58 protein-coding genes and 1 pseudogene (1 of these 59 running past the window's edge) are annotated in these 57671 nt (G+C 39.7%); 17 read left to right on the top strand and 42 right to left on the bottom strand.

Annotated features, from left to right (window positions below; translation table 11 throughout):
- From patA to argR, 3 genes are all read right to left on the bottom strand, one after another.
- On the bottom strand, positions 1 to 1019 hold the 5' portion of the coding sequence (patA, locus tag HT679_RS10595; RefSeq protein ID WP_173214521.1) for a multidrug efflux ABC transporter subunit PatA. It extends 688 nt beyond the left edge of the window; only the first 1019 of its 1707 coding nucleotides appear in the window; the start codon lies at positions 1017 to 1019; the stop codon falls past the left edge of the window.
- Positions 1020 to 1165: 146 nt separating this feature from the next.
- The gene (gene mutS / locus HT679_RS10590; protein WP_173214519.1) at positions 1166 to 3700 is read right to left on the bottom strand and encodes a DNA mismatch repair protein MutS; all 2535 of its coding nucleotides are present in this window, start codon (positions 3698 to 3700) and stop codon (positions 1166 to 1168) included.
- A 50-nt stretch (positions 3701 to 3750) separates the two neighbouring features.
- On the bottom strand, positions 3751 to 4197 hold the full coding sequence (argR, locus tag HT679_RS10585) for an arginine repressor (protein ID WP_001231476.1): 447 nt from the start codon (positions 4195 to 4197) through the stop codon (positions 3751 to 3753).
- A gap of 134 nt (positions 4198 to 4331) precedes the next feature.
- Between argR and argS the strand changes: the two genes are divergently transcribed.
- Complete coding sequence (argS, locus tag HT679_RS10580) at positions 4332 to 6023, top strand: arginine--tRNA ligase (protein WP_173214517.1); 1692 nt, start codon at positions 4332 to 4334, stop codon at positions 6021 to 6023.
- Positions 6024 to 6525: 502 nt separating this feature from the next.
- Positions 6526 to 6771 (top strand): MarR family transcriptional regulator, encoded by a 246-nt coding sequence (locus HT679_RS10575; protein WP_173214515.1) that lies wholly within the window; start codon positions 6526 to 6528, stop codon positions 6769 to 6771.
- 142 nt (positions 6772 to 6913) lie between these two features.
- Here HT679_RS10575 and HT679_RS10570 read toward each other — a convergent pair whose 3' ends face one another.
- The 5 genes from HT679_RS10570 to HT679_RS10550 all read right to left on the bottom strand — a co-directional run bounded on the left by HT679_RS10570 (position 6914) and on the right by HT679_RS10550 (position 10838).
- Positions 6914 to 7222 (bottom strand): hypothetical protein, encoded by a 309-nt coding sequence (locus HT679_RS10570; protein WP_173214513.1) that lies wholly within the window; start codon positions 7220 to 7222, stop codon positions 6914 to 6916.
- A 75-nt stretch (positions 7223 to 7297) separates the two neighbouring features.
- The gene (locus HT679_RS10565) at positions 7298 to 7714 is read right to left on the bottom strand and encodes a hypothetical protein (protein ID WP_173214479.1); all 417 of its coding nucleotides are present in this window, start codon (positions 7712 to 7714) and stop codon (positions 7298 to 7300) included.
- A gap of 28 nt (positions 7715 to 7742) precedes the next feature.
- Positions 7743 to 8897 (bottom strand): FtsX-like permease family protein, encoded by a 1155-nt coding sequence (locus tag HT679_RS10560; RefSeq protein WP_173214511.1) that lies wholly within the window; start codon positions 8895 to 8897, stop codon positions 7743 to 7745.
- Complete coding sequence (locus tag HT679_RS10555) at positions 8887 to 9567, bottom strand: ABC transporter ATP-binding protein (protein ID WP_173214509.1); 681 nt, start codon at positions 9565 to 9567, stop codon at positions 8887 to 8889. The genes HT679_RS10560 and HT679_RS10555 overlap by 11 nt, the downstream gene beginning before the upstream one ends.
- 350 nt (positions 9568 to 9917) lie before the next feature.
- Positions 9918 to 10838, bottom strand: coding sequence for an XRE family transcriptional regulator (locus tag HT679_RS10550; protein ID WP_173214507.1), 921 nt, complete (start codon positions 10836 to 10838; stop codon positions 9918 to 9920).
- A 222-nt stretch (positions 10839 to 11060) separates the two neighbouring features.
- Here HT679_RS10550 and HT679_RS10545 point away from each other — a divergent pair, with 222 nt between their 5' ends.
- Positions 11061 to 12077, top strand: a complete 1017-nt coding sequence (locus tag HT679_RS10545; RefSeq protein ID WP_173214505.1) for an NAD(P)H-dependent glycerol-3-phosphate dehydrogenase — start codon at positions 11061 to 11063, stop codon at positions 12075 to 12077.
- Positions 12078 to 12098: 21 nt separating this feature from the next.
- Positions 12099 to 12998 carry a UTP--glucose-1-phosphate uridylyltransferase GalU gene (gene galU, locus HT679_RS10540; RefSeq protein ID WP_173214503.1) on the top strand — a complete coding sequence of 300 codons (900 nt, stop codon included), beginning with the start codon at positions 12099 to 12101 and terminating at the stop codon, positions 12996 to 12998.
- Here galU and HT679_RS11495 read toward each other — a convergent pair.
- The 8 genes from HT679_RS11495 to HT679_RS10500 all read right to left on the bottom strand — a co-directional run bounded on the left by HT679_RS11495 (position 12956) and on the right by HT679_RS10500 (position 21515).
- Positions 12956 to 13237 carry a hypothetical protein gene (locus tag HT679_RS11495; RefSeq protein ID WP_240149597.1) on the bottom strand — a complete coding sequence of 94 codons (282 nt, stop codon included), beginning with the start codon at positions 13235 to 13237 and terminating at the stop codon, positions 12956 to 12958. The genes galU and HT679_RS11495 overlap by 43 nt on opposite strands.
- A gap of 11 nt (positions 13238 to 13248) precedes the next feature.
- A complete protein-coding gene (locus HT679_RS10530) occupies positions 13249 to 13923 on the bottom strand; it encodes a rhomboid family intramembrane serine protease (RefSeq protein ID WP_173214501.1) in 675 nt (224 codons plus the stop codon).
- A complete protein-coding gene (locus tag HT679_RS10525; protein ID WP_173214499.1) occupies positions 13907 to 14446 on the bottom strand; it encodes a 5-formyltetrahydrofolate cyclo-ligase in 540 nt (179 codons plus the stop codon). Before HT679_RS10525 ends, HT679_RS10530 begins: the two co-directional genes overlap by 17 nt.
- 11 nt (positions 14447 to 14457) lie before the next feature.
- Complete coding sequence (locus HT679_RS10520) at positions 14458 to 15588, bottom strand: N-acetyldiaminopimelate deacetylase (protein ID WP_173214497.1); 1131 nt, start codon at positions 15586 to 15588, stop codon at positions 14458 to 14460.
- Between the two features lie 68 nt (positions 15589 to 15656).
- Positions 15657 to 16355 (bottom strand): 2,3,4,5-tetrahydropyridine-2,6-dicarboxylate N-acetyltransferase, encoded by a 699-nt coding sequence (gene dapD, locus HT679_RS10515; protein ID WP_173214496.1) that lies wholly within the window; start codon positions 16353 to 16355, stop codon positions 15657 to 15659.
- A 229-nt stretch (positions 16356 to 16584) separates the two neighbouring features.
- Complete coding sequence (locus HT679_RS10510) at positions 16585 to 17496, bottom strand: DMT family transporter (RefSeq protein ID WP_173214495.1); 912 nt, start codon at positions 17494 to 17496, stop codon at positions 16585 to 16587.
- A gap of 82 nt (positions 17497 to 17578) precedes the next feature.
- Entirely contained in the window at positions 17579 to 20044 is a 2466-nt protein-coding gene (gene pbp1b, locus HT679_RS10505) for a penicillin-binding protein PBP1B (protein ID WP_173214494.1), read from the bottom strand.
- Positions 20045 to 20348: 304 nt separating this feature from the next.
- Positions 20349 to 21515, bottom strand: coding sequence for an IS30 family transposase (locus tag HT679_RS10500; protein WP_173214493.1), 1167 nt, complete (start codon positions 21513 to 21515; stop codon positions 20349 to 20351).
- A 214-nt stretch (positions 21516 to 21729) separates the two neighbouring features.
- Here HT679_RS10500 and tyrS point away from each other — a divergent pair, with 214 nt between their 5' ends.
- The gene (gene tyrS, locus HT679_RS10495; RefSeq protein WP_000546889.1) at positions 21730 to 22986 is read left to right on the top strand and encodes a tyrosine--tRNA ligase; all 1257 of its coding nucleotides are present in this window, start codon (positions 21730 to 21732) and stop codon (positions 22984 to 22986) included.
- A gap of 77 nt (positions 22987 to 23063) precedes the next feature.
- Here the strand turns inward: tyrS and HT679_RS10490 are convergent, their stop codons facing one another.
- Both HT679_RS10490 and HT679_RS10485 read right to left on the bottom strand, forming a co-directional pair.
- The gene (locus HT679_RS10490) at positions 23064 to 25127 is read right to left on the bottom strand and encodes a heavy metal translocating P-type ATPase (protein ID WP_173214492.1); all 2064 of its coding nucleotides are present in this window, start codon (positions 25125 to 25127) and stop codon (positions 23064 to 23066) included.
- 1 nt (position 25128) lies between these two features.
- Positions 25129 to 25407: a DUF6110 family protein gene (locus tag HT679_RS10485; RefSeq protein ID WP_000910910.1), complete on the bottom strand. Its 279-nt coding sequence runs from the start codon at positions 25405 to 25407 to the stop codon at positions 25129 to 25131.
- 150 nt (positions 25408 to 25557) lie between these two features.
- On the opposite strand from HT679_RS10485, the gene HT679_RS10480 reads away from it, so the two are divergent.
- Positions 25558 to 26406 carry a putative RNA methyltransferase gene (locus tag HT679_RS10480; RefSeq protein WP_173214491.1) on the top strand — a complete coding sequence of 283 codons (849 nt, stop codon included), beginning with the start codon at positions 25558 to 25560 and terminating at the stop codon, positions 26404 to 26406.
- A gap of 341 nt (positions 26407 to 26747) precedes the next feature.
- On the opposite strand, the gene HT679_RS11490 is transcribed toward HT679_RS10480, so the two are convergent.
- From HT679_RS11490 to malQ, 3 genes are all read right to left on the bottom strand, one after another.
- Positions 26748 to 26954, bottom strand: a complete 207-nt coding sequence (locus HT679_RS11490) for a hypothetical protein (protein ID WP_240148998.1) — start codon at positions 26952 to 26954, stop codon at positions 26748 to 26750.
- Between the two features lie 219 nt (positions 26955 to 27173).
- Positions 27174 to 29432: a glycogen/starch/alpha-glucan family phosphorylase gene (gene glgP, locus HT679_RS10475; RefSeq protein WP_173214490.1), complete on the bottom strand. Its 2259-nt coding sequence runs from the start codon at positions 29430 to 29432 to the stop codon at positions 27174 to 27176.
- A gap of 25 nt (positions 29433 to 29457) precedes the next feature.
- The gene (gene malQ / locus HT679_RS10470; protein WP_173214488.1) at positions 29458 to 30975 is read right to left on the bottom strand and encodes a 4-alpha-glucanotransferase; all 1518 of its coding nucleotides are present in this window, start codon (positions 30973 to 30975) and stop codon (positions 29458 to 29460) included.
- Between the two features lie 658 nt (positions 30976 to 31633).
- On the opposite strand from malQ, the gene HT679_RS10465 reads away from it, so the two are divergent.
- The 5 genes from HT679_RS10465 (at position 31634) to HT679_RS10445 (ending at position 37209) form a co-directional block, all read left to right on the top strand.
- Positions 31634 to 32905 carry an extracellular solute-binding protein gene (locus tag HT679_RS10465; protein WP_173214486.1) on the top strand — a complete coding sequence of 424 codons (1272 nt, stop codon included), beginning with the start codon at positions 31634 to 31636 and terminating at the stop codon, positions 32903 to 32905.
- A 110-nt stretch (positions 32906 to 33015) separates the two neighbouring features.
- The gene (locus HT679_RS10460) at positions 33016 to 34308 is read left to right on the top strand and encodes a sugar ABC transporter permease (protein WP_173214485.1); all 1293 of its coding nucleotides are present in this window, start codon (positions 33016 to 33018) and stop codon (positions 34306 to 34308) included.
- Position 34309: 1 nt separating this feature from the next.
- Positions 34310 to 35152 (top strand): sugar ABC transporter permease, encoded by an 843-nt coding sequence (locus HT679_RS10455; protein ID WP_004236955.1) that lies wholly within the window; start codon positions 34310 to 34312, stop codon positions 35150 to 35152.
- Between the two features lie 260 nt (positions 35153 to 35412).
- Positions 35413 to 36213, top strand: a complete 801-nt coding sequence (locus HT679_RS10450; RefSeq protein ID WP_164226274.1) for a DUF1189 domain-containing protein — start codon at positions 35413 to 35415, stop codon at positions 36211 to 36213.
- A gap of 9 nt (positions 36214 to 36222) precedes the next feature.
- Positions 36223 to 37209, top strand: coding sequence for a LacI family DNA-binding transcriptional regulator (locus tag HT679_RS10445; protein WP_164226273.1), 987 nt, complete (start codon positions 36223 to 36225; stop codon positions 37207 to 37209).
- A gap of 29 nt (positions 37210 to 37238) precedes the next feature.
- Here HT679_RS10445 and HT679_RS10440 read toward each other — a convergent pair whose 3' ends face one another.
- The 12 genes from HT679_RS10440 to hisS all read right to left on the bottom strand — a co-directional run bounded on the left by HT679_RS10440 (position 37239) and on the right by hisS (position 45551).
- The gene (locus HT679_RS10440; protein ID WP_049513543.1) at positions 37239 to 38180 is read right to left on the bottom strand and encodes a YitT family protein; all 942 of its coding nucleotides are present in this window, start codon (positions 38178 to 38180) and stop codon (positions 37239 to 37241) included.
- Positions 38158 to 39921 (bottom strand): aspartate--tRNA ligase, encoded by a 1764-nt coding sequence (gene aspS / locus HT679_RS10435; RefSeq protein ID WP_173214484.1) that lies wholly within the window; start codon positions 39919 to 39921, stop codon positions 38158 to 38160. Before aspS ends, HT679_RS10440 begins: the two co-directional genes overlap by 23 nt.
- A gap of 134 nt (positions 39922 to 40055) precedes the next feature.
- The gene (locus HT679_RS10430) at positions 40056 to 40286 is read right to left on the bottom strand and encodes a hypothetical protein (protein WP_164226270.1); all 231 of its coding nucleotides are present in this window, start codon (positions 40284 to 40286) and stop codon (positions 40056 to 40058) included.
- A 17-nt stretch (positions 40287 to 40303) separates the two neighbouring features.
- Complete coding sequence (locus HT679_RS10425) at positions 40304 to 40945, bottom strand: type II CAAX endopeptidase family protein (protein ID WP_164226269.1); 642 nt, start codon at positions 40943 to 40945, stop codon at positions 40304 to 40306.
- Positions 40946 to 40954: 9 nt separating this feature from the next.
- Positions 40955 to 41653 (bottom strand): ABC transporter permease, encoded by a 699-nt coding sequence (locus HT679_RS10420; protein ID WP_164226268.1) that lies wholly within the window; start codon positions 41651 to 41653, stop codon positions 40955 to 40957.
- The gene (locus tag HT679_RS10415; protein ID WP_164226267.1) at positions 41646 to 42470 is read right to left on the bottom strand and encodes an ABC transporter ATP-binding protein; all 825 of its coding nucleotides are present in this window, start codon (positions 42468 to 42470) and stop codon (positions 41646 to 41648) included. Before HT679_RS10415 ends, HT679_RS10420 begins: the two co-directional genes overlap by 8 nt.
- Before the next feature lie 10 nt (positions 42471 to 42480).
- A complete protein-coding gene (locus tag HT679_RS10410) occupies positions 42481 to 43221 on the bottom strand; it encodes a DUF3169 family protein (RefSeq protein WP_049513535.1) in 741 nt (246 codons plus the stop codon).
- A 2-nt stretch (positions 43222 to 43223) separates the two neighbouring features.
- Positions 43224 to 43421, bottom strand: a complete 198-nt coding sequence (locus HT679_RS10405) for a hypothetical protein (protein WP_033682914.1) — start codon at positions 43419 to 43421, stop codon at positions 43224 to 43226.
- Complete coding sequence (locus HT679_RS10400; protein ID WP_112444826.1) at positions 43408 to 43596, bottom strand: hypothetical protein; 189 nt, start codon at positions 43594 to 43596, stop codon at positions 43408 to 43410. Before HT679_RS10400 ends, HT679_RS10405 begins: the two co-directional genes overlap by 14 nt.
- Positions 43596 to 43802: a helix-turn-helix transcriptional regulator gene (locus tag HT679_RS10395; RefSeq protein WP_020900531.1), complete on the bottom strand. Its 207-nt coding sequence runs from the start codon at positions 43800 to 43802 to the stop codon at positions 43596 to 43598. The genes HT679_RS10400 and HT679_RS10395 overlap by 1 nt, the downstream gene beginning before the upstream one ends.
- Positions 43803 to 43811: 9 nt before the next feature.
- Entirely contained in the window at positions 43812 to 44126 is a 315-nt protein-coding gene (locus HT679_RS10390) for a hypothetical protein (RefSeq protein WP_112444828.1), read from the bottom strand.
- 144 nt (positions 44127 to 44270) lie between these two features.
- Complete coding sequence (gene hisS / locus HT679_RS10385) at positions 44271 to 45551, bottom strand: histidine--tRNA ligase (protein WP_112444830.1); 1281 nt, start codon at positions 45549 to 45551, stop codon at positions 44271 to 44273.
- A gap of 86 nt (positions 45552 to 45637) precedes the next feature.
- Between hisS and HT679_RS11485 the strand changes: the two genes are divergently transcribed.
- Positions 45638 to 45784, top strand: coding sequence for a hypothetical protein (locus tag HT679_RS11485; protein WP_000694304.1), 147 nt, complete (start codon positions 45638 to 45640; stop codon positions 45782 to 45784).
- On the opposite strand, the gene HT679_RS10375 is transcribed toward HT679_RS11485, so the two are convergent.
- Entirely contained in the window at positions 45781 to 47028 is a 1248-nt protein-coding gene (locus HT679_RS10375) for a transporter (protein WP_173214483.1), read from the bottom strand. The genes HT679_RS11485 and HT679_RS10375 overlap by 4 nt on opposite strands.
- A 200-nt stretch (positions 47029 to 47228) precedes the next feature.
- The gene (gene rgg, locus HT679_RS10370; RefSeq protein ID WP_173214482.1) at positions 47229 to 48080 is read right to left on the bottom strand and encodes a quorum-sensing system transcriptional regulator Rgg; all 852 of its coding nucleotides are present in this window, start codon (positions 48078 to 48080) and stop codon (positions 47229 to 47231) included.
- Between the two features lie 123 nt (positions 48081 to 48203).
- Between rgg and HT679_RS10365 the strand changes: the two genes are divergently transcribed.
- A complete protein-coding gene (locus HT679_RS10365) occupies positions 48204 to 48545 on the top strand; it encodes a metal-sulfur cluster assembly factor (RefSeq protein WP_001206380.1) in 342 nt (113 codons plus the stop codon).
- Positions 48546 to 48756: 211 nt separating this feature from the next.
- Here HT679_RS10365 and ilvD read toward each other — a convergent pair whose 3' ends face one another.
- From ilvD to HT679_RS10335, 6 genes are all read right to left on the bottom strand, one after another.
- On the bottom strand, positions 48757 to 50460 hold the full coding sequence (gene ilvD / locus HT679_RS10360; protein ID WP_000137346.1) for a dihydroxy-acid dehydratase: 1704 nt from the start codon (positions 50458 to 50460) through the stop codon (positions 48757 to 48759).
- 232 nt (positions 50461 to 50692) lie between these two features.
- The gene (locus HT679_RS10355; protein WP_173214481.1) at positions 50693 to 51625 is read right to left on the bottom strand and encodes a transketolase family protein; all 933 of its coding nucleotides are present in this window, start codon (positions 51623 to 51625) and stop codon (positions 50693 to 50695) included.
- Positions 51622 to 52479, bottom strand: coding sequence for a transketolase (locus tag HT679_RS10350; RefSeq protein WP_166732271.1), 858 nt, complete (start codon positions 52477 to 52479; stop codon positions 51622 to 51624). The genes HT679_RS10355 and HT679_RS10350 overlap by 4 nt, the downstream gene beginning before the upstream one ends.
- Positions 52480 to 52482: 3 nt before the next feature.
- Positions 52483 to 53829 carry a PTS ascorbate transporter subunit IIC gene (locus tag HT679_RS10345; RefSeq protein ID WP_000975300.1) on the bottom strand — a complete coding sequence of 449 codons (1347 nt, stop codon included), beginning with the start codon at positions 53827 to 53829 and terminating at the stop codon, positions 52483 to 52485.
- 12 nt (positions 53830 to 53841) lie between these two features.
- Positions 53842 to 54126 carry a PTS sugar transporter subunit IIB gene (locus HT679_RS10340; RefSeq protein ID WP_000912476.1) on the bottom strand — a complete coding sequence of 95 codons (285 nt, stop codon included), beginning with the start codon at positions 54124 to 54126 and terminating at the stop codon, positions 53842 to 53844.
- 3 nt (positions 54127 to 54129) lie between these two features.
- A complete protein-coding gene (locus tag HT679_RS10335) occupies positions 54130 to 56160 on the bottom strand; it encodes a BglG family transcription antiterminator (protein WP_112444842.1) in 2031 nt (676 codons plus the stop codon).
- Between the two features lie 190 nt (positions 56161 to 56350).
- Between HT679_RS10335 and HT679_RS10330 the strand changes: the two genes are divergently transcribed.
- From HT679_RS10330 to rpmG, 4 genes are all read left to right on the top strand, one after another.
- Positions 56351 to 56491, top strand: a complete 141-nt coding sequence (locus HT679_RS10330) for a hypothetical protein (RefSeq protein WP_001162849.1) — start codon at positions 56351 to 56353, stop codon at positions 56489 to 56491.
- A 25-nt stretch (positions 56492 to 56516) separates the two neighbouring features.
- Positions 56517 to 56693 (top strand): PTS ascorbate transporter subunit IIC, encoded by a 177-nt coding sequence (locus HT679_RS10325; RefSeq protein ID WP_033607100.1) that lies wholly within the window; start codon positions 56517 to 56519, stop codon positions 56691 to 56693.
- Between the two features lie 147 nt (positions 56694 to 56840).
- On the top strand, positions 56841 to 57023 hold the full coding sequence (rpmF, locus tag HT679_RS10320) for a 50S ribosomal protein L32 (RefSeq protein WP_000290417.1): 183 nt from the start codon (positions 56841 to 56843) through the stop codon (positions 57021 to 57023).
- 15 nt (positions 57024 to 57038) lie between these two features.
- A complete protein-coding gene (gene rpmG / locus HT679_RS10315) occupies positions 57039 to 57188 on the top strand; it encodes a 50S ribosomal protein L33 (protein WP_001265622.1) in 150 nt (49 codons plus the stop codon).
- A gap of 233 nt (positions 57189 to 57421) precedes the next feature.
- Here rpmG and HT679_RS10310 read toward each other — a convergent pair.
- Positions 57422 to 57671, bottom strand: a pseudogene (locus HT679_RS10310) (hypothetical protein); the annotation flags it as partial.

Genomic DNA, 57671 nt, shown 5'->3' with positions numbered 1-57671 from the left:
TTGTCCATTGGATAGGTAAAGGTCACATTTTCAAAGCTAAGACTACCGACCAACTCTTCATCTGGGACATCCTTGAAAGTCATAGCTGGCTCTGCATCCAGAATTTCTCGAATACGACGCATAGAAATCATGGCACGGCTGACAGAATTTCCCAAAAATCCAACCATAACAATGGTAAAGATAATCTGGCTTAGGTAATTGACAAAGGAAGCAATGGAGCCAACAACTGACGGATCCGACTGAACCATCCCTGCAACCAGCCAAATAGAGAGGAAGACCGCCCCGTAACCGACCAACATCATAAAGGGTTCCACTACTGAAAAGGCATAACCGATGTAAAGATTTTGACCGAGAAGCTCGTCTGAAACCTCCGTAAACTTAGCAAACTGCTCTTTTTCTTGGACAAAGGACTTGACCACACGAACACCGCGCAGATTTTCCTTAGCAATGGCATTGATGCGCTCAAGAAGGGTTTGAAACTTGGCAAAACGAGGTCCCATCATCCCCATCATGACAGCAGTCAAACCAAAAATCAAGACTACCATGAGAACAATCACCCACCACAGAGAAGGTAGGGTTTGAACCGCCAAGATAAAGGAACCGATAAACAAGAGGGGAAGTCTGAACAGAATTTGGAAGGTCATCATGACGACGTTCTGAATCTGGTTGATGTCATTTGTCATGCGAACGACTAGATTTCCCGCATTAAATTGTTCAATATTGGCATAAGAAAAGGTTTGGATTTTACGGAAGGCATCCTCTCGAAGATCGGATGAAACTCCTTGGGCAATATAGGCTGCAAGGACAACATTGAGCCCACCAGCAACTAGACCGACCACGGCCACACCAATCAACCAAGCCCCGATACTATAAATAGCTTCATATTTCCCAGCAAGGAGGGCGTCTAACACTTCCTGCAAATAACGCGGTTGCAAAAGTGAACTAGCAACCATCAAGCCTGTCATCAGGAGCGAAGCCAAGGCCTGCCACTTGTAGGTTTTTATTTTCTGAATCAGCATACTTTCTCCTTAAAAAATAGACAAAAGGGAGCGACAATGCGTCAGCTCCTTTTCATTCTGTTTGTGTGATGTTATTCTAGCAAAAAAGTGGGAACTTGTCAAAGAAGTCTCCTTGATATAGCTAGATTAACTAGTGAGTCTTGGCTTTATAGTTTCTGTTTTAACTCGACCAAGACATTCATAGCCTGCATAGGTGTCATATTGTAAACATCTAGTTTAGCTAATTCTGCTAGGATAGGATGCTCTTCAGGTGTATCAAAGAGTGAAATTTGTTCTGTGACAGCACTTGTTTGTCTCATAGGAATAGGATTTTCTGTACCTTGATTCTCTAACTGAGTCAAAATCTTATCCGCCCTTGCTAGGAGATCTGCTGGCAAGCCAGCAATCTTGGCAACATGGATACCGTAGGATTTATCAGCTGGTCCTGGTTCAATCTTGTGAAGGAAGGTGACCTGCCCATCCTGCTCCAAAGTTGCCACGTGGACATTGACCAAGTGTTCCAAGCTAGACTCCAGACTAGTCAACTCATGGTAGTGGGTCGCAAAGAGGGTCTTGGCTCCGATATGCTCATGAATGTATTCGATGATAGACTGAGCAAGAGCCATACCGTCATAAGTTGCAGTTCCACGACCTAACTCATCAAAGAGAATGAGAGAGTTCTTGGTTGCATGCGAAATGGCATTATTGGCCTCCATCATCTCCACCATGAAGGTTGATTGACCTGAAACCAAGTCATCTGCTGCTCCAATGCGGGTAAAAATCGCATCAAAAATAGGTAAATAGGCGCTTTCTGCTGGCACATAAGAACCCAACTGAGCCATAACCGCCATCATGGCTAACTGACGCATGTAGGTTGACTTCCCGCTCATATTGGGCCCTGTAATCAGTTGGATACTGGTATCTTCTGCCATCTGAATCGTATTGGGAATATAGGTCTGAGCCCCCATAACCTTTTCAACGACAGCATGGCGCCCTTTCTGGATATCAATTTGTGAATCGTCACCAAACTCAGGTCGAATCAAATGCTGGGTTTCAGCAACAACTGCCAGACTCTGTAAGACATCAACTGTCGCAATTCCTTGGGCTAGAGCTTGTAAACGTTGGATGTACTTGCTGACCTCTTCACGAATACGCATAAAGATTTCGTATTCTAGATTGGCTGACTTCTCACGCGCCTCCAGCATATCTCCCTCGATACGCGCCAATTCCTCAGTTCCAAAACGTTCCGAGTTTTTCAGCGTCGCCTTACGGAAAAAGTGGGCTGGCACATTCCCCAGCTGTGAATTGGTCACATGGAAATAGTAGCCATCCTTTTTATTGTAGTCAATCTTAAGCGTGCTGATACCAGAGTTTTCTCTCTCCTTAGCCTCAATTTCAGCAATCCAACCAGTCCCTTCTCTGAGAACGCGACGGTACTTGTCTAAGGTCTCATCAAATCCAGTTCGGATAATTCCCCCATCTGTAATCACATGAGGAGCTTCAGGAGCAATCGCTGCGCTAATCAAACTCTCCAACTCAGGGATTCCATCCAGTTGTTCGATGAGATAAGCTAAAGCAGGTTGCTCCATCCCTTCTAAAATCGCACGAATCCGTGGCACACTGGACAAGGTAGTCGCCAGCTGCAAGAGATCCTTGGGATTGGTCTTGCCAAAAGAAACACGACTAGCCAAGCGTTCGATATCATAAACACCCTTGAGACTGTCTGTCAAATCACTGCGCTCAAAAAAGTGATCAAGAAAGACCTGCACCACTTCTTGACGTTGGACGATTCGTTCCTTATCAATCAAGGGGCGATGAATCCAAGAACGCAAGAGACGCATACCCATAGCCGTCTTGGTTTCATCCAAAAGCCAGAAAAGACTGCCTTGCTTCTTGCCTGAACGAGCATTCTCAACCAAATCCAGACTAGCCTTGGTCGCATAATCCATCTGCAAAAAATCTTTGATTTCATAGCGGATAACAGGCTTGAGGTGGTTCAATTCCCTCATCTGAGTCCGATGAACATACTGGAGCAATTTACTAGATGCCGCTTGCTCCACAGCTGCCAATCGTGAATCCAGCAAATGAAGGTCTTCAAAGCCTTCTTTTTCATAGGAAAGTACCAGATTCATCTGACGACTAAGGATTTGTTCATCTTCCTCAGACAAGTCATAGCCCAGCACCACTTCTCGCGCCTTGAGATTACGGATTTCCCCACAAACCAGCGTGAAATCCAAAAGACCTGTCACATAAAAGTCACCCGTCACCAGGTCCATATAAGCTAAGCCAAATTGATTGCCATCTCGATCTATGGCAACCAAGAAGTTGTTCTGACTATCCGGCTTACTGCTATCGACCACTGTCCCTGGCGTAATGACTTGAACAACCTCTCGTTTCACAACCCCAACTGCTTGTTTAGGATCTTCCATCTGTTCTGCGATAGCCACCTTATAACCCTGCTCAATCAAGACATCGATATACTGTTGGGCAGAATGATAGGGAACACCCGCCATAGGAATCGGATTGTCGGCATTCTTGTTGCGACTCGTTAAGGAAATTTCCAGAATCTGCGCAGCATTGACCGCATCCTCATAAAATAATTCATAAAAATCACCCATCCGAAAGAGCAAAAAAGCATCTGGATATTGCTTTTTAATATCCACATACTGTTGCATGCCGGGTGATAGCTTTTCTGTCGCCATTTTCCGTCTCTCCTTGTCAAAAATAAGTCTTGAGAGCAACTCCCAAGACCTTACTTATCTTTCATCAAATCTAGCAAACGATCTTCCATGAGTTTGGCAACGTGCTGGTCTCGACAAATAACCAATAAGGTATTGGCACCAGCAACTGTTCCTAAAATCCATTCATCCTTGTTTGCATCTACAATATTTGCCAAAACAGAGGCTTCTCCCAGTTTGGTATGAAGCACCAAAGTAAACTCTGCTCTTGCAACACCTTCTAAATGATGAGACAAAAATTCCACCAAATCAATCTTTTCTGTCTCATTTGCTAGTACATAATACACCATATCATTTTTCTTGACCTTGGTCAAGCCGATTTCGCGCAAATCACGAGACAAGGTTGTCTGTGTCACAAAAACATTGTGTGCCTCCAACCGATCTTGAATTTCTTTTTGTGTACTTAATTTCTCCTCAGTAATCATTTTTTTTATTAACTGATGACGATCTCTTTTTCTCATAAAATCCTCTTATGTGAATATTTATAACTATTTTTATAACTATATTATACCAAAAAAATAGGAGATTTCAAAAAGTTTTTCTTCTTTCTTTAAAAATGTGATAAAATAGTAGAAAAGTCCAAAAGGAGCTCATAATGAATACAAAAGAATTGATTGCTAGCGAATTGGCTAGCGTCATTGATAGCCTGAACCAAGAGGCTATTTTAAATTTACTGGAAACCCCTAAAAACTCAGAAATGGGAGACATTGCTTTCCCTGCTTTTTCTCTTGCAAAAGTCGAACGTAAAGCACCTCAAATGATTGCGGCTGAACTGGCTGAAAAAATTAACAGCCAAGCCTTTGAGAAGGTTGTCGCAACGGGACCTTACGTTAACTTTTTCCTTGATAAATCTGCCATTTCTGCTCAAGTATTGCAAGCTGTTATCACTGAAAAAGAACACTATGCTGATCAAACTATTGGCAAACAAGAAAATGTTGTTATCGATATGTCTAGTCCCAATATCGCTAAACCATTCTCTATTGGTCACCTGCGCTCAACTGTTATCGGAGATAGCTTGTCACATATCTTCCAAAAAATCGGTTATCAAACAGTCAAGGTCAACCATTTGGGAGACTGGGGTAAACAGTTTGGGATGTTGATTGTTGCCTACAAAAAATGGGGCGACGAAGAAGCTGTAAAAGCTCATCCAATTGATGAACTTCTTAAACTCTATGTCCGCATCAATGCTGAGGCTGAAAATGACCCTAGCTTGGATGAAGAAGCACGCGAATGGTTCCGTAAGCTTGAAAATGGCGACGAGGAAGCTCTCGCTCTTTGGCAATGGTTCCGTGATGAAAGTTTAGTGGAATTTAACCGCCTTTACAATGAATTGCAAGTCGAATTTGACAGCTACAACGGAGAAGCCTTCTACAACGATAAGATGGATGCAGTTGTAGACATTCTTTCTGAAAAAGGCCTTCTTGTTGAATCAGAAGGTGCCCAGGTTGTAAATCTTGAGAAATATGGAATTGAACATCCAGCCCTCATCAAGAAATCTGATGGTGCAACTCTCTACATCACACGTGACTTGGCCGCAGCCCTTTACCGTAAAAATGAATACCAATTTGCCAAATCTATCTACGTCGTTGGTCAAGAGCAATCTGCCCACTTTAAACAGCTCAAAGCTGTCTTGCAAGAGATGGGCTACGACTGGAGTGACAACATTACCCACGTTCCTTTTGGTTTGGTTACAAAAGAAGGGAAGAAACTCTCTACTCGTAAAGGGAATGTCATCTTGCTAGAGCCTACTGTTGCAGAGGCTATTAGCCGTGCCAAGGCCCAAATAGAGGCTAAAAATCCTGAACTTGAAAATAAAGATCAGGTAGCCCATGCTGTTGGAGTTGGAGCCATTAAATTCTATGACCTCAAGACCGACCGTACAAATGGATACGACTTCGACCTAGAGGCTATGGTATCCTTCGAGGGTGAAACTGGACCTTATGTTCAATACGCCTACGCTCGTATCCAATCTATCTTACGTAAAGCAGACTTCAAACCAGAAACAGCCGGCAACTATAGCTTGAATGATGCTGAAAGCTGGGAAATCATCAAACTCATCCAAGACTTCCCACGTATTATCAACCGTGCGGCGGATAACTTTGAACCTTCTATCATTGCTAAATTTGCAATTAGCCTGGCTCAAGCCTTTAACAAATATTATGCACATACACGTATCTTGGATGAAAGCCCAGAACGCGACAGCCGTCTAGCCCTCAGCTACGCAACCGCAGTCGTTCTCAAAGAAGCCCTTCGCTTGCTTGGAGTAGAAGCGCCTGAGAAGATGTAAATCGTTACAAGAGACTGGAACTAAAGTTCCTAGTCTCTTGACGGCAATCGCTATATGGCGAATTGCCTAAACGCTTCACTAATTCACCTAACCAAATAATATCGATTTGGTTAGGCTCATGTCGTAATCTTTTAATCACTTTATTGTAAAGTAGTCTAAGTAACTAACGCCAAATCCTATCAGAGATTTGGCTAGGTGCTTCACTAGTTTTAGGACATAAATATGATCGATTTATGTTCCAGAACGTCGTAACTAGAGATACTTGTCTAAACGCTTTACTAATTCATCTAACCCAATAATATCGATTTGGTTTGGTTCATGTCGTAATCTTCAAGTTACTTGATTGTAAAGCAGTCTAAGTAACTAAGACCAAATCTTATACGTAATTAGTTTTAGAGGTCTATCAAAAATCTTATCAAGTTTTGCTGGCTTGTTCTGCTATTTTAGGTCCACTAATTCGATTTACTCACTACTACTTCTTTATCATACAGGGAGATTTCCTATGAGCCAATATGCTTATATCCTCGTTGTAATTAGCTTGGTATTCCTTTTTCTGCTCAATAAGTACGAAAAAGAACTACTTCAAAGGCTCTACCAAGAACAACTTTTAAAGGATGAAACATTTAGAGCTGACATCAAAGAGAAAATTCAAACAACTGAAAATATCAATGATGTCATTGCTTACATCAATAAAACTTATCATCTGGGAATGTTGCTATCAAAAGACATTACAGATCAATTGAAATAAACCTAGCTATTCTTTAAGGAATATCAAAACCGAGACTGAGAGTTTGTCCCTTCGTCTCGGTTTTTAGTATGTTCAATTGAAACAAGTGTTGAAAACTTGTTGTAGCAATTCTAATATAGGGATGGATAGACTTTCAAAAATATCATTTACAAATATTTTTAAAGAAATTAAACTCCCTATATTTACTATTCTTATAGACTGTTAAATCAACATCCTCTACAACTTCTTTCACATCTATATTGACATCATAGGGCAAAGAAAGAAAATCTAAATTATAAAATTCTGTACTCATCTCTTTTAAAATAAGAAGGTCTAACAAGTATCCCTCCACTCTGATTTCAACTTGAATTGTCTTAGACATGAAATTTTTTAGAATCATAAAGTCCTTTACTTGCTTTCTATTAGGACCGACATACTCAAATCTTTTTCGTTCAAAAATAATTTTCTCCAAATGTTACACCATTTCAATAATATCATTTTCTAAAAATAACTGCAGAAGCAATTCTTCTTTTTAATGCAGGCTTCATTAAAATTTCCCTTGTTTAATTCTCCCAAAAAATTTTGAAATGGTGCAAATAAAAGCTCCTAGTAAAAATTCCTGTAGGAAAAATCCAAAATAAGTTCCTAACTGTAAATTTCTATTGAATGTAAATACGGAAGTTTCAGATTGAATCGTATTTTGTTCTATAAGCGTCATAGGAGTAACTCTGAAAATTCCAAACATCATTAAAGCATAGATTATTCCAAAAATAATTAATAACACCCAGCTGTACTTACTTCTAGAAGAAATACTTCCCGATAACAAAGCTAATAATATTGATGGTATAATTTGTACAAACAGCATAAATTGAAAAAGATTAAAATTATCTAGTGCAAAAAAACATATTGTAAATTCCACAATTAGCAATAGAGAAAATACTCCATCTATTTTTGTAAATTTCATTTTACCTCCTTTAAATTCACATTCATCATTACCTTAGACCTTCAATAACATTTTTATTTGCTGCAACCATTGCAGGCATAATACTAAATACAATTCCAAATACACCCGTTGTGAATAGAGTAATCAAAATATGATCCAGAGTTAATGTCGTAACAAAACCACTCATGTTCATTAAAACAACAAATAATATCGCTACTCCAATACCAGTTATAGCTCCCAGAAGCGATAAAAGAATCCCCTCCATCATATATGATTGATAAATATCAGATTTTTTAGCTCCCAAAGCTCGACGAATGGCTATCTCCTTACTACGTTCGCTAACAGAAGACAACATAGCATTCATAACCCCAAAACCAGCTACAAAAATTGAAATGCTTGATAAAAGTGCAATGAAATTTAATATTGTAGTAGCTTGAGCCTTTGTTTCCTCATATACCCTTCTATTATCTATATATCCATAAGTTCCTTCCTTGCGGAATATTCCATAAGTATCTAAAGCAGATAAAGCCTTATTAATATTCTCCAACTGATTAGTTTCTACTACTAATTCATCAAAATATTCCCTTCCTCCTAAAAGTAACTCTTTGATTTCATTGGTAACCAATAAAGAAGGTAATCTTTCATTAACAGCTGATCCATAATATATTGCCTGAATTAGGTATTCTTTTCCAGATATATTGATAGTCTCTCCTAAAAAAGGTTCAATATTTTCCTTTCGAGTCAATGACATGAGAGCCTTATCGCTAATAGCAACACCTCCATCTAGTTCCTCTAATGCTCTTCCTTTTAATAAATCAGGCACAACTAAACCATTCTTATTCAAATCGCCTAATGTTCTAAAACTAAGATTCTGCTTAGAATCATTAAAATACGTTTCAGCATACAAAGCATAAGAACTGGAAGAAAGTCTTGCAGGTTTTCCAATAGTTTGCTCAACCAATTGTTTATCTTCCTGTGTAAACCCTCTAATATCCAACATATTTTGAGGAGTATAAGTCATTGTTGCTGTGTCTTCTTCTATCTTTAAATCATTCCCTAATGTAGAAGTTGTATAGGAAGAACTTGATAGTATTACTAATAAAACAAATGTTGCCACTGTAATGGCTAAGGATGTCAGAATACTCTGTCTTTTATTCCTCTTTAACAGCTTTAAAGTATCTATTAACAGCTTTTTAAACTTCATGTAATCCTTCTCCCTCAAGTGTTAGATACCCATTTTTCATTCGATACCTTGTTCTACAATGACTGGCAACAAACTCATCGTGAGTTACTACAATAATTGTCGTTCCAGAATGATTCAAATTCTGTAAAATTTGCAATATCTCATTCCTATTTTTCTCATCTAATGCACCTGTAGGTTCATCTGCTATAAGAAATCTAGGTTTATGAGCAAGAGCCCTAATTAAAGCAACTCGTTGCTTCTGTCCGCCTGATAAATGACTTGGGTACTCATTCATCTTATCTATAAGCCCTAAGTCTTGTAATAAACTATCAATGTATTCTATATCTGGCTGTTGGTCAGAATATAGGAATGATAATAAAATATTTTCTTTAACAGTATATTCATCAATAAGATGAAATTGTTGAAAAACAAATCCAATATCACGATTACGGTAACTTGCTTGTTGATTTTCATTTAACTTCTCAATACTTTTTCCGTCTAATATATATTCTCCTTCAAATTCAGAATCAATCAGTCCCAAAATATTGATAAATGTCGATTTGCCCGAACCTGATGGTCCCATTATCGATACAAATTCTCCTTCAGCTACCTTAAAATTTATTTCTCTTAAGACATTATTTTTTAGCGTCCCTTGTCCGTAACTTTTGCTAATATTTTTTAGTTCTAACATAGACCTTCCTATTCTATCTTTATTATTTATAAATCCAAAAAATGGCAACAACTAGCACTAACATATTTTCTCTCCTTATTTTTTCTACAGGATTATTATACTTCTATGTTACACATTCGCCAAGGTCATAAATGTCACTAATTTTAACAACTTATCCACTAATGAGTACTCAATTAGTATAAAAAGAAACTAGATACGAACTCAATCTAAGGGAAAAACATAATAACTCTTTAAATGATAAAACGCATAATATCAAGTTTTTAAACACCTGATATCATGCGTTTTTATGATTTCGAAAACTTTCTCTCGGTCTTTTTAACTAATGACATTTTTGTCACTTTTTTTATTTTCTAATGTTTATTTTTAAAAAAATCCTGGAGGTCATGTTGCCATTGTTTTTCTAGCTGTTCTATCAAATGACTATTGTCAATCATTCTAGCAAATATTTTTGCTTCTTGAAAATAATTTTCAGCTACTGGATAATCTTTTTTTACAAATAATGCATAGCGCCACTCCCATAGTCGAATAATTGGTTTTTTCTGATAGTCGTATGACTTTGAGGTAATTTCATTTAATTTGTAAAGAATATCTTCAAATTGACTGTAATTAGCAATTTTTTCAAATATTCCTAACAACAAAAGTAATGAATCTCTAATTAGAAATGAATATTCAATATCAAACATCTCAACTTGTTGTAAAATTTTATCAGCTATTACTAAGAAGGTATTCACTTCACTCTCATCTATTATTGTATCTTGGTGTACTAATCTTACCAAAAATAGCTTTATGATTAAAATATCGTTAACTTCATATTTTGATTTCAACAAAATGTGATCGAAATACTCTTGTAAAATCATTCCTAAATTGCTATCATCATTCCACCAACCAAAGTCATCATATGCTTGTAAAACATCTATGATAAATCTTTCTTCCTCAGGTAGCCTATCATAATACTCTTCAAAAATCTTATCAAAAACACTCTCTTTCTTTTGGGCGATAGTTTCATCTTCGTATGTAGGAGTCCTCATCAAGAAATACTTCAATTCTAGGTATTCCTTATCCAACTCTATATAACTTGGCATCAACTTGTAATCTTCAACCCCCAAACGTTCAGCGATATATTTTAACTTTGTTAGTGTTGGTCTGGATTCTCCATTTTCAATTCTAATTAATTGACGGATACTTAATTCAGACTCATCACCACAAAATTCTGAACGACTGATTTTTTTAGCCAAACGTAATCTTTTAATTTTTTCGCCAAACTCTCGCAACCTACAAGAACCTCCTGAGTTGTTTACCTCTATTATAGCATATACTGAATCAAACTAACTATCACATTTCTTCTCACTTTAACTAAAGACTAAGACTTTAATACTTCGTCTCGGTTTTTATATATTTTTCAAGCAACAAAGCCACCACTCCCCAGCAATGCAAGTGCAAAATCCCCTATAATGTGATAAAATAAAAGAGAGAACTCTATTAAGGAGGAAAACATGAAAAAACAAACCATCGCCGTCTTGGGGCCTGGTTCTTGGGGAACTGCCCTTTCACAAGTCTTAAATGACAATGGACACGAGGTACGTATTTGGGGAAATCTTCCCGAGCAAATCAATGAAATTAATACACACCATACTAATAAGCACTACTTTAAAGATGTCGTCCTAGATGAAAATATCATTGCCTACACTGACTTAGCAGAGGCATTAAAAGATGTGGATGCGATTTTGTTTGTTGTCCCAACAAAAGTGACACGACTTGTTGCCCAACAAGTTGCAAAAACCTTAGACCATAAGGCTATCATCATGCACGCATCAAAGGGATTAGAACCTGATAGCCATAAACGATTATCAACCATCCTTGAAGAAGAAATTCCTGAACAGCTCCGCAGTGATATTGTCGTTGTTTCAGGACCTAGCCATGCAGAAGAGACCATTGTACGTGATCTGACTTTAATCACTGCTGCTTCTAAAGATTTACAAACAGCTCAATACGTTCAAGAGCTCTTTAGCAATCACTACTTCCGACTTTATACCAATACGGATGTTATTGGAGTTGAAACTGCTGGTGCTCTTAAAAATATTATCGCTGTCGGTGCCGGAGCTTTACATGGTTTGGGATTTGGTGACAATGCTAAGGCAGCCATCATCGCTCGAGGTTTGGCAGAAATCACCCGCCTAGGGGTGGCACTCGGTGCCAGTCCATTGACCTATAGTGGCTTGTCTGGTGTAGGAGACTTGATCGTAACGGGAACCTCCATCCACTCTCGTAACTGGAGAGCTGGAGATGCCCTTGGTCGTGGAGAATCCCTAGCTGATATCGAAGCCAATATGGGAATGGTGATTGAAGGAATTTCAACGACTCGAGCAGCCTACGAACTAGCGCAAGAACTTGGAGTCTATATGCCCATTACACAAGCCATTTACCAAGTTATCTACCACGGAACCAATATCAAAGATGCCATTTATGACATCATGAACAATGAATTTAAAGCAGAAAATGAGTGGTCTTAACCCTCTAGAGAAAGGATTCTTATGGCACTGAAAGTTAGAAAAGCAGTCATTCCTGCCGCTGGACTAGGAACTCGATTTTTACCAGCAACCAAGGCTCTTGCCAAAGAAATGTTGCCAATTGTAGACAAACCAACTATCCAGTTCATCGTGGAAGAGGCTCTCAAATCAGGTATTGAAGATATTCTGGTTGTCACTGGTAAATCAAAACGTTCTATTGAGGACCACTTTGACTCAAACTTTGAGCTTGAATACAATCTTAAGGAAAAAGGCAAAACGGATTTGTTAAAATTGGTAGATGAAGCAACTGGTATGCGCCTCCATTTCATTCGCCAAACTCACCCTCGTGGTCTTGGAGACGCTGTCTTACAAGCCAAAGCTTTTGTGGGGAATGAACCCTTCGTTGTTATGCTGGGTGATGACCTTATGGACATCACAGACGAGAATGCCGTTCCTTTGACAAAACAACTGATGAATGATTACGAAAAGACACACGCATCAACCATTGCTGTCATGCCTGTACCACACGAAGACGTTTCATCATATGGAGTTATCGCTCCTCAGGGGGAAGGGATTAATGGTCTCTATAGCGTTGAAACTTTCGTTGAAAAACCAGCTCCAGAGGAGGCTCCAAGTGATCTAGCTATTATCGGTCGTTATCTGCTCACACCAGCAATTTTTGAGATCCTCGAAAATCAAGCTCCCGGTGCTGGAAATGAAATCCAGCTTACCGACGCTATTGATACCCTTAATAAAACACAACGTGTTTTCGCCCGTGAATTTACAGGAGCTCGTTACGACGTTGGGGATAAGTTTGGCTTTATGAAAACATCTATTGACTACGCCCTCAAACATCCACAAGTCAAAGATGACTTGAAAGATTACCTCATCCAACTGGGAAAAGAATTGGCTGAGAAGGAATAATACTCTTTGAAAATCTCTTCAAACCACGTCAGCGTCGCCTTACCGTAGGTATGGTTACTGACTTCATCAGTTCTATCCGCAACCTCAAAACAGTGTTTTGAGCTGACTTCGTCAGTTCTATCTACAACCTCAAAGCAGTGCTTTGAGCAACCTGCGGCTAGCTTCCTAGTTTGCTCTTTGATTTTCATTGAGTATAAAATAAAAAGATAAGGTTCAAAAATCGCCTTATCTTTTTTCATTACACAAATTTTCATCCCATTCCCTTGTAGAGAAGTAAGACAGCGAGTCCTACGAACAAGACTACCGCTCCTAATCTCTGACTAGCGCTATACATCCGTCTTTCTCCTCTAACTGGAAAGATAACTGCTAGAAATGCGCCACCAACTGCACCTCCGATATGACCTGCTAGACTGATTCCTGGAATCAGAACACTTCCAATAATGTTAACCACAAAAAGTGTCAGATAGGATTGACCTAGCTGTTGGATATAAGGATTGCGAGTTGCATAGCGAAGAACAATAATTGCAGCAAATAGCCCATAGAGAGAAGTCGAGGCTCCTGCTGCTAAGGATTTGGGACTAAATACAAAAACAAAGAGATTGCCCATCATTCCTGATAAGAGATAGAGAAAGAAAAACGGCTTGGAACCAAAAATCTCCTCTACTTGCCTACCAAGATAATAGAGCGAAAGCATATTAACAATGAAATGCTCCCACCCAATATGGACAAAAATGGCAGAGAAGAGACGCCAAACCTGCTCAGGAAAGAGACGAATGACAGGCCCGTACATGGCTCCAAATTGAAATAAGGTATCCGCCCTGTAAAAGTTTCCTCCTGTGGTCACCAACATTAGTAGAAATACCAAGGCCGTCACTAAGAGGAAGAAACTCGTCACAGGGTAACGCCTATCAAAGATTTCTTTCATCAATCAGTACCTCCTGAACAGGAATATCATGGTTTTCAGGGATAAAGTCCTGAACTTGATAATGATAAACCGTACTCAAAGTATGACCAGAAAACTGTTCCAGATAGCGGTCATAATAACCTCCACCGTATCCAATCCGATAGCCTTCCATCGTAAAAGCCAGCCCTGGAACATGAATCAAATCAATCTGAGAGGCATCCACTACTTCCAAATCTCCCTGTGGTTCCAGTAAGCCAAAGGATGTTTTGACCAGTTGTTGCGGATCATAGACCACAAAGTCCATGCGCCCCTTGGGATAGGTTTTGGGTATCAGAACCTTCTTGCCGTCCTTCAGCGCCTGCTCAATCAGTTCCTGCGTTTGAAACTCATGAGGAAAAGAGAGGTAGGTTGCGATGACCTTAGCTTCTTGGTAGAAGGGATGTTTCAAAAATTGATCCGTTAAAGCTTGATCCATAGCCTGTTTTTGCTCTCGAGGGATAGCCTTCATTTCTTGCAAAATTTTCTTGCGTAGTTCTGCTTTCATAGACAAGCCCTCTACTCTGCTGCCTTCTTTTTCAGGAAACTAGAAACCGCATCAACCCCAATAGCTAGTGCCTCTTCCTTAGGGCTCATCTGAGGGTGATGAAGAGCGTAGGGACTATCGATACCTAGCCAGAACATAACGCCATCAACTTTTGAAAGGAGATAACCAAAGTCTTCACCTGTCATAGCAGGTTCGATATCAGTCAACTCAATTCCCTCTTTTTCTTCAAAGAAGTCCATCAGTTCACGCGCCAAGGCTGGATTGTTCTCAACAGGTAGGTATCCACCTTGTTTGAGTTCCACTTCAACTTCCATACCAAAGGATGCTGCAACCCCTTCTGCAACTGCTTTGACCCGCTTTTGCACCAAGAGACTCATATCTTGAGTCAAGGCCCGAATAGTTCCATGTAAAAAGGCTGTGTCTGTGATAACATTGTTGGTTGTTCCAGCCTGAAAAACGCCAAAGGTCACCACTGCTCCCTCGATTGGGTTGACATTGCGGCTGACAACTGACTGCACTTGAGTCACAAAGTAACTAGCCGCCACCAAGGCATCATTAGCTTCATGAGGAAAGGCTGCGTGGCCACCTTTTCCTTTGAAACGGATCTTCACCTCGCAAGTTCCTGCAAAGAGTGTATGAGTATTAGTCGCAATCTGGCCAACCTTCAAATCTGGTCGAACATGAAGGCCATAAAATTGGTCTGGCAACCAGTCTCCAAAAGCATCAGCCTCATACATGAGCATGCCACCAGCTTCATTTTCTTCAGCAGGTTGAAACAGAAAGAGCAGATTATTCTTTGGTTGCTCCTCAAGGGCTCGCTCAAGACAGCCCAAGGCAATAGTCATATGAAAATCATGGCCACAAGCGTGCATACGACCTTGGTGCTGGGAAGCGAAAGGAAGGCCTGTTTGTTCGACGATAGGCAGGCCATCAATATCTGTTCGCCAACCAATGGTACGCTCTGGCTGACTTCCCTGCAAATAGACCAAAATCCCTGTCCGCCAAGTACGAACTTGGACAAAATCCTTGCCTGCAGTCAATTTCTCAATCACATCCAGCAGATAAGCCTGAGTCTTGAACTCCTCCAAGCCAATCTCTGGAATCTGGTGCAAATCTCGTCTAGTCTGAATCAAATCTAACATCTATCTATCCTCCTATATAGCAGAAAGAGGCTGGAAAAAGGGTCCCGCCTCTATTTTTCTTTTACAAATCACAAGGTACGAAGCGCATCCTCTAGCGCTGTTTTTTGTTGGGTTTGGGCATCAATCTCTTTGATAATACGAGCTGGAACACCTGCCACCACCACGTTTTCTGGGACATCTTGGGTAACAATAGCTCCTGCTGCGACAACTGAACCACTACCGATTTGGACTCCTTCGATAACTACTGCATTGGCACCGATGAGAACATTGTCTCCAACACGGACTGGTTCTGCACTAGCTGGCTCAATCACACCTGCAAGAACGGCACCTGCACCAACATGACTGTTTTTCCCAACAATAGCACGGCCACCAAGGATAGCCCCCATGTCAATCATGGTTCCTGCACCGATTTCAGCACCGATATTGATGACTGCTCCCATCATGATAACAGCATTGTCACCAATTTCAACCTGATCACGGATAATCGCACCTGGCTCGATACGAGCGTTGATGTCACGTTTGTCTAGCAAAGGAACTGCAGAATTGCGAGCGTCTTGCTCAACAACATAGTCTTGATTTTCTACCAAGCCATCGAGAAGCGGAGCAACATCTTTCCAGTCTCCAAATAGGACATTCCCTAGTTTAACAACAGAGCTTGGTACAGCAGTTGCGAGTTTCCCCTCAAAGGTTACTTTCACACTGGTTTTCTTTTCAGCATTAGCGATAAATTGGATAATTTCTTGTGCGTTCATTTTTGTAGCAGTCATAAAAGGCCTCTCATTCTTTATAATGATAACTATTCTACCAAAAAAGGCCTCAAATTTGAAGCCTTTTTGTCTGTTTTTAGGTATGATTTTTTAGGGATGTGAGATAAAACGTGCTGTCGGTAAAAGCAAGCCCCTACCGATACAACCTAAAAACAATCTTCACAACTATCTCCCCGTGTTTTATTGACTATTCTAGTATAGCACACTTTTAGAATTAAGAAAAGACTTTTTATCTACTTTCTTTCGCTTCTTCTACCGATAGGAAAATCATGGGCAAAATAATCAAGGCCATCGCTAGAAGAAGGGACCAATCCACTACCAATCCTAAGAACAAAACACTCAAGAGAGCAGAGGAGAGAGGTTCACTGGCACTGATAACAGAAACTACCAAAGGAGAGACCAAGGACACTGCCTTCATGGAGATGAAAAAGGCAAAAGCCGTCCCAAAGAAAGCGATAATGAGGCAAATCAAGATACTCCAAATATCAAGAGTAAAGGAAAGCTGATACACTGGCGAGAGGACATTGCTAAACAAACCTGCCAAAATCATCCCCCACCCAACCGTAGGAACAAAACCATAACGCTTAGCAAAAGGTTGGGGCAAGATAACATTAAACATAACACCCATGGCACTCAGCAAACCCGTTATAAGAGCTAGTGGCGTCATGGATAACTGAGAAAGATCGCCTTTTGTCGCCATCAAGCCAACACCCAGCATAGCAATCAAAACATAGAAAATAGCACTTTTCGACGCTCGTTTTTTATAAATTAAGCGATTGTAAAAGAGGATAAAGACAGGACTGATAAACTGTAAAATAGTTGCTGTCGCAGCATTTGAGTATTCTACACAGAGATAGAAAAAATACTGAACTGAAAAAATCCCTAAAATAGCATAAGCTAAAAAGGGCAGGTAATTTTTCTTATCTCGCCAAATATCTAGCACTTGCAATTTTAATTGCATCGCAGACCAAATGAGAACAAGACTTCCTGCCAGCGTCAGACGCATAGAGGTAATCCAACCAGAAGACACCTGATAATGAGTAAAGAAATACTCTCCTAGAATCCCACAGATTCCCCATATCAAGCCGGATAGGAGCGAATAAATGGTCCCTTTAACAATCTTTTTCTGATACTGATTCATACCTTTATTGTAACACGAAAGGAAAAAAGAAAAAAGTGGCAATCCATTGATTCGCCACTTCATTTAGCACAGTTTATAGAACTTATCGTCTCGCCCTTGAAGAAGAAGGTCGTGTAGTACTTGAGTTACTGCTATCACTAGAGCTACTACTTGAACTGCTGGAGCTTGATGGAGTTGGTAGACTCCCCACGATGCTAGACCAAGCATTCTGATAATCCGCATCACTTCCACCAATAGCAAAGCGATAACTGGTCGTTGGCGCTCCTGTCTTATTAGCCCAATAGCTGGTAACAGTCGAACCTGTAACATCTACCTCTTTTCCTTCAACAGAAACCTTCCCTGGTTTTTGACCTGTTGATTTCAAGACTTCGGATTTTACGACACTAGGATCTAAAGCGAAGCGCTCGTTCCCCCAAATGCTTGGTGAGGCTTGCTGAATCGCATTTACCAGATGAGCCATGTAATTAGAGTTATTGGAATAACCTGCTCTACGTGACAATGAATGATTATCATCATGCCCAATCCAGCCACCTAGGGTTAATCTAGGTGTCGAAAGCATGAGCCACATATTTTCGTCTTGGTTGGTTGTCCCAGTCTTCCCAATCCAATCTGCATTAGCTAAAGTAGGATTTAAAGAAGTCAGGTTAGCCTTGAAGGTTGTTGTCACACGAGAGGATAGAACTTCTCGCAACAAGCCCTGCATAATTGTCGCAGTAGCTTTTGAATAGACTTGAACCGGTTTATCCTGATACTCATACACCACTCTACCATCTGCTGCTTCAATTTTAGAAATCACATGCTTCTGATGATAAACTCCATTATTAGCCAAGGTCTGATAGCCATTGGTATGCTGGGCAACTGTGACTTCAATACCACCACCCATTGGCAAGCTCTCAATACCGTACTCAGGAATCTCGTAACCCATCTTTTCCATATAACCCTTGACATCAACACCCTTTTCACGGAGCATACGATAGGTCCAGTAAGCAGGAATATTCCATGAATAGTTCAGAGCTTCTCCCAAGGTCATCATTCCTGTTCCCTTGCTATTAGCATACATAATCGGATTACCATTAGCAAAATTTGTTGGATAGTTAGATAGAATCGTTTCGCTTCCCATCAAGCCCTGGTCAATAGCAATACCGTAGGCCAGCAAGGGCTTGGTAGTAGAAGCTGGCGAACGTTTGGTATCAAAGGCATGATTATTTTGATTTTCTTGATAATTACGACCACCTACAAAGCCTAGAATAGCACCTGTTTGGTTGTCCATCAAGACATTCCCTACTTCTACACGACCTGTTCCATCGTCTAAAAGATAGCCATAATCAGCAACCGCATTTTGCATGGCAGAATGAATTTTCTGGTCTATGGTAGTAGTAATCTTATAACCACCATTTTCAATTTCCTTGGCTGCCAAATCACGATAAAACTTCTGAGTTGCCTCATTTTTCAACTCCTTAGCGGAGACATTGTCTCTCTGAGCTAGATAGTCATACATACGTTCTTGAGCTTCTGCCAAAGTTGTAAAGTATAAATAGTCTCGTGAAATTCCTGTGACCGTGCCCGATGGTAAAAAGTCCTGTTTAAGGTCATAATCCTTGTACTGAGAATACTCGTCTTTGCTTAAGGCACCTGTACGATACATACTGTAAAGAACTGCCTTAGCCCGTCTTAAGCCAATTTCTAGGTCTTCATCACTCTTCAACTCCCCAGTATTTTCATAAGGAGAGTAGGTAATGGGACTCTGTGGAAGTCCTGCTAAAAATGCTGCTTGAGGAACCGTCAACTGACTGGCATCTACACCGAAAATCCCCTCAGCTGCCTGCTGAGCTCCTGCAATATTCTGCCCCTTATTATTTCGGCCAAAGGGAGCCACATTGAGATAGGTCGTTAAAATCTCATCCTTATTCATGGCACGTTCCAAGGCAAGAGCATCCACAATCTCTGTCGCCTTACGAGCCAAGGTCGGCGCATCCCCAACCACCTGCTGTTTAATCAGTTGCTGGGTCAAGGTTGAACCCCCACTAGAGGAACCCAAACCTACAAATTTCCCCAAGGTCGCACGAATCACCGCCTTGGGCACTACACCCTTATGTTCTTTAAAGTGTTCATCTTCCGTCGCAATGATAGCCTTCTTCAGATTTTCCGAAATTTGCTCAGATGAGATAGAAGTGCGCAACAAATCACTCTCTATGGAAGCAATCACCGTCCCGTCCGAATAGGTAATCTCTGAAATAGAAGAGATGTCCTTGACCTGATTCACCAATTCTTCTGTCTGAGGCACCCGAACCTTGTCAAATAAGGCCACTCCGTACCCCAAAGCAATCCCGGCTCCCAACATTCCTCCTATAAAACCAAGCACAAAGAGTAAGTTAAATAAGGCTTTTATACTTAGTAAAATAGCTGGAAAAACGGCTGACTTATCTAAGGTTTTAGATTTTTTGGTACTTGAACCTTTCTTGCCAGGTCTAGCTGATTTTTTATTTTTTTGTTTTTGCTGGAAAAATTCCAGCATTTTTCGTTTTAATTCATTTAATTGATTTTGCATGGATTTCCTCACTCTATCTATTATACCATAAAAGGGAAACTTTCAATAAAATGGTAAATTCCCAAACTAACTTCCACCGTTAATCCAAGTGGAAGTTAGTCTGATAAAAATCGTAAAAACCAGTGGAAATCCGTGTCAGGGTAAGTTCCACTGGTTTTAATCATGCTTGATTTTATTGCTTTTGTAACCAAAATGAATCGAAAAAAAGAGCGCACAAAATCCCCTTATCTGAAAGCGTTTCAGATTAAGTTCCGCTATGGTGGAAGTTAGTGTGAGACGTTTGAATGCGGTTAAAGATTAGTTTTTAGAACTTATGTTGGAGTAATGTAGAAGACTGACAAACGTCTTCTGCAGGTATTTTAGAAATGCCTAGAAGCTTAGGAATTTCTTCTCCATAGGTAAAGACAAAGAGTTCATAGGCTGACTTTCCATTCAAAGCAGCACGTTTGACGCTGTTGACATGCGAACAAACGAGATTGATGTCCTCTTGAGTTAAGTTGTCAAAAGAAGTTCCTTTAGGTAGAATGTCGCGAATCAGCGTGTGATTTTTCTCAATTCTGCCTTTCTGGTCAGAGCGATTAGGGTCACAAAAGAATAGCTTACTCTCTCCTCGCACATCCATTTCGATGTCATCAACCCTTGCAAACTCTCCACCATTATCGGTAAGAATGACAGGAAAGAGTTGGAAGAAATCTTTGTCCGCTTGGTGAAGAGTGTTCTTAATATCATAGAGGTGTTTGGTAACCTCAAGGGCAGTTTTATTATCCAGAAGTCTAGCGAAGATAAAGTTACAGAAAGATAGATTGAAGGTGAGTAGGACTTTACCTCCCATTCTACCCATAACCGTATCCATTTCCAGCCAAGAGTCTAGTTGATTCAGTGCTAAATAGTTTTGGAAATCCTCATAGGAACGGCCTTTTTTAGCTTCTTTAGGGATGGAAGGTAGCTTACTTTTCCGTCTTTCTTTGAATTTAACGGCTCTGGCAAGATCAATCGGAGCGATAGACAGGTAACCTTTTCGGATGTGTCGATAGACAGTCGAGGAGCTAACATCAAGGTTATGAGTTTTCAGAATATGATAGATGTGTTGTCCTTTTTTAACCCCATCAGAAATGATTTTGTCCATATCCCAGAAAGTCTGAGAATTAAGAGGAGTTCCTTCACGAGATTCAACAAGAGTTTGTTCGTACTGTTTTTGAGCTTGTTTAGCGAGGTAGAAGATCTTCTTATAGCCACAATTCTGTCTTCTTTTAGGACATCCATTACAGACAAAGGGAGCCTTATCGAGTAAAGGGCAAGGAAGGTTGTTAGAGGTAGAGTATCTAATTTGTTTGTTTCGTTTGACTTCTTTAGAAACAGTAGTCGGGTCTTTTAGAACAAGTTGCCCGATAGCTTTGAAGGTTTCACCGCGCTCTAAGCCCAATTGGATATCATTACGGTCTGAAAGGGTAAGGTGTTTATGTTTTGTCATAGTGAGCCTCGTTTCTAACTCAAACGTCTCATACTTAATTCCACCATAAAAATCCGTTTTAGACTAATTTCCACTTTGGTTAGGCAAGTGGAAGTTACTTTGAGAAGTTAGCCTTTCAATAAAATAGCCACTTTCTTCCCTATTCTGCTAGGCTATTGCCCGAGTTTATGATACAATAGGTAGAAACAATAATTTTAAAAAGGAGAAAAGACACATGCACATTTTTGATGAGCTAAAAGAGCGTGGTTTGATTTTTCAAACGACTGATGAAGAAGCTTTGCGTAAAGCCCTAGAAGAAGGTCAAGTTTCTTATTATACTGGCTACGATCCAACTGCTGACAGCCTTCACCTAGGCCACCTTGTCGCAATCTTGACAAGTCGTCGCTTGCAACTAGCAGGTCACAAACCTTATGCGCTCGTTGGCGGTGCTACTGGTCTCATCGGAGATCCGTCCTTCAAAGATGCTGAACGTAGTCTCCAAACAAAAGACACAGTAGATGGCTGGGTCAAGTCTATCCAAGGACAACTTTCTCGTTTTCTTGATTTTGAAAATGGCGAAAACAAGGCTGTCATGGTCAACAACTACGACTGGTTTGGCAGCATCAGCTTCATTGACTTCCTCCGTGATATCGGAAAATACTTCACTGTCAACTACATGATGAGCAAGGAATCTGTGAAAAAACGAATTGAAACAGGAATTTCTTACACTGAGTTCGCTTACCAAATCATGCAAGGTTACGACTTCTTCGTTCTTAACCAAGACCACAACGTAACGCTTCAAATCGGTGGTTCTGACCAGTGGGGAAATATGACAGCTGGTACCGAATTGCTTCGTCGTAAAGCTGACAAGACTGGCCACGTAATCACAGTACCGCTTATCACAGATGCAACTGGTAAGAAATTTGGTAAATCAGAAGGAAATGCCGTCTGGCTTAATCCTGAAAAGACTTCTCCATACGAAATGTACCAATTTTGGATGAACGTTATGGACGCAGACGCTGTTCGCTTCTTGAAGATTTTTACTTTCTTGTCACTTGATGAGATTGAAGACATCCGTAAACAATTTGAAGCAGCTCCACACGAACGCTTGGCACAAAAAGTCTTGGCTCGTGAAGTCGTTACACTTGTTCACGGAGAAGAAGCTTACAAAGAAGCCCTCAACATCACTGAGCAACTCTTTGCAGGAAACATCAAAAACCTTTCTGTCAAAGAGCTCAAACAAGGACTTCGTGGTGTGCCAAACTACCAAGTACAAGTAGATGAAAATCACAATATCGTGGAACTGCTCGTGTCATCTGGTGTGGTTAACTCAAAACGTCAAGCCCGTGAAGATGTCCAAAACGGAGCTATCTACGTAAACGGCGACCGTATCCAAGACCTTGACTATGTCTTGAACGACGCAGATAAGCTTGAGAACGAACTGACTGTTATCCGTCGCGGGAAGAAAAAATACTTTGTACTGACTTACTAAACTGTTCAACATTTACCTATAGAAAAAAGGAGTTGCCCTCGAGAAAGGTAACTCCTTTTTGTTGTTGATAATCACATCTATCTAGCCTTAATAGACAGGCTACGCAGGACTATGCGTAAGGTTGTTAGATTATGTAAGATAGAGAGATTTGAAGGACTGAGCCAATTAAACAAGCCAAAGCCAATCAAACTACTATTTACGACAACGGTATCTTGAATATTCTTCTTGATGAGTGTTTGCAAAGATGATGATAGCCAATCCAACTCTTGGAAGAAATCCAAACGATTATCTAACAATAAGATATCGCTCATCTGCTTAGAAATATCTGCACTCTCATTCATCACCACACCGATATCTGATAGGGTTAGAGCAGCTGAGTCATTCAACCCATCCCCAACCATCAAAATAGTGTGACCTGCTTTCTGCAGTTCCTCTACTAACTCAAATTTCCCATCAGGTTTCAAGTCTGTATAGACCTGATCAAAGGGCAAATCTTTGACTAATTCCTCTGTTCTAACCAAGGTGTCCCCTGTTGCCAGAATCAATTTTTTCCCTTGTGCCTTAAGTTTCTCCAAGGCTGCTTTTGCTTCTTTTCTCAAAGGAGTATGAATACAGAACATTCCAATCAATTCATTCTGATAAGCCAAGAATAAGAGATTGTAGTGACTCTTGTACTCTTCAATTAAAGCATGTTGTTCTGAACTGATATGAATCTGTTCATCCTGCATCAAGACATAATTCCCAATAAGAACTGGTTGCCCATCTATATGAGATTTAATCCCCTTGCTTGCGATATATTGGAGTTTCCCATGCATTTCCTCATGTTCAATTCCCTCTATCTCGGCTTGCTTGACGATGGCATTAGCAATAGGATGATAAATGTGTTCCTCAAGACAGGCACTGATTCTGAGAATATCTTCCTCACTATAGTCCCCAAAAGGTAACACCTTTTCAACTATCGGATAGCTAGTTGTGATTGTTCCCGTCTTATCAAACAAGAAAGTATCAACTTCCAGATATTTCTCCAGAACATCCCCATCCTTAATCACCATTTCACGATTCAACCCCTCCTTGATAGCTGTCAAATAAGCTACAGGAGTAGAGATTTTCAAAGCGCAGGAGAAATCGACCAATAGGAAAGAAATAGCCTTCGAAAAAGAACCTGTCAATAGGTAAGTCAGCCCAGCCCCCAAGAAATTATATTTGACGACCTTGTCCGCCATCTTGATGAAATAGCGTTGTTTCGTTTTCTTGTTTTCTTCAGATTTCTTCATCAACTCAATCAGCTGTAAAATACGGCTGTTCATCTGATTATCGGTTACACGAATGCGTAGCTCCCCAGTCTCCAAGACTGTGTTTGCACAAACCGAATCAGACTCTCTTTTTTCAACTGGAAAACTCTCTCCCGTCAAGGAACTTTCGTTGACCATACCTAAACCTGAAACTACTTGTCCATCAAACAGAATTTCATTTCCTTGAGATAGGACCAAGACATCTCCTATTTGAACGTCGGAACTCTTGATACTAACGACCGTATCGCCCTGTACTAAGAATACATCGCTCTCTTTTGCAAGAAGACTCTGTTCTAAATCTGTTGCAGTTTTTTTCAAGGACCACTGATCTAAATGATTCCCCAAATCAAGCATAAACATGATATTGCTAGCTGTCTTAGATTGGTTCATAAACAAGGACAATAAAATCGCCGAACAGTCCAAAACCTCCATCGTTAGTTCCTTACGCGCTAGTGTTTGATAGGCTTCTCTAATATAACCAAAAGCCTGATAACAAGTCCATATATAGCGAATAGGATACGGCACAAAACTACGAAAAAGTATACGCTTAATCGCTGCACCTGAAACTATAGAATAAGCACTCTCTTCTCTACGAATGGGAAGAGTCATCAACTCAGAAACATTCCCTTTATCAATTCTTTTTAAAAAGGCTTCTGCATTATCTAATACAGAAAAGCCTTCTTTTATACGTAGAGTAAAGTGCTGTTGATCCATGTAAAACTGGATAGACTCAATCCCCTTTTCATCTCTCGCCAAGGAACGAAGATAGTCTTGAATATCCAAGGTGAGTGAAAAAGAAGATGATAGTCGGATATGTTGGTATCCTCTATGTAGCACTTTAAAAGACATATTATTCTCCTATAAGGCTATCTAATTGCTCTTCTTTTTTCTCTTGCTCGTACAAATATTTGGCATCTTGCAAGACATCGTCTCCATGTTGCTTCACAACAGAAACAGATGCGTCTAGCCCGTCTTTCAACTTGTAAGCCTTAGCCAAAGCTTTAGAATAACCTTTTTTAGCTTCCTTACTTGCCAAGATTTTCAAACCAAGGGTACCAAATGCAACTCCACCTAAAAAGAGTGATGATTTTTTCGCAACTTTTGCGACGGTCAATACTTCTTTTAACATACTTATTTCCTCCTAGCTATTATTATATAACAATTTAGATATAAAAGCAATTTAATTTTGGCACTTTGAAAAGTAATTATACTACTATTTAATTTTATTACAAATCATCCTAAAGTTGCTTTCATTTGCCTCTTTTGATACACTTAAACTATGAATACAAATCTCAAACCTAAACTCCAGCGTTTTGCTTCTGCGACTGCCTTTGCCTGCCCTATCTGCCAAGAAAATCTGACTCTGGTAGAGACTAGTCTCAAGTGCTGCAACCGTCATTCTTTTGACTTGGCTAAATTTGGCTATGTCAATCTGGCACCTCAAATTAAGCAATCTGCTAACTACGACAAGGAAAATTTTCAAAACCGCCAACAAATCCTAGAAGCTGGATTTTACCAAGCTATTCTAGAGGTCGTCTCTGATTTACTTTCAAGCTCAAAAAATGCCAAAACAATTTTAGATATCGGTTGTGGTGAAGGTTTCTACTCTCGTAAACTCCAAGAAAGTCACTCTGAAAAAACTTTCTATGCCTTTGACATCTCCAAAGATTCAGTCCAAATCGCTGCCAAGAGCGAACCCAACTGGGCAGTCAACTGGTTCGTTGGTGACTTGGCTCGTCTTCCTATAAAAGACGCTAGCATGGATATCCTGCTTGATATCTTCTCACCTGCCAACTATGGAGAATTTCGTCGCGTTTTATCCAAAGACGGTATCTTGATAAAGATTATCCCAACTGAAAATCATCTCAAGGAAATCCGTCAGAAGGTACAAGACCAGCTGACAAACAAGAATTATTCTAATCAAGAAATCAAAAATCATTTCCAAGAACACTTTACCATCCTATCTAGTCAAACGGCCTCTCTTACTAAGACTATCACAACAGTGCAACTCCAAGCCCTACTCAGCATGACCCCTCTCCTATTTCACGTTGACCAGAGCAAGATTGACTGGAGCCAACTGACAGAAATTACCATTGAAGCAGAGATTTTGGTTGGGAAAGCACTCTAAACTATACTTCCCAAAGGTATAAAACTTACCGAAAATCTTCAATATTACGAAAACGCATAAGAACAGGTGGTCAAAAACCTTAATCTTATGCGTTTTGTTATAGTTTCCATACACATTAAGGGGAAATATTTGAAATCAGTTCTTTTAATAACCATTGAATACCATATAGTACATTTACCCCAAATATGATATAGGCCGTATAAATCAAGTATTTCGATTTTTCCCGCCTTAAAGAATAGATCTTGTACAAGATAAACAAATTTAAAATAATAAATAACAGAGACAAAATCTTCCCTCCAAAATCAATCATAAAAGTAGGCAGTCAAGCATAGTTCTAATCTTTATTTTCGATTCGAGATAACAAACTTATCAATAAATAGCAAGTGAAATAAGGCAAGTGTAATTCCAAATAAGCACCCATGATAAGAGATTTCTTGATGGGTAAGGGGGAAAAGAGTATCATTACCCGCCAAGAGGCAGGTCAAAATGATAAATAAAATCCAAAATAAATCCGTCCATTTATATTTTGAAAAATATTTTTTCCACATAAAAACACCTTCTTTCCTACAATTATATTATAATACTTTATGTAATCGAATACAAGGGGTATGAGGTTGAAAGAGAGTAAAAAGCAGTATTTAAAGCCTTCACTGTATCTATGATTTCTATCTTTTTAAGACAAGATTGACTCAAATCTACATCATTAAAAAAGCGAATTTCAATCGAAACTCGCTTTTTTACAAAATGTATTAGTATAAATTTGTATCTTAGTTCAAGTGCCAGATATCTTCGTTATACTGAGCAATTGTACGGTCAGATGAGAAGAACCCTGCTTTAGAAATGTTAACGATGACTTTATCCAACCATGCGTCACGGTCTTCGTAGTCAGCCAACATTTGCTCTTTCACTTTGATGTAATCTTCTAAGTCAAGAAGAGTCATGAACCAGTCTTTGTTGATCAATTCATTGTAAAGACGTTCCAAGCGCTCTTTATTTCCAGCTGCAAGAACTGCATCGCTAACGATGAAGTCAACCAATGGTTTGATAGCTTTACGAGCGTAGAATTCGCTTGATTTGTAAGCTGCTTTTGCGTAAAGGTCGATAACAGTTTCTGAATCTTCACCAAAGATGTAGATGTTTTCGTCGCCAACCAACTCAGCGATTTCCACGTTAGCTCCGTCCATAGTACCAAGAGTCAAAGCTCCGTTCAACATGAATTTCATATTACCAGTACCTGAAGCTTCTTTAGAAGCAAGTGAGATTTGTTCTGAGATATCACATGCTGGGATAAGGAAGCTTGCTGCAGTAACGTTGTAATTTTCAACCATAACTACTTGCAAGTGTGGAGCTACTGCTGGATCGTTAGCGATAACTTCTGACATGCAAAGGATCAAGTGGATGATGTCTTGAGCGATTGTGTAGGCTGGAGCTGCTTTACCACCAAAGAAGATTGTGATTGGGCGAGCAGGGATGTTACCAGCTTTGATGTCAAGGTATTTGTGGATCACGTACAAAGCGTTCATTTGTTGGCGTTTGTACTCGTGAAGACGTTTGATTTGGATGTCAAAGATAGAGTTTGGATTAATTTCCACACCTTGGTGTTCTTTCAAGTGACGAGCCAATTTACGTTTGTTGTGAGCCTTGATGCTTTCCAATTTTTCTTTGACAGCTGCTTTGTCTTCATAAGACAATAGTTTTTCAAGCTCATCAGCTTCATGGTGCCAACCTTCTCCAAGAATCTCATCCAAGTAGTGAGACAAGCTTGGGTTAGCATGCATGAGCCAACGACGGAAAGTGATACCGTTTGTTTTGTTGTTGAATTTTTCTGGGTAAAGGTCGTAGAAGGCTTTCAACTCAGAATTTTTCAAGATTTCAGTGTGAAGTGCCGCAACCCCGTTAACGCTGTATCCGTAGTGGATATCCATGTGAGCCATGTGAACACGTCCGCTCTCATCGATAATTTGAACAGCTGGATCTTTGTATTCTGCTTTCACACGACGATCCAATTCTTCGATGATTGGTACCAAGTGAGGAACCACTTCTTGCAAGAATTCAAGAGGCCATTTTTCAAGGGCTTCAGCAAGGATTGTGTGGTTAGTGTAGGCAGTCATGCTACGAACGATTGAGATTGCTTCGTCAAGCTCGATACCACGTGCAGTCAAAAGACGGATCAATTCAGGGATAACCATTGATGGGTGAGTATCGTTGATTTGGACAACTGCGTAATCAGCAAGGTCATGCAAGTTGCTTCCTTTTTCGATTGCTTCGTCGATGATCAATTGCGCACCGTTTGAAACCATGAAGTATTGTTGGAAGATACGGAGCAATTCACCTTGACGGTCACTATCATCTGGGTAAAGGAAGAGAGTCAAGTTGCGAGCGATGTCTGTCTTGTCAAAGCTGATACCATCTTTAATAATAGAAGAATCAACTGAATCCAAGTCAAACAAACGCAAGCGGTTCTTCGTTTCTGTCTTGTAACCAGGAACATCAATATCATAAAGAGTTGATGTCAAAGTAAAGTCTGCAAATGGCACTTGGTAGCTACGGCTTGAGCGAACCAACCAGTTTTGCTCTGTCAACCATGCATTTGGAATTGTTTCTTGTTGGTTGTTTTTAAGAACTTGTTGGAAAAGACCAAAGTGGTAGTTAAGACCAACACCGTCACCATTCAAACCAAGAGTAGCAATTGAGTCGATAAAGCAGGCAGCTAAACGTCCCAAACCACCATTACCAAGAGATGGTTCTAATTCAACTTCTTCAACTTCGATCAAGTCTTTACCTGCAGCAGCAAGTTCTTTTTTGACATCGTCGTAAAGACCAAGGTTGATCAAGTTGTTTGACAAGAGTTTACCAATCAAGAACTCAGCTGAGATGTAGTAAACTTTTTTCTTACCAGTGTTAACTGGTTTTTGGCTACTTGCAAGCTTGCTGTAGTTAAGAAGAGCAAGGTAAAGCTCTTCATTGCTACATTCTGCAATGGTTTTATTGTAACGATTTTGTACAAATTCTTGTAGTGATAACATGTTTAAGATGTCTCCTGATATTGTATTATTTCTTTAATTCTACCAAATTTTCATTGATTCGGCGATAGATTGTTGTTAAGTCAAGCAAACCTTCCTCAACAGCTGGTGTCAATTGCTCTTCAGTCATACGCCAAGACCAGTTTCCACCAAGGGTAGATGGGAAGTTCATACGAGCCGCCTCATCCAATTCTAGCAAATCTTGCATAGTTGCAATTGCCATGAAGCTAACTGATGAAAAGACTGTACGAAGCATAGCATGTGGCACTGTTTCGTATTCTTTACGGTTCGTGTAACGAGCCATGTACTCACGAGTCGCATCATCAATCTCGTTACGGTACCAACCAAGAACCGTATTGTTATCGTGAGTTCCTGTGTACATAACTGAGTTAGCAGGTGCCAAGTGTGGGCTATCGATGCTTTCGTCTTCTGGGTTGAAGGCAAATTGAAGAATCTTCATTCCTGGGAAGCCAGTACGTTCACGCAATTCGATAACTTCATCTGTCATGAAACCAAGGTCTTCTGCGATGATGTTTAGCTCACCAAGTTCTTCCTTAACGGCTGCAAAAAGCTTGTAGCCAGGACCTTTCACCCACTCACCAGGTGCTGCTGTATCAGAACCAGCAGGGATTTCCCAGTAAGATTCGAAACCACGGAAGTGGTCGATACGAACGATGTCATAGATTTTGAAGCTTTCACGCAAGCGTTCAATCCACCATTTGTAACCGTCTTTGTCCATTGCTTCCCAGTCATAGATTGGGTTACCCCAAAGCTGACCAGTTGCAGAGAACTCATCTGGTGGGCATCCTGCGATGCAAGTAGCCTTACCGTTGACATCTGTCTTGAAGAGATGTGGATTTGCCCACATATCGCTTGAATCTTCCGCTACGTAGATTGGCATGTCTCCAACGATTTCGATGTGATTGTCGTTAGCATATGCTTTCAATTTTAACCATTGTTGGAAGAAGAAGTATTGAGTCACACGGTGGTAAACCAACTTGTCTGCCAATTGCTCACGGTAGCTTTCAAGTGCTGAAGCTTTACGAGCACGAGCATCTGCATCTGGCCATTCAGTCCAAGCAAGATTTTCAAAATGCTCTTTGATAGCCATATACTCAGCAAAGAGCTCAAGCCATGATTGGTTGTCTTGAGCAAATTTCTCAAAATCTTTAACATCTCCGACTTCAAAGAAACGTTTCACCGCTTTTTCTAAAAGAGGACGACGTGCATAGTAAATCTTAGCATAGTCAACTTCAGACGCATCGCTACCAAAGTCAACTCCTTCAAGGTCACTTGCTTCCAACAAACCTTGCTCCACCAAGATATCCAAATCGATAAAATGAGTGTTTCCTGCGAAGGCTGAGAAAGACTGGTAAGGAGAATCTCCGTAACTAGTTGTTCCTAATGGAAGGATTTGCCAGTAACGTTGTTTTGTACGAACCAAGAAATCAACGAAGTCGTAAGCACTTTGACCAAATGATCCGATTCCGTATGCTCCTGGAAGAGAAGAGATGTGCATCAACACACCACTTTGACGTTTTTTCATAATAGCACCTCATGTGTTAAAATAATGGAACGTTGCGTATTTTAGTAGACGCAAACGTTTGCGTTACTTATAATTATACTCCTTTTCAAACATAATTGCAAGCGTTTTTAAAAAACTTTTTTGATTATTTTTAAGGAGATTAACCCATTTTAGCAAAGATAACTTATACTCAATGAAAATCAAAGAGCAAACTAGGAAACTAGCCGCAGGCTGTACTTGAGTACGGCAAGGCGACGTTGACGCGGTTTGAATTTGATTTTCGAAGAGTATTAAAACTATCTAATCCTAAAGTTTGAGCCTCATGAAACAGTCTACAAAGTGCAAATCTCCCTTAGAAAACTTGAATTTATATGTACGGAGGCACAAAGGTCTATAGAAAATAGATAGGAATTAGAAACAGGGAAGTAACCCCTCCTGATTTCCCTCTTTAGATAGATTCCATCTATTTTTTATTAAAAATACTGTATTCTTATCTATTTCACACTTTTCTTCTATTAAAAAGCAAAATCATGCTATCAAATCAAGCTTAAAATTTTTTTAAAATTTTTAACAAAAACACTTGCAACCGTTTTCTATTTGTGCTATACTAAGCTCATAAAGGAAAACGTTTGCGTTTTCCTTGTCAATAAAACTTGTTATTCTTTAGGAGGAATACACTATGTCATCTAAATTCACGAAGAGCGCTGCTGTGCTTGGAACTGTTACACTTGCTAGCTTGCTTTTGGTAGCTTGCGGAAGCAAAACTGCTGATAAGCCTGCTGATTCTGGTTCATCTGAAGCCAAAGAACTCACTGTATATGTAGACGAAGGATATAAGAGCTATATTGAAGAGATTGCTAAAGCTTATGAAAAAGAAGCTGGCGTAAAAATTACTCTTAAAACTGGTGATGCTCTAGGAGGTCTTGATAAACTTTCACTTGATAACCAATCTGGTAATGTCCCTGATATTATGATGGCTCCATACGACCGTGTAGGTAGCCTTGGTTCTGACGGACAACTTTCAGAAGTGAAATTGAGCGATGGTGCTAAAACAGACGACACAACTAAATCTCTTGTAACCGCTGCTAATGGTAAAGTTTACGGTGCTCCTGCCGTTATCGAGTCACTTGTTATGTACTACAACAAAGACTTGGTAAAAGATGCTCCAAAAACATTTGCTGACTTGGAAAACCTTGCTAAAGATAGCAAATATGCCTTCGCTGGAGAAGATGGCAAAACTACTGCCTTCCTAGCTGACTGGACAAACTTCTACTATGCATACGGACTTCTTGCTGGTAACGGCGGATACGTATTCGGTCAAAATGGTAAAGATCCTAAAGACATCGGTCTTGCCAACGACGGTTCTATCGCAGGTATCAACTACGCTAAATCTTGGTATGAAAAATGGCCTAAAGGTATGCAAGATACAGAAGGTGCTGGAAACTTGATCCAAACTCATTTCCAAGAAGGTAAAACAGCTGCTATCATCGACGGACCTTGGAAAGCTCAAGCTTTCAAAGATGCTAAAGTAAACTACGGAGTTGCAACTATTCCAACTCTTCCAAATGGAAAAGAATATGCTGCATTCGGTGGTGGTAAAGCCTGGGTCATCCCTCAAGCCGTTAAGAACCTTGAAGCCGCACAAAAATTTGTAGACTTCCTTGTTTCAACTGAACAACAAAAAACCTTATACGATAAGACTAATGAAATCCCAGCTAATACTGAAGCTCGTTCATACGCTGAAGGTAAAAACGATGAGTTGACAACAGCTGTTATCAAACAGTTCAAGAGCACTCAGCCACTGCCAAACATCTCTCAAATGTCTGCAGTTTGGGATCCAGCGAAAAACATGCTCTTTGATGCTGTAAGTGGTCAAAAAGATGCGAAAACATCTGCTAACGATGCTGTAACATTGATTAAAGAAACAATCAAACAAAAATTTGGTGAATAACAAATTTGTTCAAGGGGGGTGGAAATCAAATCCCCCTTTGAATTTATCAATAGAAACACAAATAATTTAGCTTTCTTATAAAAAAGCAGTATCCTATGAAAGGAGTTATTATGGAAAAGCAACAACCTAGTAAAGCAGCCCTGCTGTCTATCATTCCTGGGTTAGGACAGATTTACAATAAACAAAAAGCCAAAGGTTTTATCTTCCTTGGTGTAACCATCGTATTTGTCCTTTACTTCCTAGCACTTGCAGCCCCTGAATTGAGCAACCTCATCACTCTTGGTGACAAGCCAGGTCGTGATAATTCCCTCTTTATGCTGATTCGTGGTGCCTTCCATTTAATCTTTGTAGTCGTTTATGTACTCTTTTATTTCTCAAATATTAAAGATGCACATACGATTGCAAAACGCATTAACAATGGAATTCCAGTTCCACGTACCCTCAAAGAAATGATCAAAGGAATCTATGAAAATGGCTTCCCTTACCTTTTGATTATTCCATCTTATGTTGCCATGACTTTTGCGATTATCTTCCCAGTTATCGTAACCTTGATGATCGCCTTTACTAACTATGACTTCCAACACTTACCACCAAACAAATTGTTGGACTGGGTTGGTTTGACAAACTTTAGTAATATCTGGAGCTTGAGTACCTTCCGTTCAGCCTTTGGGTCTGTTCTTTCTTGGACTATCATCTGGGCTTTGGCAGCTTCTACTTTACAAATCGTAATTGGTATCTTCACAGCTATCATTGCTAACCAACCATTTATCAAAGGAAAACGTATCTTTGGTGTTATTTTCCTTCTTCCTTGGGCTGTCCCAGCCTTCATCACTATCTTGACATTCTCAAACATGTTTAACGATAGTGTCGGTGCTATCAACACTCAAGTATTGCCAATCTTGGCTAAATTCCTTCCTTTCCTTGATGGAGCTCTTATTCCTTGGAAAACAGACCCAACTTGGACTAAAATTGCCTTGATTATGATGCAAGGTTGGCTCGGATTCCCATACATCTACGTTTTGACTTTGGGTATCTTGCAATCTATTCCTAACGACCTTTACGAAGCAGCTTATATTGACGGTGCTAATGCTTGGCAAAAATTCCGCAACATCACTTTCCCAATGATTTTGGCTGTTGCGGCACCTACTTTGATTAGCCAATACACCTTCAACTTTAACAACTTCTCTATCATGTACCTCTTCAATGGTGGTGGTCCTGGTAGTGTCGGTGGTGGAGCTGGTTCAACCGATATCTTGATCTCATGGATCTACCGTTTGACAACAGGTACATCTCCTCAATACTCAATGGCGGCAGCTGTTACCTTGATTATCTCTATCATTGTCATCTCAATCTCTATGATCGCATTCAAGAAACTACACGCATTTGATATGGAGGACGTCTAAGATGAATAACTCAATTAAACTCAAACGTAGACTGACTCAAACCCTTACTTACCTTTACCTGATTGGCCTTTCAATCGTGATTATCTATCCACTTTTGATTACCATCATGTCAGCCTTTAAAGCAGGTAACGTCTCAGCCTTTAAACTAGATACTAATATCGACCTCAATTTTGATAACTTTAAAGGCCTCTTCACTGAAACCTTGTACGGCACTTGGTACCTCAACACTTTGATTATCGCCTTGATTACCATGGCTGTTCAAACAAGTATCATCGTACTTGCTGGTTATGCTTACAGCCGTTATAACTTCTTGGCTCGTAAACAAAGTTTGGTTTTCTTCTTGATTATCCAAATGGTGCCAACCATGGCCGCTTTGACAGCCTTCTTCGTTATGGCGCTTATGTTGAACGCCCTTAACCACAGCTGGTTCCTCATCTTCCTCTACGTTGGTGGTGGTATCCCGATGAATGCTTGGCTCATGAAAGGCTACTTCGATACAGTGCCAATGTCTTTAGACGAATCTGCAAAACTAGACGGTGCAGGACACTTCCGCCGCTTCTGGCAAATTGTTCTTCCACTTGTTCGCCCAATGGTTGCCGTACAAGCTCTCTGGGCCTTCATGGGACCTTTTGGGGACTACATCCTCTCTAGTTTCTTGCTTCGTGAGAAAGAATACTTTACTGTTGCCGTAGGTCTCCAAACCTTCGTCAGCAATGTGAAAAACATGAAGATTGCCTACTTCTCAGCAGGTGCTATCCTCATCGCCCTTCCAATCTGTATTCTCTTCTTCTTCCTACAAAAGAACTTTGTTTCAGGACTCACAAGTGGTGGCGACAAGGGATAATATATCCCCGCCACCCTTTTTCATTTTATACTCTTCGGAAATCTCTTCAAACCACGTCAGCTTCCATCTGCAACCTCAAAATAGTGTTTTGATCAACCTGCGGCTAGCTTTCTAGTTTGCACTTTGATTTTCATTGAGTATTAGCGATTGTTACTGTAAGTAAGATCCTTACAACAAACAATTTTCTCCTAGACTTGAAATAAAGCACATTTCTCTATATAATAATACTCATATAGAAAACACCTTTTAGAAAGATACCTATGCTTCCATATCCATTTTCCTATTTTTCAAGTATTTGGGGATTTCGTAAGCCCCTGTCCAAACGTTTCGGGCTCAACTGGTTTCAACTTCTCTTTACCAGTATCTTCCTTATCAGCTTATCTATGGTACCCATTGCCATCCAAAACAGCTCACAGGAGACTTATCCGCTAGAAACCTTTATCGATAATGTCTATGAACCATTGACAGATGAGGTTGTCCAGGATCTCTCTGAGCATGCTGCAATTGTTGATGGTAAATTAACTTATACAGGAACAGCTAGTCAAGCCCCTTCTATTGTGATCGGTCCAAGCCCAAGTAAGGAGTTCCCGAAGGACTTGCAACTGCATTTCGATACGAATGAGCTCGTCATCAGCAAGGAAAATAAGGAACTGACCCGAGTCTCTTACCGAGTGATTGATACTGAGAGTTTCAAAAGCAAAGACAGCTTAACCCAAGCGATTTCTAAAGACTGGTACCAACAGAATCGTGTCTATATCAGTCTCTTCCTAGTTCTCGGTGCCAGCTTCCTCTTTGGTTTGAATTTCTTTATTGTCTCTCTAGGAGCTAGTCTTCTCCTTTATATCACTAAGAAATCACGCCTCTTTTCATTTAGAACCTTTAAAGAGTGCTATCATTTTATCTTGAACTGTTTAGGATTGCCAACTCTGATTACGCTTATTTTGGGATTATTTGGCCAAAATATGTCAAACCTCATCACTATACAAAACATTCTTTTTGTTCTGTATCTGGTCACTATCTTTTATAAAACACATTTCCGTGATCCAGATTACCATAAATAGGAGATTTTTATGCCCGTTACGATTAAAGACGTGGCCAAGGCTGCTGGTGTTTCGCCTTCAACCGTAACCCGTGTTATTCAAAATAAATCAACCATTAGCGACGAAACAAAAAAACGCGTTCGCAAGGCTATGAAGGAACTCAACTACCACCCCAACCTCAATGCTCGTAGCTTGGTAAGCAGTTATACCCAAGTTATTGGCTTGGTGCTTCCTGACGACTCAGATGCCTTCTATCAAAATCCTTTCTTCCCATCTGTTCTCCGTGGCATTGCCCAAGTCGCTTCTGAAAATCACTACGCCATTCAGATTGCGACAGGTAAAGATGCCAAAGAGCGTCTTAAAGCTATTTCTCAGATGGTCTATGGTAAGCGTGTAGATGGTTTGATTTTCCTCTATGCCCAAGAAGAGGACCCTTTGGTTAAGTTAGTAGCAGACGAGCAATTTCCTTTCCTTATCTTAGGTAAATCTCTATCTCCTTTCATTCCACTTGTCGATAATGACAATGTCCAAGCTGGTTTTGATGCGACAGAGTATTTCATCAAAAAAGGATGCAAGCGAATTGCCTTTATCGGAGGTACTAAGCGACTCTTCGTAACACAAGACCGTCTGACAGGTTACGAGCTAGCTCTAAAACAATACCAACTTCCTCTCGATACTAATCTGACTTACTTTGCTACTGAATTTCTTGAAGATAATGGTTATCGCTTTAGTAGACTTCTCTTCAAACACGATCCAAATATTGACGCTATTATTACCATTGATAGTCTCCTTGCTGCAGGGGTCTGTGATTACATCGCAAAACACCAACTGGATGTCCCTGTTCTCAGCTTCGACTCAGTCAATCCCAAGCTCAACTTGGCAGCCTATGTCGATATTAATAGCCTAGAACTTGGTCGAACATCATTTGAAACAATTCTTCAGATTATCAACGATGCTAAAAGCAATAAACAAATTTGTTACCGTCAGTTAATCGCCCACAAAATTATCGAAAAATAAAAACCAGCTCGCGCTGGTTTTTTTGGTCACTAATTTTCTGTTTCAACGAATCGTCCCAGAATATGAACATTCTCCGATACAGAGACAAAGGCTCCTGAGTCCACCTGTTTCATAATCTGTTTAAATTCATTAAACTCTGCACGTGTAATAACAGTGATTAAAACTGCCTTTCTCTCGTGATTGTAGGTTCCTTCTGCATCGTGGATCATGGTTGCTCCGCGGTGCAATTTTTTATGGATTTTCTCAATTACTTTATCTGGATGATTGGTCACAATCATAGCCTGCATGCGTTTTTGCTTAGTAAAGACAGCGTCTGTGACACGGCTAGAGACAAAGATGGTAATCATAGAGTAGAGAGCATATTTCCAACCAAAGGTCAAACCTGCTATCAGCATGATAGTCCCATTTACCAAGAAAGAAATACTACCGACATTCTTACCCGTTTTCTTACGAATAGTCAAACTGACGATATCCGTCCCACCACTGGAGATATTGTTTCGAAGAGCAAAACCAATCCCCAAGCCCATGACAACGCCCCCAAAAAGGGCATTGATAATGGGATCCTCCGTCAAGGTCGCCACAGGGACGAACTGGATAAAGAAGGAACTCATGGATACCGTGATAAAGGTAAAGACGGTGAACTTATGCCCAATCTGATACCAAGCCAAGACCATCAAAGGAAAATTAATGGCGTAGAAGGTCAGCGAAATCGGAATGTGAAAACCAAACCAGTGATTACTCAAGGCAGAGATAATCTGTGCCAGACCTGTAGCACCACTCGAATACACATGCCCCGGTTGGAAAAAGAAATTGACCGCTACTGCTGATAGAAATCCATAGACCAGAGAGGCCGAAATCTTCTCGTCATACTTCTCACGAGAGATGCTTTGTAAGACACGTAAAATTTTTATCTGATGAGCAAAGCGGCGCAGATAATAGCGCCACCGCTTAATTCGTTTTGCTTGTTTCATCTTCTTCTACTTGTAAGCTGAGTTCCTCTAGTTGTTTGAGAGCTACTGTTGAAGGAGCTTGTGTCATTGGATCAGTTGCCTTGTTGTTCTTAGGAAAGGCAATGACTTCACGAATATTTTCTTCTCCTGCTAAGAGCATGACAAAACGGTCAAGCCCGATAGCCAAGCCACCGTGTGGTGGGAAACCATAGTCCATGGCTTCAAGAAGGAAACCAAACTGATCATTTGCTTCTTCAGCTGAGAAACCAAGAGCCTTGAACATGCGTTCTTGAAGGTCTTTTTGGTTGATACGAAGGCTACCACCACCAAGCTCATAACCGTTCAAGACGATATCGTAAGCAATGGCACGAACCTTAGCCAAATCACCTTCTAATTCGTGAGCAGTCTCTTCCTGTGGAAGTGTGAATGGATGGTGGGCGCTCATGTAGCGGCCTTCTTCTTCAGACCATTCAAACATCGGCCAGTCAACCACCCAAAGGAAGTTGAACTTATCATTATCAATCAAGCCAAGCTCTTTGGCAATACGTCCACGAAGGGCACCGAGAGTTGCATTGGCCACTTCAAGCGTATCCGCCACAAAGAGAACCAAGTCCTTGTCTTCAAGAGCAAGCGCTGCTGTCAATTCTTCTTGGATACCAGTCAAGAACTTGGCAACTGGTCCGTTTAATTCTCCATCAACCACCTTGACCCAAGCAAGACCTTTGGCACCATATTGTTTGGCTACTTCCGTCATCTTGTCGATGTCTTTACGTGAATAGTTGTCCGCAGCGCCTTTGACCACAATTGCTTTTACAGCAGGTGCTTCTGAAAAGACTTTAAAATCTACACCTTTGACCACTTCTGTCAAGTCCTGAAGCAACATGTCAAAACGAGTATCTGGCTTATCAGAACCGTAACGAGCCATAGCGTCATCATACTTCATACGCGGGAAAGGCAGAGTGACTTCGATGCCTTTAGTTTCTTTCATCACGCGTGCAATCAAGCCTTCTGTGATATCTTGGATTTCTTGCTCAGTAAGGAAAGACGTTTCCAAGTCGACCTGAGTGAACTCAGGCTGGCGGTCACCACGCAAGTCCTCGTCACGGAAACATTTGACGATTTGGTAGTAACGGTCAAAACCAGCATTCATCAACAATTGCTTAGTGATTTGTGGACTTTGAGGAAGAGCATAGAAATGCCCCTTATTAACACGAGATGGCACCAAATAATCACGCGCCCCTTCAGGCGTTGACTTAGAAAGGAATGGTGTCTCCACGTCGATAAACTCCAACTCATCCAAGTAATTACGGATAGAGTGGGTCACCTTAGCACGAAGTTTAAGATTTTCCAACATTTCTGGACGACGAAGGTCAAGGTAACGGTAACGCAAACGTGTATCGTCATTGGCCTCAATACCATCCTTAATCTCAAATGGTGTTGTCTTAGCTGTATTAAGCACTGTCAGAGCTGTCACGTTTAACTCAACTGCACCAGTTGGCAACTTATCATTGGCTTGCTCACGCGCAGCGACCTGACCAGTCACCTCGATAACAAATTCGCTACGAAGGCTTTCAGCTGTTGTCATAACCTCTGCAGAGACTTTTTCAGGGTTGATAACCAACTGCATGATTCCTTCACGGTCACGAAGATCGATAAAGATCAAACCACCAAGGTCACGACGACGGCCTACCCATCCTTTCAAGGTTATTTCTTGTCCGATGTGTTCCTCACGAACACGACCAGCATACATACTACGTTTCATTGTTTCTCTCCTCTTTTATTCTGTTACTATTTTACCATAAAAGCGCAGGCTCTTCATGAAAATCATCAGAAAAGTTTGCCAGTCTTTAAAAATTAACTCACATACAAAAATCCGATGAAGTTCACCGGACTCTTTTATTTTGAATTGTTGCCTGCTTTACGCTTTTCAGCGATTTCGGCTGCCTTTCGAGGCAAGACAATTTCCGTTATGTAAGCTGTCCCAAAACGCAAGACACCTGCAATAGGGGCAAAGACGACTACTAGATAGTTATAGAAGAAATCGCCCTTAAAGGCATAAGCTAGCGCCCCAATGATGAAAAATAGAACAACTGCTTGAATCACTGCTAATAAAATTACTCGTTTCATGTGACCTCCTGACTCTATTATAGCATGAGTATCATCAAAAAGCCGATTAAATTATTCAAAGCGTGGAGAGAAATACTGTAGACCAGACCTTTTCTGCTAATGTAAGCCAAACCCAAACTAAAACCAAGGCTAAAATAGACAAAAAATTGTTGCACATCACCTGGGAAATGAATCAAGGCAAACAGAAGACTAGATACCAGAAGGAAAATCAGAGTTTGTTTCCTATTGTCCTGCTTAGGAAAGAGATAGCGTGCCAACATCCCTCTAAAGATAAGTTCTTCCGTCAAAGGAGCAAAAATAACGACCGCAAAGAATGAGAAAAGTGGTTGAGACAAGGTCAAGTCTATCGCTATTTGCTGATTTACTGAAGGATCATTTGGCAAGAAAAACTGGACAACAAGAGATAAGAACCAAACCAAGACAGGAAGCCAAATAAATCGGTTGAAGCCACTCTTCTCAATACGAACAGGACCTTTCTGATACCATTTGTAAATGCCGTACACATAAACTCCAGCCAAGGCCACATAGAGCAAGGTCACAGCATAGGGTGAACCGCCTAAGGCAAGCGACGTAGTCGCGAGCACCTGAATGAAGCCATAGATGAATAAAAAGGATAGAATGGCTAGAAGAAACCAGCCAAGGTTTTTAAGTAGTTTCATAAAGTTCTCCTATCTTGCTTTATAGCTGTTTTTCAATACAAAGAGGTTTGCTATTCCTAACACAAGTACCCAGGCAAGTAACATACCAATATTAGAAAAAGATATTTCCCCACCTTTTTGATTTAAAAGATTTACAATAGGACCGACGAACGAGTAATCTAACACTTTCTGAGCCGTATCATTTTGAAGAGCAATTATAGGTAAAAAAGAGACAATTAACATAGGGAAGATACTATAAACTTGCGCTTTAGATTGAGTATCTGAAACCGCACCGATTAGAAGGTTGAGAAAAATAATACTAATCGTTGCTAGGAGCAAATAGATAACGTAGGCAACTAAATAACCAGATACATCTACTCTAAGATAGATGGGAAGTGCAATCATAGCAAGCAACATTATCAGAATAGGGAGAACGAGCATACTGAAAGTATATTCTGTTGCTGTCACACCACTTAGAATGAGTGATTTCAGATTTCGTTTTTCCTTATCTTCTGCCATCATAATCGATACCATATAACCACTTCCCATACTCAAGACCATGGTCAAACTCGTAGAGAGGAGAAACATACTCAATTCTCCATTCTTATTCATGAATTCATTATATAGAACAGCAATACCAAAAGGCATCAATAAAGTTGCTAACAAACTTGAATTGCTAATAAGAACTTGTACTCTTAACCATAGTAGGGCATTTAATTTTCTAAACATCTAACTTTTCTCCTGTCAATCTGATAAAGATTTCTTCTAGAGTTGGCTCACAAGAGTGAACCATCATCAAATCTGTCGTATCTAAATGTGGTAATTCTTCAAATGGAACGATCTGTTCTCGTCCATCATTATAAACCACACGTACTTTCTTATCCACATGGTACTTCTGGATAATATCTTGTGGACTTCCATACTCTATTAAGTTCCCCTTATTCAAAAGAGATAAGCGATCACAAAGCAGAGTTGCTTCATGCATATCATGCGTGGTCAGAAAGATAGTTGTCCCCGCCTGCTTTAACTCTTGAAGTAGGGTATGAATCATCTTAGATGTTGTAGGGTCTAAGCCACTGGTTGGCTCATCTAGAAAGAGAATCTTAGGAGCATTCAGAAGGGCACGAGCCAAGAACATTCGTTGTTTCATTCCAGTAGATAACTTTTCTGCAATAATATCTTTAGCATCTGCCAATCCAACCTGTTGGAGCACCTGATTTACTCTATCTGCCTTGAGACCATATAACTTAGCATAGATGAGAAGATTTTTATAAAGACTCATCTTTTCATAAAAACCACTGCCATCACTAACAATACCAATTTGTTCCAAATCATTTGAGGTTAAATCTTGAGAATTCTTGCCTAACAAAACTGTTTTACCTTGATCTGCAGCCAACTGACCTGTTAAGACATTGATCATGGTTGTTTTACCTGAGCCAGAAGGCCCAAGAAAACCAAAGATTTCACCCTCCTTAATCTCAAAAGAAATCTGATGAAGAGCTTTTTTGTTCCCAAAACTTTTGCTTACATTTTCAACACGAATCATAAAAACTCCTTTATTTGAAATAACGTTTCACCATAGGTAACTGCATCACATTGATATAAATATGGATTGCTCCGACAAACAAGAAGGCTAGTAACTGAATCTCTCCTGTCAGTAAAGAAAAGAGAGCAATCAGAAAGTACAAAGCTGGCAAGACATACTGATGTAATTGGAATAAAATCCGAAAACTCTGTTCCAAATTAGCCTGGCGCTCCCCTTCATCGCAAGAATTGACATAACCTAAGATATCCTTTGGCATAGAGAAAAATACCATATCAAACTGGCGAACAATCGCAATGGTTTTATAAAAATATTTTTGAGCATTAAAAGTCAACACTAATCCCAAAAAAGAAAGAGATAAGGTTAGATTGCTTCTATTTAGTATAACCACTTCACTTGCTGAAATGAAGAGAGCCAATAAAATCACTACACTTGCACTATTAAAAGCAATACTTCCAAACTCAAGATTCCGATACATTTGCACATAATAGCTTTCATTCAGATCATCATCCATTTCCTCTTGATACAAGGAATGAAATTTTCTGCTTTTCTTTAAGAAATTGAAAGTCAAAAAAAGACTAATGAAACCTAATACTAAACAAATAGCTGATATCCAAGGTATCAAGACTTTTACATCTAAAATAACTTCGTAGGATTCGGCACGTGCCTTAAACATCCCTACAAACATGCCCAAGAAGCCTCCAAAGACAACAGACATTAAAAATAACAAGACACCTTTCTTATTCTTTTTCATATTCATTCTCCTTTTTCACTCGCTAAATTGTTTGCTTTCTTTTCAATCCAGTCAACGACTGGGATGAGGGCAAAGTAGGCCCAAATAAATTGGTCACTGTAATAGAGATCAAACCATCCTAGATTTGTTCCAATTAGTAGACACACGCTGACTAATAAAGCTATGGCAACTACATAATAAATCACTTTATACTTGTTCATCATTTTTCTCCTTTTTCTTTAACCAGTTGAAAATGGACAAGAGGACTAAGTTAACCCAAAACAAATACTTACTTTCAACAAAATAGAACCAACCCAGTAATGTTCCAATCATAGCAAAAGCATTCACAATAAGGGCAAGAACACTCATACAATAAATCACTTTATACTTGTTCATCACTCGTCCTCCTCCAAGCGAAATACCGATTCGACTGTTTCGTTGAAAATTTGAGATATTTTCAGGGCAATGATAATGGACGGGGTGTATTCATCCCGTTCTAATAGACTGATAGTCTGTCTGGAAACCTCTGCTAGCTTGGCTAGTTCGGTTTGATTAAGGCCATCGCGAGCCCGCAACTCTTTTAGACGATTTTTTAGTTGCATGTCACACACCTACTCTCCGTCAAATTCAACGGCTTGGATATCCTCAATACGTTGCAACTTGATTTTTTCTTTTCCCGTCTTATCTACGTATCGTAGCTTGACCCATTCCTCATCAACATCCACAACTTCCCAAAAATTTGTTCCAAATAGTTCTCCAATGATTGTTGGTTTCTTTCCAATCATTTCTTGCAATAATCTCGACATTTCTGCGTTTCCTTTCTCTTTTCTTTCGATTACCTTTAACCTCTTCTCTATCCGCTTGATTTTCTTAGATTGACTCATATAAATCAAGACGAGAAAAGGAAACAAAATCCATACCCACATGTGGCTCCCTCCTATTTCTTAACTTGCTTATATTGTAACACATCTTTTTCTTTTTGACAAGCATATTTGTCAAAAAGTTTATGATTTTTGTCATTTTGCAAAAGAAAAAGGTCAGGAGTAGGTTCCTGACCAGTTTATCTATCATTAAAATCCTAGTTTTTCAAAGATTTCTGAGAAGTTTTGGCTGATTGTCTCAAGTGACACTTGCACTTCTTCTCGAGTTTGGTTGTTCTTGACTGTCACTTGTCCGCTTTCGACTTCGCTCTCTCCTAGGGTGATGAGGGTCTTAGACGCAAAGACATCGGCTGACTTGAACTGAGCTTTGAGTTTACGATTGAGGTAATCACGCTCTGCTTTGAAACCTTGTTGGCGAAGAGTCTGTACTAATTCCAAGGCCTTGACATTTGCTCCTTCTCCCAAAACTGCGATATAGACATCTAGGGCGTTTTCGATAGGGAGAGACACACCTTGCTTTTCAAGAATGAGAAGCAGGCGCTCTACACCAAGTCCAAAACCAAAGCCAGCAGTTTCAGGGCCTCCAAAGTAAGAAACCAAACCATCGTAACGACCACCCGCACAGACGGTCAGGTCATTGCCCTCAATCTCAGTGATAAACTCGAAAATGGTGTGGTTGTAGTAGTCCAGACCACGCACCATATTGGTATCGATGATATAGTCTACACCCAGATTTTCCAACATCTGACGCACAGCATCAAAATGAGCTTGGCTTTCTTCATCAAGGAAATCCAAGATAGAAGGTGCATTCTCCACTGCCACCTTGTCTTCTTTTTCCTTAGAGTCCAAGACACGGAGAGGATTTTCCTCCAAACGACGTTGGCTATCCTTGGACAAGGTCTCCTTGAGCGGTGTCAAATAGTCAATCAAGGCTTGACGGTAGGCCGCACGACTCTCAGGATTCCCAAGAGTGTTGAGGTGCAATTTGACACCTTGGATGCCAATTTCTTTCAGGAAGTGGGCTGCCATAGCGATGGTTTCCACATCGGTAGCTGGATTGCTAGATCCAAAACACTCAACACCAATCTGGTGGAACTGGCGCAAACGCCCTGCCTGTGGACGCTCATAGCGGAACATAGGGCCCATGTAGTAGAACTTACTTGGCTTTTGCACTTCTGGGGCGAAGAGTTTATTTTCCACGTAGGAACGGACAACAGGCGCAGTTCCTTCTGGACGGAGGGTAATATGGCGGTCACCCTTGTCATAGAAATCGTACATTTCCTTGGTTACGATATCCGTTGTATCTCCGACAGAACGGCTGATAACCTCGTAATGCTCAAAAATAGGCGTGCGCACTTCTGCATAGTTATAGCGCTTGAAAATTTCACGGGCAAAGCCCTCAACGTACTGCCATTTGGCAGATTCAGCAGGTAAAATATCCTGCGTTCCTTTTGGTTTTTGTAATTTCATAGGGAATCCTCTTTAAACTTAATAGTCTTATTTTACCATAAATAGAGGGATTAAAACAGTGAGAACAAAATTAGGATTTATACTCAATGAAAATCAAAAAGCAAACTAGGAAGTTAGCCGCAGGTTGCTCAAAACAATGTTTTGAAGTTGTGGATAGAACTGACGAAGTCAGTAACCATATCTACGGTAAGGCGACACTGACGTGGTTTGAAGAGATTTTCGAAGAGTATTAGATATCATTTTTGAGATTAAGAATCGTCAAAAGAATAGCTAGCAAGGAAAGACCAACAAATAGCATCCAAGTCAACTGTATATTCCATACAGCTACAAGTGAAAAACAGGCTGTTCCCACAGGTATGGATAAGGTGAACAATAAACCTAAAAAATTACTGGTACGAGCTAGAACCTCTGGAGCTAGATTTTTCAGGAGCATGGCACTAATCTTTGGTTGAACTTTACCAGACACATACAGAGTTGAACAGAGAAATAGTAAACCAAGTACGACTTGATTGAATAAATTAGCTAGACCAACTAGACTGAGTCCTACGGTCACCCACATCATCAATCTAGGCAAGGACTGCTTCCCAAAATAATCATTGCCCGTAAGGCTACTGATGATGATTGCTACTAAAGCACAGACTTGACTGATAAATAGTGCCTCTGTATAAGAAAAATTCAAGAGAGAATGGCTCAAAAAGAAGATATTATAAATTCCACCCAAAGCGCCACCCAAGGCATTGATAAGCAAGACAGCAAAGAGCATAAAACCAAAGTTTTTCTGTCCACTTTTAAGAAAAACGAGACGTAAATTTCGGTAAATCGTTAGGAACTGGTCTTTGATAGGAAGCTTCTCATTTTTTAGTGATTCACCATCAGCAGATGAAATTGATATACTCAATTTGCTTCTTCCTAAAAAGAGAACAGAAGCTGATACGAGGAAAAAACAGGCATTGATTCCCGCAACAAGGGAAAAATTGTTGACCGATAGCCCTAAGAGCCAGACTCCGAAAGATTGACCCCCAATAGCTGAAATATAGGTGATGAACTGTGAAAAAGAGTAAGCCTCCATCAAATCATTTTCAGCTACTTTTTCCTTAATAAGAGGCATGCGCAAACCACCAGCAAAATCACTGATGACATCACTAATGACATTGATCAAACACAGGCTAGAAAAGGCAAAGAGACTAGCTTGCTGAACAACTAGGGCTGCTAGAAAAAATAAAACCGCCTGAAACAAACCGCTATAGACCATCCATTTGACCTTGTCCCTCGTGTAATCTGCCCGAATCCCTACAAAAACTGTAAAGAGAGTCGGAAGAATCATGACAATATTCGCCATAGCAACAGCAAAGGAGGCTTGCGGCAAGGTCGATGCATAGACGATAAATACCAGGTTGAAAATCGAAGCACCAAAAGCATTGAAGAATCGTGACAAAGTCAAGAATCGATAAGCTTGATTTCTAAACAATAGTTTCATAGGTAATCTCCCTTCTTGTTCGAAGTTTTATGTGAAGTATGACTATAGTATAGCACTTAGAAATTTTAGAGGAAAAACTTTTGAATATATGCAACAAATGAAATGAGCAAAAAGAAACGATAGAATTTCTCCAGTGACACGAGAGAGCCCAATAGTTCTATCGCTTCAAATTTCAAATAATTTTCTTAGTTTGCAGATATTCAACAATCGATCGTTTTTCTATAGTATTCGGCAGATTTGTTACAGCCAAGCATCTCAAAAATACGGACAGCATCTTCCATCTTTTTTTGTCCTTCCTTGACTCTGCCTTGCTTGCTATCAAGGAGACCTTCCGCCCACAAATAGACAATTCGGAAGTAGGTCTCATTTTCCTTGTAGAAATGCTCTTCGATAACACGTTTAAAATAATGGGCATTAGTAAATTCTTCACACTCAATGCTAGCTAAAAAACCATTCAATAGTATAGTGTGAAAAAGGTTTCGATTGCCAGACATTTCCATTAGAAAATCAGATTTTCGGACCATTTCTCGTACATATCTAGTAAAAAGAGAAACAGATAAAAATGGTGAACTGACTGAAAATAAATTGAGTTCATAGATCCCCCAAATCTCGGTAGAAAACAAATAATCATGAAGGACTTTCCCTTCCTCTGCTGTTAACTCTACCCCTTCATCCATGCCCTTCATATAAGACTTGATCATAATGGCATTTAGAATATGTTTCTGTTTGTTTTGAGAATGGGCATGCTTTTGATACTCCTTGCGATACAAGTCCTCAAGCGGAGCTATATTCTTTGGATCCAAGACATCTATGATTTCTTTTCTCAACTCAGAATCTGTATCATACTGAAAACCTCTCGCCAGAAAGAGAATTTCCTCTACACTGGCAGATATATTTTCTAGGGCAAATAAAAACTTTTCCACCGAAAGCTCACTCTGACCTGTTTCAAATCGGGACAACATAGACGGCGAAAATTGTCCCCCAGTTGCTTGTCTCAGCGAGATATTTCTTGACTCTCGTAATTGTCTAAAGACTTTTCCAATCTGCTCCATAGACTTCCCCTTGATTCAGTATTTTCTTCATTTTATCATATTTTTCAGAAAATTCATCAAAAACTTGCCAAATTGTCAGAATTATGAGAAAATAGAGGATATTTATCACGTGGAGGGACTGTAATGAGAGAGGATATCAAAATCAATGACCGCGCTTTAGCCTTGCAAGACCAAATTATCGAAAAACTAGAGAAGGTTTTTGATACAGATGTGGAATTGGATGTTTACAATCTAGGACTGATTTATGAAATCAATCTGGATGAAACGGGCCTCTGCAAGATTGTCATGACCTTCACCGACACCGCCTGTGATTGTGCCGAAAGCCTGCCTATCGAAATCGTAGCAGGTCTGAAACAAATCGAGGGTATCGAAGATGTCAAGGTTGAAGTCACCTGGTCGCCTGCCTGGAAAATCACACGAATCAGTCGCTACGGCCGTATTGCCCTTGGACTGCCACCTCGTTAATACTCTTCAAAAATCTCTTCAAACCACGTCAGCTTAGCCTTATCGTATAGATGTTACTGACTTCGTCAGTTCTATCTGCAACCTCAAAACAGTGTTTTGAGCAACCTGCGCCTAGCTTTCTAGTTTGCTCTTTGATTTTTATTGAGTATAGGCAGGCAAATCACTTTTGGAGATGAAAAGAAGCAAGCCGAAGTTGGCTTGCTTTTTGAGTTTATTTTTTACCTGACTTGTCCATATTCCAGAAGTCTGTCACGGCTCCGCGTGAAGCAGATGATACGATGTGGGCATATTTACCGAGGACACCACGACTGTAAAGTGGTGGCAAGGTAGTTTCTGCCTTGCGTTTTTCAAGTTCTTCTTCGGATACGGCCATGGAAATTTCTTTGGTATCTTGGTCAACCGTAACAATATCGCCTGTACGAAGGTAGGCAATTGGTCCACCATCCTGAGCCTCAGGAGCGATATGTCCAACAACTAGACCATAAGTCCCACCAGAGAAACGGCCATCCGTTAAGAGGGCAACCTTGTCTCCTTGACCTTTACCAACAATCATGGATGAAAGTGACAGCATCTCAGGCATACCAGGACCACCCTTAGGTCCAACAAAACGAACAACGACAACATCGCCATCAACGATTTCATCTGTCAGAACGGCCTGAATCGCATCTTCTTCTGAGTCAAAGACCTTAGCTGGTCCAACGTGACGACGCACTTTAACACCTGATACCTTGGCAACTGCTCCATCAGGGGCAAGGTTCCCGTTCAAGATGATAAGCGGACCATCTGCACGTTTTGGATTTTCAAGTGGCATAATGACTTTTTGGCCTGGTGTAAGGTCTGCAAAGTCAGCTAAGTTTTCAGCTACAGTCTTACCAGTACATGTAATGCGGTCTCCATGAAGGAAACCATTTGCCAAGAGGTATCTCATAACCGCAGGCACACCACCGACTTCATAGAGGTCTTGGAAGACATACTGACCAGATGGTTTCAAGTCGGCCAAGTGAGGCACACGCTCTTGGATCGTATTGAAGTCCTCAAGTGACAAGTCAACATTGGCAGCATGGGCAATGGCAAGCAAGTGAAGAGTGGCATTTGTAGAACCACCGAGAGCCATAGTTACAGTGATGGCATCTTCAAAGGCTTCACGAGTCAAGATGTCTGATGGTTTGAGACCGAGCTCCAACATCTTAACAACAGCACGTCCTGCTGCTTCGATGTCTTCTTTCTTATCAGCTGATTCAGCTGGGTGAGATGAGGAGCCTGGCAAACTCATACCTAGAACTTCGATAGCTGTCGCCATGGTATTAGCTGTATACATACCACCACAGCCACCAGGGCCAGGGCAGGCATTACATTCAAGACGTTTTACGTCCTCAGCTGTCATGTCACCGTGGTTCCATTTTCCGATACCCTCAAAAACAGAAACCAAGTCAATATCTTTACCATCAAGATTTCCCGGTGCAATAGTTCCACCATAAGCGAAAATAGCTGGAATATCCATATTGGCAATGGCAATCATAGAACCAGGCATGTTCTTGTCACAGCCACCGATAGCGACGAAGGCATCCACATTGTGGCCTCCCATAGCCGCCTCGATTGAGTCCGCAATGATATCACGAGATGTCAAAGAGAAACGCATACCGGGCGTTCCCATGGCAATCCCGTCCGCTACAGTGATAGTCCCAAACTGCACAGGCCAAGCACCTGCCGATTTGACACCTTCTTTAGCCAATTTCCCAAAATCATGCAAGTGGATGTTACATGGTGTATTTTCCGCCCAAGTCGAAATCACTCCCACAATCGGTGTCTCAAAGTCCTTATCTGTCATACCAGTCGCACGAAGCATAGCACGGTTTGGTGATTTTACCATACTGTCATAAATGCTACTGCGGTGACGTTTATCTAATTCGGTCATTTGTTCCCTCCCATTTCAGTTTTTACTATTATAGCACATTTTAAAAGCAATGAACAGAAGAAAATTCTTGAATTTTCAGAAAATTCTATATACATATGAAATATTTAAAACTAAAAACAACAAAGCGGATTAGGGCACTTTCTGATGACCAGAATATGCTTTTTAATCCGCTTTCTTTAAATAACGTACTGTAATTGTTACAAAAATTCTTTCAGAACAGTGTATTCAACATCTATCTTGCATTATAAATTTCTAGAACTTTCTCTTTTATATTCGATTCACTCAAACCATACTCATTAAGAAGATAATCCACTTTCCCTACTTGACCGAAACTTTCTTGAACACCCATCCGATGAATTTTTGTTATTCCATCATCAGAGAATAATTCACATAAAGCACTGCCAATTCCACCTATCTGATTGTGGTTTTCTACAGTAAATATAGTTTTTCCACTTAACATTGTTTTTATCTGTTCTGGTATCGGTTTAATTCTAAATAAATCTATCACACCTACTGAATAACCTAATTTAGACAGTTCATCCGCAACTCGAATACTTGGAGCAACCATTATGCCAGAAGCAACGATTACAACATCTTCACCGTGTCTTAACTCAATGTAGCCTTTAGAAAAATCTTCTCCACCTTGATATACAGCCTCTGGAGCTTTTCTAATTGTTCGAATATATTTCAGTCCTTTTAAGTCTAATGTCTGGTTCAATATTTCACGAAATTGGATATCATCAGTTGCTTCAAAAATGATCGATTTAGGAATTAAACGTAACAATCCAATTTCTTCAAATGGCATATGTGTCCCACCATTCATTTCTGCAGTTACTCCTGCATCTGATCCAATCACAGTGGCATCCAATTGTGCGTATCCAAGAGAAATAAATAATTGATCAAATACCCTTCGTGAAGCAAAAGGACCAAATGTATGAAGATAAGGTCTAAACCCCTGAATAGATAAACCTGCTGCAAGTCCGACCATCTCTGCTTCCATGATCCCAACATTCACATAACGGTCTCCAAAGTCCTTTTCAAGATTATTAGTAGCCCTAGAACTTGACAAGTCTGCTTCTAAAACTACTATATCAGAATAACTTTGGTTAGCCTCTAGAAGGAAATCTCTATACACATGTCGTAATTCTTTCGTACTTCTCATCATTCTGTTTCCTCCAATTCCTGACTTAATCTTTCTACAACTGAAGTTAACATTTGTCTCTCCTCTACAGTAGGGCGAAGATGATGATTGGATTTCATTTCTTCCAGCTCTCGAACTCCTTGACCTTTAATAGTGTCTAATACAATACACTTAGGGGATGAATTATTTGACTGTTTTAATTGGATAATCCCTTCATAAATTTCTCTAATATCTGAACCATTGACCCTAATGGATTCAAATCCAAATGATGAGAATTTTTCTACAAAATCACCTGGATTACAAATATCCTTTGTAAAACCATCTAATTGTTTTTTGTTATCGTCTACAAATACAATTAAATTAGATAACTGTTGATGAGAAGCAAACTGTATAGCCTCCCAACATTGTCCCTCATTTAACTCACCATCTCCAACAATAGCATAGGTATAAAAGGGACTTTTTCTTATTCTCTGACCATATGCAAGTCCGGTTGCAACACTAATTCCTTGTCCTAAAGAGCCCGTTGTCATATCTATGCCTGGCGTTAGATTTCTATCAGGATGAGACGGTAATTTGGTTCCATTTGTATTTAAAGAATATAAGAATTCTTTGTCAAAGAAACCATTCAAATAGAGTGTACTGTATAGAGCTGGTCCTCCGTGACCTTTTGATAATATGAAATAATCTCTATCTCGCGATGCAAATATTTCTGGAGTCATTGGCATTATTTCACCATAAAGCACTGCTAGAACTTCTACGATAGACAGGCTCCCTCCATAATGACCAAATCCAAGATGATTCAAGGTTTCAAGAGTATTTAATCGGATGTTAGTCGCAAATTTTCTTAACTCATCTTCTCTATTTTTACTTAAAATCATCCCTTATTCCTCCTTTACAGATGGCTTTTTAATAAAGGATACTCCAAACATAACTGCTAAAATAAGAACAAGACCAATCACAATGCCTGCTTGTGAGCCAAATTGATTTAACATTCCTAAAATAATTCCTGATAGACCAAAATCTGCATCTGAGAAAGTTGATCCTTGGAAACCAAGTCCTCCCAAAACTGGCATTAAAAAGACTGGAAGAAAACTGATTAAAATACCTTGTAAAAATGCTCCAATAGTGGCTCCACGAACACCACCAGATGCATTCCCAATAACACCTGCAGTCGCTCCACAGAAGAAATGAGGCACAACGCCTGGTAAGATAACAACCGTTCCTGAAGCAATCATAATTGCCATACTTACTAAACCACCAACAAAACTAGAGATAAATCCAATTAGAACTGCATTGGGTGCATAAGTATAAACAATCGGACAATCCAAAGCAGGTTTTGAATTAGGTACAAGACGCTCTGAAATACCTTTAAAGGCTGGAACAATTTCACCCAAAATAAGGCGAACACCTGCTAAAATAACAAATACACCTGCTGCAAATTGACCTGCTAATTGTAAAGCATAAACTAGACCACTTGTACCACTACTGATTTCTTTTTCTATATATTCTGACCCTGCAAAGATAGCTACAATAATATAAATAACTGCCATGGATAAAGTAATACTAACAGTACTATCACGTAAAAAAGCTAGACTCTTTGGAAATTTAATGTCCTCTGTTGATTTTGATTTGTCACCGATAAGGCTACCAGTAAAACCACTCAACCAATATCCCAAAGAACTGAAATGACCTAAAGCCACCTTGTCATTTCCAGTTAATTGAACCATATATTTTTGCACAAATGCTGGGGAAATACTCATAATAATACCGAGTGCTAATCCTCCTAGTAAGATAAGAGGCAAACTTGTAAAGCCAGCAACTGATAAAATGACTGCAATCATACACGCCATATATAGAGTGTGGTGCCCTGTTAAAAAGATATATTTGAATCGAGTAAAACGAGCAATTAAGATATTGAATACCATACCTGCAAACATAATCATTGCAGTAGCTGAGCCATATGTTGTTAAAGCTACAGCTACAATTGCTTCATTATTCGGCACAACGCCAGATAAATGAAAAGCATGCTCAAACATGGTACCAAATGGATTTAAAGAATTTTGTACAATTCCTGCACCACCAGATACAACTAAGAAACCAACAAAGGTCTTAATTCCACCTTTAATAATATCAGGTAATTTCTTCTTCTGAAGAACTAATCCTAAGATTGCAATTAAAGCTACTAAAATAGCTGGTGTACTAACAATATCCAATATGAACTTCATCATGACGCTAGCCTCCTATATAAGTCCTTTTTCTTCACAAAGTTTAGTAATTAATTCTCGTAGTTCATCCATATCAATAATACTATTTAAGATACGAACATCTCCAAGATGACTAGCTGAATCAGCTAGATCACGACCAACAATCCAAATATCAGCAGCATTTGGATCTGCTCCACCTAAATCATAGTGTTCAACTTCTACATCTGAAACATTCAAATCACTCAATACAGATTCAATATTCATCTGTACCATAAAACTTGAACCTAATCCTGAACCACAAGCTGTACCAATTTTTAACATTATTTAATCCTCCTGTTTAATTATCATTTCAATGTCATCATAGTTTTTTGATGATATTAAAGTTTGAACATGATTTTTATCTCTTAAAATTGTTGTTAAATGTGACAAAGCCTTTAAATGACTTTCATTATCAATGGCTGCAATACAAATCAACAATCTTACCTCTTGTTCTGGATTATCCAATAAATAAATCGGTTCTTCCAAAACTAACATTGACATTCCTATTTCATTCACACCTTCATCTGGCCGAGCGTGAGGAATTGCTACTCCCTTCCCTAAATTAATAAAAGGTCCAAACTCTTCTACTTTTTGAATCATTGCCTCAGGGTAGTTCTCAGTTATCTTATCTTGATCCAAAAGCGGTTTAGCTGCTAAACGAATCGCCTCCTTCCATCCTAATTTTTGCGAACTCACCTGATAGGTTTCTTTGGTAATAAGTTGTTCTAGCACTGGTACAATTTCCTTTCTATCATTTTTTTGATAAAGATAATTCTTTAACGCCAATCTTAATTCCAATTCTTGTGTAATAATTCCATATCTTTTGACAATATTCAGGATTTGTTCAATCTCAAAATCCCCATACTCTAAATTCGGAAAATCTTTTAACACTAGTTCTACTAGTTGTATTGCTTGCTCTTCAGTCATCATAACCGAAACTAGATAATTTGGCTTTTCTGTCTCCACCTTTATGGTAGAAAAAACCATATCATAGTCACTACTAGTTTTCGCCTGTAAATCATCAATCTTTGAGGTTCCTATGAACTCAATTTGAGGAAATAATGCTAATAGATTCTCTTTTAACATCAATGAAGAACTAACACCATTAGGACAAATGATTGCTGCTTTATACCATTTTTGAGGCAAAGTATCTGCTTTCTTTAAATAACCTCCGAAATGGATAACAAAATATGCTGTTTCACTATCAGGTATGGGCTTGTCAATAGCGTCCATCAAGGGAGTCAAAGAATCTTTTACTAGTTCAAATAAATCAGGATAATGTTCTTTAACATGCAACACATATTCATTTGAACTAGGTAGACCGAACTTTAATCTATAGTAAGCCGGTATAAGATGGCGACGAAGATTTTCTCTCAATCCTTCCCTTTGTTTAAAATGTAACAAAGAAATATCTTCCATTCTACTTATAATAGCCTCTGTTAATTGATTAAAGTAAACCGGAGCAACATCTACTTCACCTTCAAAGCAACTTGATAATAAAACGGTGATATAGCGATAATCATCCTCAGAAAACACCGTATCTATAATTCCCAAATCAACCACTGTATCCAATAAAATAGTGGTTATATCTTGAATAACAGGAGATACTAATGTCTCTGAAAGACCTACTCTTTCAACATCCCTTTGATACCTACACAGAATGAATACTAAACCGAAAAGGCAAACTTTTAATTGATTAACAATAGGTACTAGCTGTAGCTTCTCATAATAATCTTTAACTACCTGATTTATCAAATCATAAGTTAATGAATACCCCCAACTGGATAAAACATAATCCAAACCCCAAATTCCTATGGAGGATTCCAGCAACTCACTAACCATTTGAAAAGCTAAACGGTGCTTATTCCACTCTGAACCGTGTAAAGTATAACCTTTTGCTCTACTGTACCCTAGCTCCAAATCATTATCTAACATAATCTTTCTTAATGATTGAATATCAGATAAGGTTGTATTCTTACTTACTTTCAAAAAGTCTTGGTAATGATTATTCGATATAAAATCTAATCGGCAAAAAGTGTAAAGATAGATCAAAGCTAAGCGAGTCGACTTTGGTAAAACCAATTCATCCGACTTAATAATATCTGTCAAAGACTGCTTCGTACGATTTGATAAACTATAGCGACCTTGCTTTTTATCCAGCACTATCCCTTTATTAGCTAGATAAGGCACTAAATAATCTATTCCTTCTTTGACTTCCTTTATAGGTAAGCTCACCTTAACAGATAATTCATATAATGATAGCTCACAATGATCCATCAAAGTCATCAAAATAACTAGTGCTCTATAATCAAACATTTCTCTTCCTTTCTAACTACAATTATAGTGTAAAAGTTATAAGAATAAAAGAGTATTTGAGCACAATATAATCTCACCTTTTAAAAGAAATTATTGGGCTGAAAGTTTTTAGTAATTATTTTTCTACTTTTTCTTGACGTTATAAATTAAAGCGATATCATTTAGATAACAATTAATAGGAATGGTTGAAATGGCACTAGAACGGCTCAATGAAGGGGAATTGGTAGAGCTTGACAAAGAGCGAAAAGCTGCCATGGTTTCAAATCTCCTTGTCGTTCTTTGTGGCAATCATGATGCACAACCAATTGTCAACACAGGAAGTCTTTACTAAAGATGGTTGAAGCTAAAAAAAGCAGATCCCCCTTCGACTCTCAACAAAGTTATACGCTGCACTCACATCATGGGCAGAAGATGACTTTCGTTCAGTCAATGGCCAAATCGAATATCTCCTCACAGAATGTGTCAAACAACGGAAGAAAGACGGAAAATACGTATCAGAAACCATTGACGAACCATTTGAGATTGATATTTAACACCTTCTCCTGTCTGCCGTGCCGAATAGGAGAATTTTTTCATCTTTTTTTGTCAAGTAACTTTACTTTACAAAAAAGTTTTGATATACTATTAAAGTTGATGAAAATCAAACCTAACTGAATTATATCTTAAAAGGAGAAATTAAAATGGCAGTACCTGCACGTCGCACTTCAAAAGCGAAGAAAAACAAACGTCGTACACACTACAAAGTAACAGCTCCATCTGTAAACTTTGACGAAACTACTGGAGATTACTCACGTTCTCACCGTGTATCACTTAAAGGATACTACAAAGGACGTAAAATCGCTAAAGCTGCATCAGCTGAATAATAGAAGGGAGATACCATGCGCGTAAATATTACACTTGAACACAAAGAATCTGGTGAACGCTTGTACCTTACTTCTAAAAACAAACGTAACACTCCAGACCGTCTTCAATTGAAGAAATACTCACCAAAACTTCGCAAACACGTTGTGTTTACAGAAGTGAAGTAAGCATTCAATACGAATCAATACAGAAGAAAAACGCTATTCAAGCGTTTTTTCTTTTTGTTAATTTCAGTACATTTCAATAAAAATCAACCGAATCATGACCACCCCTAAAACGGGTGGTTTGTACCAGGGCTATAAGCCCAAATTACCAGCCAGCGCCTAAAGACGCTGGCTTTCACTTTGTTCAAGCCTCATTGCTCTTGACTCGTCACTTGCCTCTTAAAGAGGCTTTAGTATTACTTACCACTATCCCTAAAGGGATCCTCATATTCTTTTACACTCAATTTATCTAGTGCTATATCATGCTTTACTCGTTCTCAAATTTTCATACTCGTGAAGAAATCATCCACTGGATAATTTCTTTAATCTTGAATATATTTCTTAATTGTGGCTTCATTGAGTCCAACCGTACTCACATAATAACCTTCCGCCCCAAAATGCCGATCCCCAAACCTATACTTGAGGTTGGCGTGTTTGTCAAACATC

The sequence above is a fragment of the Streptococcus sp. 4886 genome, from assembly GCF_013276485.1.
GTDB lineage: Bacteria > Bacillota > Bacilli > Lactobacillales > Streptococcaceae > Streptococcus.
Note: the sequence above shows the minus strand (reverse complement) of the source record. Positions and strands in the feature narration are given on the sequence as shown.

What these genes read in the sequence shown, in the direction of transcription:
- mutS (WP_173214519.1), bottom strand. Translation starts at nt 3,700, where the DNA reads ATGGCGACAGAAAAGCTATCACCCGGCATGCAACAGTATGTGGATATT.
- argR (WP_001231476.1), bottom strand. Translation starts at nt 4,197, where the DNA reads ATGAGAAAAAGAGATCGTCATCAGTTAATAAAAAAAATGATTACTGAG.
- argS (WP_173214517.1), top strand. Translation starts at nt 4,332, where the DNA reads ATGAATACAAAAGAATTGATTGCTAGCGAATTGGCTAGCGTCATTGAT.
- HT679_RS10575 (WP_173214515.1), top strand. Translation starts at nt 6,526, where the DNA reads ATGAGCCAATATGCTTATATCCTCGTTGTAATTAGCTTGGTATTCCTT.
- HT679_RS10565 (WP_173214479.1), bottom strand. Translation starts at nt 7,714, where the DNA reads ATGAAATTTACAAAAATAGATGGAGTATTTTCTCTATTGCTAATTGTG.
- HT679_RS10560 (WP_173214511.1), bottom strand. Translation starts at nt 8,897, where the DNA reads ATGAAGTTTAAAAAGCTGTTAATAGATACTTTAAAGCTGTTAAAGAGG.
- HT679_RS10555 (WP_173214509.1), bottom strand. Translation starts at nt 9,567, where the DNA reads ATGTTAGAACTAAAAAATATTAGCAAAAGTTACGGACAAGGGACGCTA.
- HT679_RS10545 (WP_173214505.1), top strand. Translation starts at nt 11,061, where the DNA reads ATGAAAAAACAAACCATCGCCGTCTTGGGGCCTGGTTCTTGGGGAACT.
- galU (WP_173214503.1), top strand. Translation starts at nt 12,099, where the DNA reads ATGGCACTGAAAGTTAGAAAAGCAGTCATTCCTGCCGCTGGACTAGGA.
- HT679_RS11495 (WP_240149597.1), bottom strand. Translation starts at nt 13,237, where the DNA reads ATGAAAAAAGATAAGGCGATTTTTGAACCTTATCTTTTTATTTTATAC.
- HT679_RS10530 (WP_173214501.1), bottom strand. Translation starts at nt 13,923, where the DNA reads ATGAAAGAAATCTTTGATAGGCGTTACCCTGTGACGAGTTTCTTCCTC.
- HT679_RS10525 (WP_173214499.1), bottom strand. Translation starts at nt 14,446, where the DNA reads ATGAAAGCAGAACTACGCAAGAAAATTTTGCAAGAAATGAAGGCTATC.
- HT679_RS10520 (WP_173214497.1), bottom strand. Translation starts at nt 15,588, where the DNA reads ATGTTAGATTTGATTCAGACTAGACGAGATTTGCACCAGATTCCAGAG.
- dapD (WP_173214496.1), bottom strand. Translation starts at nt 16,355, where the DNA reads ATGACTGCTACAAAAATGAACGCACAAGAAATTATCCAATTTATCGCT.
- HT679_RS10510 (WP_173214495.1), bottom strand. Translation starts at nt 17,496, where the DNA reads ATGAATCAGTATCAGAAAAAGATTGTTAAAGGGACCATTTATTCGCTC.
- pbp1b (WP_173214494.1), bottom strand. Translation starts at nt 20,044, where the DNA reads ATGCAAAATCAATTAAATGAATTAAAACGAAAAATGCTGGAATTTTTC.
- HT679_RS10500 (WP_173214493.1), bottom strand. Translation starts at nt 21,515, where the DNA reads ATGACAAAACATAAACACCTTACCCTTTCAGACCGTAATGATATCCAA.
- tyrS (WP_000546889.1), top strand. Translation starts at nt 21,730, where the DNA reads ATGCACATTTTTGATGAGCTAAAAGAGCGTGGTTTGATTTTTCAAACG.
- HT679_RS10490 (WP_173214492.1), bottom strand. Translation starts at nt 25,127, where the DNA reads ATGTCTTTTAAAGTGCTACATAGAGGATACCAACATATCCGACTATCA.
- HT679_RS10485 (WP_000910910.1), bottom strand. Translation starts at nt 25,407, where the DNA reads ATGTTAAAAGAAGTATTGACCGTCGCAAAAGTTGCGAAAAAATCATCA.
- HT679_RS10480 (WP_173214491.1), top strand. Translation starts at nt 25,558, where the DNA reads ATGAATACAAATCTCAAACCTAAACTCCAGCGTTTTGCTTCTGCGACT.
- HT679_RS11490 (WP_240148998.1), bottom strand. Translation starts at nt 26,954, where the DNA reads ATGTGGAAAAAATATTTTTCAAAATATAAATGGACGGATTTATTTTGG.
- glgP (WP_173214490.1), bottom strand. Translation starts at nt 29,432, where the DNA reads ATGTTATCACTACAAGAATTTGTACAAAATCGTTACAATAAAACCATT.
- malQ (WP_173214488.1), bottom strand. Translation starts at nt 30,975, where the DNA reads ATGAAAAAACGTCAAAGTGGTGTGTTGATGCACATCTCTTCTCTTCCA.
- HT679_RS10465 (WP_173214486.1), top strand. Translation starts at nt 31,634, where the DNA reads ATGTCATCTAAATTCACGAAGAGCGCTGCTGTGCTTGGAACTGTTACA.
- HT679_RS10460 (WP_173214485.1), top strand. Translation starts at nt 33,016, where the DNA reads ATGGAAAAGCAACAACCTAGTAAAGCAGCCCTGCTGTCTATCATTCCT.
- HT679_RS10455 (WP_004236955.1), top strand. Translation starts at nt 34,310, where the DNA reads ATGAATAACTCAATTAAACTCAAACGTAGACTGACTCAAACCCTTACT.
- HT679_RS10450 (WP_164226274.1), top strand. Translation starts at nt 35,413, where the DNA reads ATGCTTCCATATCCATTTTCCTATTTTTCAAGTATTTGGGGATTTCGT.
- HT679_RS10445 (WP_164226273.1), top strand. Translation starts at nt 36,223, where the DNA reads ATGCCCGTTACGATTAAAGACGTGGCCAAGGCTGCTGGTGTTTCGCCT.
- HT679_RS10440 (WP_049513543.1), bottom strand. Translation starts at nt 38,180, where the DNA reads ATGAAACAAGCAAAACGAATTAAGCGGTGGCGCTATTATCTGCGCCGC.
- aspS (WP_173214484.1), bottom strand. Translation starts at nt 39,921, where the DNA reads ATGAAACGTAGTATGTATGCTGGTCGTGTTCGTGAGGAACACATCGGA.
- HT679_RS10430 (WP_164226270.1), bottom strand. Translation starts at nt 40,286, where the DNA reads ATGAAACGAGTAATTTTATTAGCAGTGATTCAAGCAGTTGTTCTATTT.
- HT679_RS10425 (WP_164226269.1), bottom strand. Translation starts at nt 40,945, where the DNA reads ATGAAACTACTTAAAAACCTTGGCTGGTTTCTTCTAGCCATTCTATCC.
- HT679_RS10420 (WP_164226268.1), bottom strand. Translation starts at nt 41,653, where the DNA reads ATGTTTAGAAAATTAAATGCCCTACTATGGTTAAGAGTACAAGTTCTT.
- HT679_RS10415 (WP_164226267.1), bottom strand. Translation starts at nt 42,470, where the DNA reads ATGATTCGTGTTGAAAATGTAAGCAAAAGTTTTGGGAACAAAAAAGCT.
- HT679_RS10410 (WP_049513535.1), bottom strand. Translation starts at nt 43,221, where the DNA reads ATGAAAAAGAATAAGAAAGGTGTCTTGTTATTTTTAATGTCTGTTGTC.
- HT679_RS10405 (WP_033682914.1), bottom strand. Translation starts at nt 43,421, where the DNA reads ATGAACAAGTATAAAGTGATTTATTATGTAGTTGCCATAGCTTTATTA.
- HT679_RS10400 (WP_112444826.1), bottom strand. Translation starts at nt 43,596, where the DNA reads ATGAACAAGTATAAAGTGATTTATTGTATGAGTGTTCTTGCCCTTATT.
- HT679_RS10395 (WP_020900531.1), bottom strand. Translation starts at nt 43,802, where the DNA reads ATGCAACTAAAAAATCGTCTAAAAGAGTTGCGGGCTCGCGATGGCCTT.
- HT679_RS10390 (WP_112444828.1), bottom strand. Translation starts at nt 44,126, where the DNA reads ATGTGGGTATGGATTTTGTTTCCTTTTCTCGTCTTGATTTATATGAGT.
- hisS (WP_112444830.1), bottom strand. Translation starts at nt 45,551, where the DNA reads ATGAAATTACAAAAACCAAAAGGAACGCAGGATATTTTACCTGCTGAA.
- HT679_RS11485 (WP_000694304.1), top strand. Translation starts at nt 45,638, where the DNA reads ATGAAAATCAAAAAGCAAACTAGGAAGTTAGCCGCAGGTTGCTCAAAA.
- HT679_RS10375 (WP_173214483.1), bottom strand. Translation starts at nt 47,028, where the DNA reads ATGAAACTATTGTTTAGAAATCAAGCTTATCGATTCTTGACTTTGTCA.
- rgg (WP_173214482.1), bottom strand. Translation starts at nt 48,080, where the DNA reads ATGGAGCAGATTGGAAAAGTCTTTAGACAATTACGAGAGTCAAGAAAT.
- HT679_RS10365 (WP_001206380.1), top strand. Translation starts at nt 48,204, where the DNA reads ATGAGAGAGGATATCAAAATCAATGACCGCGCTTTAGCCTTGCAAGAC.
- ilvD (WP_000137346.1), bottom strand. Translation starts at nt 50,460, where the DNA reads ATGACCGAATTAGATAAACGTCACCGCAGTAGCATTTATGACAGTATG.
- HT679_RS10355 (WP_173214481.1), bottom strand. Translation starts at nt 51,625, where the DNA reads ATGATGAGAAGTACGAAAGAATTACGACATGTGTATAGAGATTTCCTT.
- HT679_RS10350 (WP_166732271.1), bottom strand. Translation starts at nt 52,479, where the DNA reads ATGATTTTAAGTAAAAATAGAGAAGATGAGTTAAGAAAATTTGCGACT.
- HT679_RS10345 (WP_000975300.1), bottom strand. Translation starts at nt 53,829, where the DNA reads ATGATGAAGTTCATATTGGATATTGTTAGTACACCAGCTATTTTAGTA.
- HT679_RS10340 (WP_000912476.1), bottom strand. Translation starts at nt 54,126, where the DNA reads ATGTTAAAAATTGGTACAGCTTGTGGTTCAGGATTAGGTTCAAGTTTT.
- HT679_RS10335 (WP_112444842.1), bottom strand. Translation starts at nt 56,160, where the DNA reads ATGTTTGATTATAGAGCACTAGTTATTTTGATGACTTTGATGGATCAT.
- HT679_RS10330 (WP_001162849.1), top strand. Translation starts at nt 56,351, where the DNA reads ATGGCACTAGAACGGCTCAATGAAGGGGAATTGGTAGAGCTTGACAAA.
- rpmF (WP_000290417.1), top strand. Translation starts at nt 56,841, where the DNA reads ATGGCAGTACCTGCACGTCGCACTTCAAAAGCGAAGAAAAACAAACGT.
- rpmG (WP_001265622.1), top strand. Translation starts at nt 57,039, where the DNA reads ATGCGCGTAAATATTACACTTGAACACAAAGAATCTGGTGAACGCTTG.